The 57671-nt window shown below is 52.3% G+C and carries 44 protein-coding genes, 2 pseudogenes and 2 riboswitches (1 of these 48 running past the window's edge); of the genes and pseudogenes, 23 read left to right on the top strand and 23 right to left on the bottom strand.

Annotated features, from left to right (window positions below; translation table 11 throughout):
• On the bottom strand, positions 1-211 hold the 5' portion of the coding sequence (locus ACI1P2_RS21480) for a MerR family transcriptional regulator (protein WP_355322449.1). Its footprint begins 167 nt before the window's first position; 211 of the gene's 378 nt are visible here — the first part of the coding sequence; its start codon is at positions 209-211; its stop codon lies off the left edge, out of view.
• A 229-nt stretch (positions 212-440) separates the two neighbouring features.
• Here ACI1P2_RS21480 and ACI1P2_RS21475 point away from each other — a divergent pair, with 229 nt between their 5' ends.
• On the top strand, positions 441-1184 hold the full coding sequence (locus tag ACI1P2_RS21475) for an SDR family oxidoreductase (RefSeq protein ID WP_355322447.1): 744 nt from the start codon (positions 441-443) through the stop codon (positions 1182-1184).
• Positions 1185-1362: 178 nt separating this feature from the next.
• On the opposite strand, the gene ACI1P2_RS21470 is transcribed toward ACI1P2_RS21475, so the two are convergent.
• Positions 1363-2280 (bottom strand): helix-turn-helix transcriptional regulator, encoded by a 918-nt coding sequence (locus tag ACI1P2_RS21470; RefSeq protein WP_355322445.1) that lies wholly within the window; start codon positions 2278-2280, stop codon positions 1363-1365.
• 174 nt (positions 2281-2454) lie between these two features.
• On the opposite strand from ACI1P2_RS21470, the gene ACI1P2_RS21465 reads away from it, so the two are divergent.
• The 8 genes from ACI1P2_RS21465 (at position 2455) to ACI1P2_RS21430 (ending at position 14941) form a co-directional block, all read left to right on the top strand.
• Positions 2455-4677: a glycoside hydrolase family 52 protein gene (locus ACI1P2_RS21465; protein WP_355322443.1), complete on the top strand. Its 2223-nt coding sequence runs from the start codon at positions 2455-2457 to the stop codon at positions 4675-4677.
• A 24-nt stretch (positions 4678-4701) separates the two neighbouring features.
• Complete coding sequence (locus ACI1P2_RS21460) at positions 4702-6822, top strand: alpha-glucuronidase family glycosyl hydrolase (RefSeq protein ID WP_355322441.1); 2121 nt, start codon at positions 4702-4704, stop codon at positions 6820-6822.
• 208 nt (positions 6823-7030) lie between these two features.
• On the top strand, positions 7031-7993 hold the full coding sequence (locus ACI1P2_RS21455; RefSeq protein WP_408976293.1) for a carbohydrate ABC transporter permease: 963 nt from the start codon (positions 7031-7033) through the stop codon (positions 7991-7993).
• Between the two features lie 77 nt (positions 7994-8070).
• Positions 8071-8874: a carbohydrate ABC transporter permease gene (locus tag ACI1P2_RS21450; protein WP_355322575.1), complete on the top strand. Its 804-nt coding sequence runs from the start codon at positions 8071-8073 to the stop codon at positions 8872-8874.
• A gap of 160 nt (positions 8875-9034) precedes the next feature.
• Entirely contained in the window at positions 9035-10771 is a 1737-nt protein-coding gene (locus ACI1P2_RS21445) for a sensor histidine kinase (protein ID WP_355322439.1), read from the top strand.
• Positions 10772-10911: 140 nt separating this feature from the next.
• Positions 10912-12198, top strand: coding sequence for an ABC transporter substrate-binding protein (locus ACI1P2_RS21440; protein ID WP_355322437.1), 1287 nt, complete (start codon positions 10912-10914; stop codon positions 12196-12198).
• A gap of 60 nt (positions 12199-12258) precedes the next feature.
• The gene (locus ACI1P2_RS21435) at positions 12259-13842 is read left to right on the top strand and encodes a response regulator transcription factor (RefSeq protein ID WP_355322435.1); all 1584 of its coding nucleotides are present in this window, start codon (positions 12259-12261) and stop codon (positions 13840-13842) included.
• A 34-nt stretch (positions 13843-13876) separates the two neighbouring features.
• Positions 13877-14941, top strand: coding sequence for an NAD(P)-dependent alcohol dehydrogenase (locus tag ACI1P2_RS21430; RefSeq protein ID WP_408976298.1), 1065 nt, complete (start codon positions 13877-13879; stop codon positions 14939-14941).
• A 162-nt stretch (positions 14942-15103) separates the two neighbouring features.
• On the opposite strand, the gene ACI1P2_RS21425 is transcribed toward ACI1P2_RS21430, so the two are convergent.
• The 5 genes from ACI1P2_RS21425 to ACI1P2_RS21405 form a co-directional block, all read right to left on the bottom strand.
• Positions 15104-15613, bottom strand: coding sequence for a hypothetical protein (locus ACI1P2_RS21425; protein ID WP_355322433.1), 510 nt, complete (start codon positions 15611-15613; stop codon positions 15104-15106).
• A 348-nt stretch (positions 15614-15961) separates the two neighbouring features.
• Complete coding sequence (locus tag ACI1P2_RS21420) at positions 15962-17815, bottom strand: ABC transporter ATP-binding protein (protein ID WP_355322431.1); 1854 nt, start codon at positions 17813-17815, stop codon at positions 15962-15964.
• The gene (locus tag ACI1P2_RS21415) at positions 17808-19586 is read right to left on the bottom strand and encodes an ABC transporter ATP-binding protein (RefSeq protein ID WP_355322429.1); all 1779 of its coding nucleotides are present in this window, start codon (positions 19584-19586) and stop codon (positions 17808-17810) included. The genes ACI1P2_RS21420 and ACI1P2_RS21415 overlap by 8 nt, the downstream gene beginning before the upstream one ends.
• An 80-nt stretch (positions 19587-19666) precedes the next feature.
• Positions 19667-20080, bottom strand: a complete 414-nt coding sequence (locus ACI1P2_RS21410; protein ID WP_355322571.1) for a MarR family winged helix-turn-helix transcriptional regulator — start codon at positions 20078-20080, stop codon at positions 19667-19669.
• 218 nt (positions 20081-20298) lie between these two features.
• Complete coding sequence (locus ACI1P2_RS21405; protein WP_355322427.1) at positions 20299-21330, bottom strand: NADH:flavin oxidoreductase/NADH oxidase; 1032 nt, start codon at positions 21328-21330, stop codon at positions 20299-20301.
• A gap of 358 nt (positions 21331-21688) precedes the next feature.
• Positions 21689-21775: riboswitch (cyclic di-GMP riboswitch) on the top strand.
• Positions 21776-21947: 172 nt separating this feature from the next.
• On the opposite strand from ACI1P2_RS21405, the gene ACI1P2_RS21400 reads away from it, so the two are divergent.
• The 4 genes from ACI1P2_RS21400 to ACI1P2_RS21385 are packed head-to-tail and all read left to right on the top strand — an operon-like array spanning position 21948 to position 26652.
• The gene (locus ACI1P2_RS21400; RefSeq protein WP_355322569.1) at positions 21948-22868 is read left to right on the top strand and encodes an acetaldehyde dehydrogenase (acetylating); all 921 of its coding nucleotides are present in this window, start codon (positions 21948-21950) and stop codon (positions 22866-22868) included.
• A 2-nt stretch (positions 22869-22870) separates the two neighbouring features.
• The gene (dmpG, locus tag ACI1P2_RS21395; protein WP_355322425.1) at positions 22871-24223 is read left to right on the top strand and encodes a 4-hydroxy-2-oxovalerate aldolase; all 1353 of its coding nucleotides are present in this window, start codon (positions 22871-22873) and stop codon (positions 24221-24223) included.
• Positions 24224-24259: 36 nt separating this feature from the next.
• Positions 24260-25042 carry an SDR family NAD(P)-dependent oxidoreductase gene (locus ACI1P2_RS21390; RefSeq protein WP_355322423.1) on the top strand — a complete coding sequence of 261 codons (783 nt, stop codon included), beginning with the start codon at positions 24260-24262 and terminating at the stop codon, positions 25040-25042.
• Between the two features lie 29 nt (positions 25043-25071).
• The gene (locus ACI1P2_RS21385; RefSeq protein ID WP_355322421.1) at positions 25072-26652 is read left to right on the top strand and encodes a pyridoxal phosphate-dependent decarboxylase family protein; all 1581 of its coding nucleotides are present in this window, start codon (positions 25072-25074) and stop codon (positions 26650-26652) included.
• Positions 26653-26780: 128 nt separating this feature from the next.
• Here the strand turns inward: ACI1P2_RS21385 and ACI1P2_RS21380 are convergent, their stop codons facing one another.
• The 3 genes from ACI1P2_RS21380 to ACI1P2_RS21370 form a co-directional block, all read right to left on the bottom strand.
• Entirely contained in the window at positions 26781-28289 is a 1509-nt protein-coding gene (locus ACI1P2_RS21380; RefSeq protein WP_355322420.1) for a monooxygenase, read from the bottom strand.
• Positions 28290-28574: 285 nt separating this feature from the next.
• The gene (locus ACI1P2_RS21375; RefSeq protein ID WP_355322419.1) at positions 28575-28853 is read right to left on the bottom strand and encodes a hypothetical protein; all 279 of its coding nucleotides are present in this window, start codon (positions 28851-28853) and stop codon (positions 28575-28577) included.
• Between the two features lie 252 nt (positions 28854-29105).
• Positions 29106-30506 carry an MFS transporter gene (locus ACI1P2_RS21370; protein WP_355322418.1) on the bottom strand — a complete coding sequence of 467 codons (1401 nt, stop codon included), beginning with the start codon at positions 30504-30506 and terminating at the stop codon, positions 29106-29108.
• Positions 30507-30633: 127 nt separating this feature from the next.
• On the opposite strand from ACI1P2_RS21370, the gene ACI1P2_RS21365 reads away from it, so the two are divergent.
• Both ACI1P2_RS21365 and ACI1P2_RS21360 read left to right on the top strand, forming a co-directional pair.
• Positions 30634-30972, top strand: a complete 339-nt coding sequence (locus ACI1P2_RS21365) for an ArsR/SmtB family transcription factor (protein WP_355322417.1) — start codon at positions 30634-30636, stop codon at positions 30970-30972.
• Positions 30973-31049: 77 nt separating this feature from the next.
• Positions 31050-32432, top strand: a complete 1383-nt coding sequence (locus ACI1P2_RS21360; RefSeq protein ID WP_355322416.1) for a DUF2252 domain-containing protein — start codon at positions 31050-31052, stop codon at positions 32430-32432.
• 164 nt (positions 32433-32596) lie between these two features.
• Here ACI1P2_RS21360 and ACI1P2_RS21355 read toward each other — a convergent pair.
• Positions 32597-32851: pseudogene (locus tag ACI1P2_RS21355) on the bottom strand (KGG domain-containing protein); the annotation flags it as partial.
• Positions 32852-33355: 504 nt separating this feature from the next.
• Between ACI1P2_RS21355 and ACI1P2_RS21350 the strand changes: the two are divergent.
• The gene (locus tag ACI1P2_RS21350) at positions 33356-34480 is read left to right on the top strand and encodes an RNA-guided endonuclease InsQ/TnpB family protein (protein ID WP_355322415.1); all 1125 of its coding nucleotides are present in this window, start codon (positions 33356-33358) and stop codon (positions 34478-34480) included.
• Between the two features lie 251 nt (positions 34481-34731).
• Here ACI1P2_RS21350 and ACI1P2_RS21345 read toward each other — a convergent pair whose 3' ends face one another.
• Positions 34732-35148 carry a hypothetical protein gene (locus ACI1P2_RS21345; protein ID WP_355322414.1) on the bottom strand — a complete coding sequence of 139 codons (417 nt, stop codon included), beginning with the start codon at positions 35146-35148 and terminating at the stop codon, positions 34732-34734.
• Positions 35149-35353: 205 nt separating this feature from the next.
• Positions 35354-36700: a sodium-dependent transporter gene (locus ACI1P2_RS21340; protein ID WP_355322412.1), complete on the bottom strand. Its 1347-nt coding sequence runs from the start codon at positions 36698-36700 to the stop codon at positions 35354-35356.
• Positions 36701-37151: 451 nt separating this feature from the next.
• On the opposite strand from ACI1P2_RS21340, the gene serS reads away from it, so the two are divergent.
• Entirely contained in the window at positions 37152-38438 is a 1287-nt protein-coding gene (gene serS / locus ACI1P2_RS21335) for a serine--tRNA ligase (RefSeq protein ID WP_355322410.1), read from the top strand.
• 129 nt (positions 38439-38567) lie between these two features.
• Here serS and ACI1P2_RS21330 read toward each other — a convergent pair whose 3' ends face one another.
• Positions 38568-40103, bottom strand: coding sequence for a DUF4153 domain-containing protein (locus ACI1P2_RS21330; RefSeq protein ID WP_355322408.1), 1536 nt, complete (start codon positions 40101-40103; stop codon positions 38568-38570).
• 107 nt (positions 40104-40210) lie between these two features.
• Here ACI1P2_RS21330 and ACI1P2_RS21325 point away from each other — a divergent pair, with 107 nt between their 5' ends.
• Complete coding sequence (locus tag ACI1P2_RS21325) at positions 40211-41902, top strand: ABC transporter substrate-binding protein (RefSeq protein ID WP_355322406.1); 1692 nt, start codon at positions 40211-40213, stop codon at positions 41900-41902.
• Positions 41903-42063: 161 nt separating this feature from the next.
• Here ACI1P2_RS21325 and ACI1P2_RS21320 read toward each other — a convergent pair whose 3' ends face one another.
• The 5 genes from ACI1P2_RS21320 to ACI1P2_RS21300 all read right to left on the bottom strand — a co-directional run bounded on the left by ACI1P2_RS21320 (position 42064) and on the right by ACI1P2_RS21300 (position 47166).
• A complete protein-coding gene (locus tag ACI1P2_RS21320) occupies positions 42064-43071 on the bottom strand; it encodes an asparaginase (RefSeq protein WP_355322404.1) in 1008 nt (335 codons plus the stop codon).
• A gap of 163 nt (positions 43072-43234) precedes the next feature.
• Positions 43235-43888 (bottom strand): hypothetical protein, encoded by a 654-nt coding sequence (locus tag ACI1P2_RS21315; protein WP_355322402.1) that lies wholly within the window; start codon positions 43886-43888, stop codon positions 43235-43237.
• Positions 43889-44259: 371 nt separating this feature from the next.
• Complete coding sequence (locus tag ACI1P2_RS21310) at positions 44260-45069, bottom strand: spore coat protein (RefSeq protein ID WP_355322400.1); 810 nt, start codon at positions 45067-45069, stop codon at positions 44260-44262.
• Positions 45070-45240: 171 nt separating this feature from the next.
• Positions 45241-46557, bottom strand: coding sequence for a nucleobase:cation symporter-2 family protein (locus tag ACI1P2_RS21305; RefSeq protein WP_355322398.1), 1317 nt, complete (start codon positions 46555-46557; stop codon positions 45241-45243).
• An 18-nt stretch (positions 46558-46575) separates the two neighbouring features.
• On the bottom strand, positions 46576-47166 hold the full coding sequence (locus tag ACI1P2_RS21300) for a xanthine phosphoribosyltransferase (RefSeq protein ID WP_355322396.1): 591 nt from the start codon (positions 47164-47166) through the stop codon (positions 46576-46578).
• A 168-nt stretch (positions 47167-47334) separates the two neighbouring features.
• Positions 47335-47438, bottom strand: a riboswitch (purine riboswitch).
• 95 nt (positions 47439-47533) lie between these two features.
• Here ACI1P2_RS21300 and ACI1P2_RS21295 point away from each other — a divergent pair.
• The 4 genes from ACI1P2_RS21295 (at position 47534) to ACI1P2_RS21280 (ending at position 51968) form a co-directional block, all read left to right on the top strand.
• Positions 47534-48241 (top strand): response regulator transcription factor, encoded by a 708-nt coding sequence (locus ACI1P2_RS21295; protein WP_355322394.1) that lies wholly within the window; start codon positions 47534-47536, stop codon positions 48239-48241.
• Positions 48238-49254: a sensor histidine kinase gene (locus ACI1P2_RS21290; protein ID WP_355322392.1), complete on the top strand. Its 1017-nt coding sequence runs from the start codon at positions 48238-48240 to the stop codon at positions 49252-49254. Before ACI1P2_RS21295 ends, ACI1P2_RS21290 begins: the two co-directional genes overlap by 4 nt.
• 91 nt (positions 49255-49345) lie before the next feature.
• Positions 49346-50110, top strand: coding sequence for an ABC transporter ATP-binding protein (locus ACI1P2_RS21285; protein ID WP_355322390.1), 765 nt, complete (start codon positions 49346-49348; stop codon positions 50108-50110).
• Positions 50085-51968, top strand: a complete 1884-nt coding sequence (locus ACI1P2_RS21280) for an ABC transporter permease (RefSeq protein ID WP_355322388.1) — start codon at positions 50085-50087, stop codon at positions 51966-51968. The genes ACI1P2_RS21285 and ACI1P2_RS21280 overlap by 26 nt, the downstream gene beginning before the upstream one ends.
• A gap of 337 nt (positions 51969-52305) precedes the next feature.
• Here ACI1P2_RS21280 and ACI1P2_RS21275 read toward each other — a convergent pair whose 3' ends face one another.
• On the bottom strand, positions 52306-53055 hold the full coding sequence (locus ACI1P2_RS21275) for a MerR family transcriptional regulator (protein WP_355322386.1): 750 nt from the start codon (positions 53053-53055) through the stop codon (positions 52306-52308).
• 131 nt (positions 53056-53186) lie between these two features.
• Entirely contained in the window at positions 53187-53486 is a 300-nt protein-coding gene (locus tag ACI1P2_RS21270; RefSeq protein WP_408976292.1) for a hypothetical protein, read from the bottom strand.
• Positions 53487-53591: 105 nt separating this feature from the next.
• Between ACI1P2_RS21270 and ACI1P2_RS21265 the strand changes: the two genes are divergently transcribed.
• Positions 53592-55811: a GDYXXLXY domain-containing protein gene (locus ACI1P2_RS21265; protein WP_408976291.1), complete on the top strand. Its 2220-nt coding sequence runs from the start codon at positions 53592-53594 to the stop codon at positions 55809-55811.
• Positions 55812-55862: 51 nt separating this feature from the next.
• Here ACI1P2_RS21265 and ACI1P2_RS21260 read toward each other — a convergent pair whose 3' ends face one another.
• Positions 55863-56408, bottom strand: a complete 546-nt coding sequence (locus tag ACI1P2_RS21260) for a guanylate kinase (RefSeq protein WP_355322380.1) — start codon at positions 56406-56408, stop codon at positions 55863-55865.
• Between the two features lie 711 nt (positions 56409-57119).
• Positions 57120-57671: pseudogene (locus tag ACI1P2_RS21255) on the bottom strand (transposase); the annotation flags it as partial.

The raw sequence follows: 57671 nt of genomic DNA, 5'->3' as shown, positions 1-57671 counted from the left end.
ACCAGTCAACGTATTGCTTGATTTCGGACAGCGGCATGCCTGTAGAGCGCAGCGCCAAAATAAAATTCAGCCACTCCATACTCTCTTCATCGTAAAAGCGATTGCCGCTATCATCCCGCTTGACACCAGGCAGTATTCCCTCCCGCTCATAATAGCGCAGCGTATATGCCGTGATTCCTGTTTCCTCCGACACTTCTTTAATCGTGGACATCATTTACCCTCCATATGTTAGAGTTAACTATAATATATTTCTCTTGGATTAGCGCCCGTTTTATAAAAATCCATTCTCTAAATCAAAATAAAACCTTATAAATAAAGGGTTTATTAATGTTTTGTTTTATTACAATTCCACGCTTGACTTAGAGTTTACTATATTAGATAAGATGAATTCAAGCCAGTTGGGACTGGTAACTAAAATCCAACACAAGGAGAGATTCGAGATGAAGCAAAAAGTGGCCATTATTACAGGTGCAAGCAGCGGGATGGGGGCAGCAACAGCCAAACTCCTCGCCCAACACGACATTAAAGTCATGCTGGCCGCACGCAGAGAAGATCGTTTGCAGCAGCTGCAGGAGGAAATTCGCAGTGCCGGAGGCGAAGCGAGCTATAAGGTAACGGATGTGACTTCACGCAACGATGTCGAAGCATTGGCAGAAGCCACGATTCAAACCTATGGGCAAATTGACATTATGATTAACAATGCCGGCATCATGCCGCTGTCCTTTTTCCGTCATTTAAAGGTGGACGAGTGGGAGCGCATGGTTGATGTTAATATCAAGGGCGTGCTCTATGGCATGGCGGCAGTGTACAAGCATATGGAAGAACGGAATGAAGGCCATATTATCAATTTCTCGTCCATTGCAGGGCATATTACCTTCCCTTCAAGCTCCATCTACAGCGCAACCAAGACTGCAGTACGGGTTCTGACAGAAGGAATGCGGACGGAGCTGGGCGCAAAGCAAAACATTCGCACAACCCTGATCTCCCCCGGCGCGGTGGAAACAGAGCTGTACGGCACCATCACGGACGATTCAATTTATCCGACACTGGAAAAGCTGGGCAGTACGGAGTGGCAGCAGCTTGATCCAAGCGATATTGCCAATACTGTTCTATTTGCCATACAGCAGCCCGCAAATGTGACGATCAATGAATTGATTGTCAGACCTACGTCGCAAAGCCTGTAAAGCTAAGCAAAAGGGACGACGCCTGTCTTAAACAGGCCTCGTCCTTTTTACTTTTTAGATAAAAGAGTGTATAGGTTTCAGCGGAGCTGAAGCATTCTTTTATTCGCAACAAATATTCGTAACAAATGCCCTTCTAAATACAGTCTGTCTTCTGCGAGAGCACGTCGATAACGTTATCTTAGCCCTCCCCCTGCCGAACGGCTTCCATCCGCCGGAATTCGCTTGGGGACATCCCCGACCAACGCTTGAACTGTCTGCTGAAATGGGCGATATCTCTGTAGCCGAGCATGGCCGCAATCTGCTGCACAGGCATGGCTGCATCAGCCAGCAGCAGCTTCGCTTCATGCAGGACAAGCCTGGACAGGTATGTGCGCGGCGACTCTCCGAATACCTGCCTGAACACACGGCCGCAGTGGGAGACGCTGATGCCAAGCTCTGCCGCGATATCGTCGATGCCGTAGTGGCCATCCTCTTCCGTCCCCTGCCTGAACGTCTGATTGGCTATGCCCTGCAGGCGGCTGGCGATCTGATGTGCCAGTTCGGTTCGGTCATAAGCGCCCGCGGAGAGGCCGGCCGCCTCGCTCGATACCGCCTCCCACAGGACGGCAAACAGCTCAAACACTGCGGACTGCATCCGCATGCGGCGGGCGACGGTATTGCCGGTCTCGGACTCCGCGAGATCAAGCAGCTTGGCGAGCGCCGGCTTCAGCTGCACCGCCACCGCTCCGTCCGCGGGGAACAGCTCCTGCTCCAGGCGGGCGAGCAGGGACAGAAACAGCTTATCGTCGATATCAAAATGCATGCAAAAATAAGTAAAGGGCGCTCCTCCGCTTTTGCTTGAGTGAACGATCCCCGGACGCAGCAGCATCAAATCCCCGGCCTGCTGCACGTAGTGTTTTCCCTCCACAGTCATATGCTGCTCTCCGTCCAGCACGACATTAATTTCGTATTGGGGATGCTCATGCGCGGGATAATCCCAGCCGCTGCCCACCCGGCGCGTATGGATGGCGAACAGATTGACCGTCGTCCGCACATCTGGAAAGAAGGCCTCCTCCATGCTGCTGCCCGGCTTGGGTGGTACAAAGCTTGTTCCCATTTCTCGCTCCTCCTGCTCCGTAATATGATTAATGACAGTATATACCGAGACCAGCCCGATTTGGGTAAATGTTTGCGCGATTTGTCAATGGCCCCCCCCGCCCGCCCCGTGATAGGCTGTAGCTGAACTATTCAGCGGAGCACAATTCAACTCTAATTGAAAGGGGTTTCAGTCATGACGTCAAATATATTCTTTAATGCACAGCATTCGCCGATCGGAGCATTTGCCAGCTTCACGCTTGGCTTCCGCGGTGCCAAAGGCGGACTTGGCATTGAGCTCGGAAAACCAGCCGACGAGAACGTGTACATCGGACTGCAATCTCGCGACGGGAAAGTCTATGAAGCACTGCCGTTCTTCACGGCCGTTCAGGATGAGAGCACCAGATACGATGTGGAGAAAAAGGATAAAGAAGCCGATGAAATCTCCCCCTCCGATCCGAACGGAAGCAATCTGCAAAATCCGAACGACGGATACCGTCCTTCCGCGACGAAACTGCTGCCGTTCGATGACGCTGCCATCTCGCGCGAGTATAAAGCAGGCACTGACACATGGCGCGCCGGTGACCTGACGTTCCGGATTTATTCTCCAGTACGGCCCGTACCGGAGCCGGGCAAAAGCGGCGAAGAAGAACTGAAGGCCGCACTTGTCCCTGCCGTATTCGTTGAACTGACCGTGGACAACACACAGGGCCAATTCGCACGAAAAGCCTTCTTCGGTTATGAAGGAAGCGACCCGTACAGCGCGATGCGCGTCATTGATCACGCCTCGGCAGGCGGCAAAGGCATTGGCCAGGGCCGCAGCACGGCGATCGTCTCCGACGATGAAGGCGTCGTGCCCGCGCTCGGGTTTACCATTGAAAAGATACTGAGAGAGGCGCTGGCGGAAAATCTGACCTTCGGCCTCGGCGGCACGGGAGCGCTTCTGATGGAAGTGCCGGCGGGAGAACAGCAGACATACCGGTTCGCCGTATGCTTCTACCGTGGCGGCCTGGTAACCTCCGGCATTGATGCGTCGTATTATTACACCCGCTTGTTCTCCAATATCGAGGAGGTCCCCGGCTACGCCCTGAGCCGCTTCGAGGAACTCACCGCCGCCTGCGCCGCAGCGGACGGCTGGATCGAAGCGGACGGCCTGTCCGCGAACCAGTCCTTTATGCTGGCACATGCCATTCACAGCTACTATGGCAGCACACAGCTGCTGGATGCAGACGGGGAGCCGCTCTGGATTGTCAACGAAGGCGAATACCGGATGATGAATACGCTGGATCTGACGGCCGACCAGCTGTACTTCGAACTGCTGATGAACCCTTGGACTGTCCGCAACGAGCTGGAGCTGTTTGTGAACCGCTACAGCTATCATGACGAGGTGTTCCTTCCCGGCGAGAGCCACAAATATCCGGGAGGCATCGCGTTTACCCATGACGTCGGTGTCGCCAATGTGTTCTCCCGTCCGGGATATTCCGCCTACGAGCTGGCCGGCATTGATGATTGCTTCTCCTATATGAGCCATGAGGAGCTGGTCAACTGGCTGTGCTGTGCGCTGGTATATATAGAGCAGACCGGAGACCGTGAGTTCACGGAACGCATGCTGCCTGTTATACAGGAATGCTTCCAGAGTATGCTGAACCGCGATCATCCCGAAGCTGACAAGCGTAACGGCCTGATGGGACTGGACAGCTCGCGCACGCTGGGCGGAGCGGAGATCACCACGTATGATAGCCTGGACGTCTCTCTGGGACAGTCGCGGAACAACATTTATCTGGCGGGCAAATGCTGGGCGGTATATGTCGCGCTGGAGAAGCTTTTTGCTGCCGAGGAGCTCGCAGACCTGTCCCGTGAGGCAGGGCAGCAAGCGGACAGATGTGCCGCTACGATCACCAGCCACATAACGGATGGCGGGTACATCCCGGCCGTCATCGCAGAGGGCAATGATTCCAAAATCATTCCCGCCATCGAAGGCTTGATCTTCCCGTACTTCACCGGCTGTGAAGACGCCCTCAAGGCAGACAGCCGCTTCGGCTCCTACCTGCAGGCGCTCAAGCAGCACCTGAAGACTGTGCTTGTACCGGGAATCTGCTTGTTCGAGGATGGAGGCTGGAAGCTCTCCTCCACCAGCAACAACTCCTGGCTCAGCAAAATCTATCTGTGCCAGTTCATCGCCCGCGAACTCCTCGGGCTCGCCTGGGATCAGGAAGGGCACGCCGCCGATGCCGCTCATGTAGCGTGGCTTACTCATGCAGAGCACTCCTATTGGGCCTGGGGTGACCAGATTCTGGCAGGTGACATTATCGGCAGCAAATATTATCCGCGCGGCGTGACCGCCATTCTGTGGTTATTTGAAGGAAGAGGCAACCGGCTGACAGCCGGGCTGCACGAGCAATCCAAGCAATTTGCCTGACGGCATTTTCCGGGAGGACATGACATGTACAATTACATCAGCGCTGACGCGGTTCAGTCCGGGTATGAGGCTTGGCTTCAGTACCGCCCGGTACCGGGAGCAAGCATGCCGGACTGGTGCGCCAGCATCGCCGTCTCCGAAGCGGATGAAATATTGGAATCAGCCGTACAGGAGCTGGAGCGGGGAATCACTTCCCTGTTCCGACAGCGCCCCAGCCTGATTCGGCAGCGCACCGGTTTGATTCGGGAACACACCGGCTCATTTCAACAGGCGGCGGCCACCACGGACGGCGGACACATCTTTATCGGCACGTTTGCGGGTAATCCGCTGGTGCGGCAGGCTTTCACTGAAGCGGAGCAGGAGCAGACCGCCGGGGAAGCCTACCGCATTCGGACGAATGTGGAGGACGGGAGCGTTACGGTAGCCGGGCAGACGGCGACGGGCGTGCTGTACGGCGCCTTTCACCTGCTGCGGCTGCTGCAGACCGGCGCGGATGTGCAGCAGATCGATTTGCTGGAGAACCCGGCCAATCCGCTGCGTATGATCAATCAGTGGGATAACATGGACGGCAGCATTGAGCGCGGTTATGCGGGCAAGTCCATTTTTTACGAAAATAACGAAATCACCAAGGATATGGGCCGGATTCGCGATTACGCCCGCCTGCTCGCCTCCGCAGGGCTGAACGCCATTGCCATCAACAATGTGAATGTGCACCGGGTGGAGTCGCAGCTCATAACAGAGCGCCTCCTTCCCGACGCGGCCAGGCTGTCGGCGGTATTCCGCGCCTACGGCATCCGGACCTTCTTCAGCATCAACTATGCCAGCCCTATTGAAGTCGGCGGACTGGCCACAGCCGATCCGCTCGACCCTGAGGTGGCGGAATGGTGGAAGCAGACGGCGCATAAGATTTATGCGGCCATTCCGGACTTCGGCGGCTTTCTCGTGAAGGCCGATTCTGAAAACCGTCCCGGGCCGTTCAGCTATGGGCGCAATCATGCGGAAGGAGCCAATATGCTGGCAGAGGCACTGCAGCCGTACGGCGGGCTGGTCATCTGGCGCTGCTTCGTGTACAACTGCAAGCAGGATTGGCGCGACCGCTCCACCGACCGCGCACGGGCCGCCTATGACCATTTCAAGCCTTTGGACGGCCTGTTCCATGACAATGTCATTTTGCAGGTGAAGAACGGTCCGATGGACTTTCAAGTCCGGGAGCCGGTCTCTCCGCTCTTCGGCGCGATGGAACGGACGAATCTGATGCTGGAGTTCCAGATCACGCAGGAGTACACCGGGCAGCAGCGGCATTTATGCTATCTTGTTCCACAATGGAAGGAAGTACTGGACTTTGACACCTATGCCAGGGGCAAAGGCTCGACGGTCAAGCGGATTGCGGACGGCTCGCTGTTCGGCCGTGGAAACACCTGCGGTATTGCCGCCGTCTCCAACATCGGCTCCGACGCCAACTGGACGGGCCATCTGCTGGCCCAATCCAATTTATACGGGTACGGCCGGCTGACGTGGAATCCCGGGCTGTCCGCCGAAGACATTGCCGACGAATGGATCAGAATGACCTTCGGCTCCAACGAACGGGTCATATCGGCCATGTCCCGTATGCTGCTGGATTCCTGGAGTATTTATGAGTCCTACACCGCCCCGCTCGGGGTCGGCTGGATGGTGAATCCGGATCATCATTACGGCCCGAACGTGGACGGCTACGAATACTCCAAATGGGGCACCTACCATTTTGCCGACTGCAGCGGGATCGGCGTCAACCGGACGGACGCCGACGGCACCGGATATGCTGCACAGTACATCGGCCCCAATGCGGAGCTGTACGAATCGCTGGAGAGCTGCCCCGATGAGCTGCTGCTCTTCTTCCATCACGTACCGTATACCCATGTTCTGCATTCCGGCAAAACAGTGATTCAGCACATTTACGACTCCCATTTTGAAGGGGCCGAACGGGCAGCCCGGCTTATGGAGACCTGGATGGAATTGAAGGAGAAGCTGGACGAATCCATGTACCTGCAGGTGCTGGAACAGCTGAAGCACCAGGTGGAGCACGCCGGGGAATGGCGTGATATGATCAATACGTATTTCTTCCGCAAGAGCGGAATTCCGGATAAGCACGGACGCTCCATCTACTAGGAGCATACTAATACTCTATGTCCCCCACTTATTGGCAGCGGCGATGAGCAACATCGCGGCTGCTTTTTTTTGCTCCCATTTTTCCCGGCGAGGGCATTCTTTTTTCGTAAGATTTTAAAAGAAATCGGTCATCTCTCTGCTTTTGCCCGCTCTCTCCCCCTCCTATACTGAAATTAATCAGTGAACTCGTTAATTGAGAGGTGACCGAATGTACTCATCTGAAACCGCTAACATGCAAACAGGCGGCACATATGTCAAGAAACGCCGCCCTTTCCTGAAACGGTGGGACGCCCCCATCGCGGGTTATTTGTTTATTTCCCCATGGCTGATCGGATTTCTCTTCCTTACTCTTTATCCGATGCTGCTCTCGCTGTATTACTCCTTTACGGATTATACGCTCATGGAGCCGATCTCCTGGGTCGGACTGGAAAATTACCAGCGCATCCTGACCGAGGACGATAAATTCGTGCAATCCGTCAAAGTCACGTTTGTGTACGTGCTGGCCTCCGTCCCGCTGAAGCTGATCGCCGCCCTGCTCGTGGCGATTGTGCTTAGCCGTGCCGTCAAAGGCATTTCTTTTTACCGGACAGCCATCTACTTCCCGTCCCTGATCGGGGGCAGTATCGCCGTGTCCTTGCTGTGGCGCAACATTTTCGGTGTGGATGGGTTCTTCAACCAGCTGCTCGCCATGGTCGGCATTACAGGCAAGGGCTGGGTCAGCAGTCCGGACACAGCGCTGTGGTCGCTCATCCTGTTGTCCACCTGGCAGTTCGGCTCGGCCATGGTCATTTTCCTGGCAGGGATCAAGCAGATTCCGGCGGATCTGTACGAAGCCTCTGCGGTGGATGGTGCGAACCGGTTTGTCCAGTTTTTCCGCGTGACCCTGCCCATGCTGTCGCCGACGATTTATTTTAACCTGATCATGGGGGTCATCAATGCGTTCCAGATGTTCACCTCCGCTTATGTCATTACAAACGGCGGGCCGATGAACTCCACGTTCGTCTATGCTCTCTATCTGTATGAACGGGCCTTCAGCCGCTATCAGCTCGGATACGCCTCCTCCCTGGCCTGGATCATGCTGGTCATGATTGTCATCGTATCAGCCGTCATTGCGCTGACCTCGAAATACTGGGTATTTTATGAATCCGACACGGGAGGGAAAAGACGATGAGCAACCGCACACTCAGCCTCAGCCTCAGCGCGAAAGCGGCGGCCCGCAGACGGGGCAATATCATCCGCCATGCCTTCATGATGTTGTTCAGCCTGATCATGATCTATCCGGTCGTCTGGTGGATCGGCGCGTCCTTGAAGAGCAACAGCGAGCTCAGCTCGCCAAGCATTTTTCCATCGGCTCCTGTATGGCAAAATTTCGTGGAAGGCTGGCATTCGGTGCCCGGCTACTCCTTCACCCATTTTTATCTGAACACCTTCAAGCTGGAGCTGGCCGTGCTCATCGTGACGCTGATCTCCTGCACACTGGTAGCGTTCGGCTTTGCCAGACTTGATTTTCCGCTCAAGAAAATGTGGTTCGCCCTGCTCATGGCTACACTCATGCTCCCTGGGCAGGTGCTCATCATTCCCCAGTACGCCATGTTCCATCAATTCGGCTGGGTGAATACATATCTGCCGTTTATTGTGCCGCATGCCCTGGCGGGAGGCGCGGGAGGGACCTTCTTCGTCTTCCTGCTCATTCAGTTCATCCGCGGCGTTCCCCGCGAGCTCGACGAATCGGCCAAGATGGACGGCTGCTCCTGGTTCGGCATCTATTGGCGCATCATTTTGCCCCTGACGAAGCCGGCGATTGTGACAGTTGCGATCTTCTGCTTCCTCTGGAACTGGGACGATTTCCTCGGACATCTGCTTTATATCAACTCCGTGGACAAATATACGGTGGGGCTGGCCTTGCGCATGATCAACGATTCGCAGGCCGGGCAGGAATGGGGACAGTTGCTCGCCATGTCGCTCGTGTCCATCATCCCGGCCACTTTGGTTTTCATCGCAGCCCAGAAGCATTTCGTGGAGGGAATTGCGACCACCGGCATTAAAGGATAAGAAAAACGTCTGTCGAAGTACTTTCAAAGTAGACAGACCGCGTTTAGTGGAGGTTTTTTGAGATTAGGGCGAATACGCCGCGGTTCTGCCGCTTGCGGGTTCGCCTTTTTCATTCAAATGCATGAGACAGCAACTTGTATACAGACAGGGAGCATGAAGCATGAAAAATCCTTTCAAAATATACCGGATTGACCGCTTGTTCTTTCTCGGCTTTGCCTTGTTCCTTATTGTAGTGCTGGGCTGCGCCGTCTGGGCCAGCTATACCATTTCTTCGCGGGAACTGGCGGCCACCTCTTCCTATTATCAGCAGCAGCTGCTGAATGAGGTGAATAATGAACTCTCGGCCAGACTGACGACGATTGAGCAAATTTCGCTCTCGACGTCGCGCGATCAGGAGCTGATCGATCTGCTCTCCGGGAGCAGCAGCACCTACGAGCATTACCGGAAAACCCGGGAGACCGAGCTTTCCCTGCAAACACTCACCTATTCCATACCGCTCATTCAGGGCATTGACCTATATATGAACAACCCCTTCTCCACGAGCAGCCAGGAGGGGTATATCCATTTCCGCAGCCTGCAGGAAGCGCCGGGACAGTCCTGGTACCCGCTCGTCGAACAGGGGGATTTCACCTGGTCGGGAGAATACACGGTTCCCAGCGTACAGGGGGACGTGCCGGTGATGAGCTTTGTGCGTAAAATCGTGTACGACGATAAATACCTGGGCATCCTCGCCATTCATGTAAAGGCCGGCAGCATCAAAAATATTCTATCCGGGGATACGCCGGGCACGAACCGGGTCATGCTGGATTCCTCCGGCCGACAACTGCTGGCCGTAGGAGAAGTGCCCGGTCAGGCGCTCCCGGCTGGCCGCACAGATGAGATGACGGAAGCGAACGGGGTGCTTCGCCTGAACGGGGAAGCAGGAATGAACGATACCCTGCTCGTCTATTCCAAGGTTGATAATTCGCACTGGGTGCTCGTGCAGATGACACCGTGGGAGCAGATCACGGCTGGCAGCAGACGGCTGGCGGAGGTGATTGGCCTCATCGGCCTGACCGCCGTGCTGCTAACCTCTCTGTTAGCGCTATGGCTCAGCAAACAGTTTACTCGCCCGCTCAAGCAGCTGATCGGCGCCATGAAGCGCTTCTCCATCGGTGACAAGGAGCCGATGCTGCCTGAAGATTACCGCAACGAATTCGGTCAGCTGTTCTCTGGCTACCGGCAGCAGAACGAACGCATCAACCAGCTCTACCAGTCCTTGCAGCAAAGGCTGGAGCAGCAGCGCAGAGCGGAGATTAAGGCGCTGCAGGCCAATATCAACCCTCATTTTCTCTATAACACGCTGGACCAGCTGAACTGGATGGCCATTGAAAGAGGCCAGGAGCGGATCAGCCGCATTCTGGAGCTGATGGGGCGAATGTTCCGGATCGGACTGTCCAATGGCGAGAGCTTTATTACGCTCGAGGAAGAAGCGGACCATATCCGCTGTTATCTGGAGATTCAGCAGATTCGCTGGGAGAGCGGTCTTAACTTCAGCATCGAGCTGCCTGACGCGGCCCGCAACCTGTACGTGCCCAAAATGACGCTGCAGCCTTTCGTGGAAAACTGTATCGTGCACGGCTTCAATGGCCGCGATCATGGCTTCATCCGCATTTGCGTGCAGGAAGACGGCGAACGAGTGCTGCTGACGGTTGAGGATGACGGAAGAGGTCTGCATTCGGCCTCCACAGAGCGGAACCGCACGAACGGCGGTTATGGCATCCGCAATGTGCGGGAAAGAATCGATGCCTACTTCGGCAGTACGTATGGAGTCGCACTGTCCAACCGCACCGAGGGAGGCACCCGCGCCATCATTACGCTCCCCCATCTGGCAGAGCGGCCGCAGCAGGAAGCCTGAGCCGATCAGGGCGTGGCAGCCGCTCTCATTTTCGGACGATTTTATAATAAATTGTGCATCTCTCCCGTACACGCGCCCAGGGTAAATTGTTACGATGATCTTGGCACAAAATCTTCAGTAAAACAGGGGGTTTGTATGATATGATGATTTGGAAGCGCTCTCTAAAATTGGCCGCCGTGGCCGTTCTCGCTGCCTCCCTCGCGGCCTGCGGCAGCAGTAGCCAGGGCTCCGGCAGCAAGACTGCGGAGGACGGCACCGTGAAGCTGCGCATCATGTGGTGGGGTTCCCAGGACCGGCATGAAGCCACGCTGAAAGTACTTGAAAAATATACGGAGCTCCATCCCAACGTCACCTTTGAACCGGAATACTCCGGAATGGACGGTTACCTGGATAAGCTCTCCACACAGGCAGCCGCCAAGAATGCGCCCGATATCATTCAGCTTGATCCGGGCTGGATTTCGGACTGGTCCGCACGGGGCCAGCTGGCGGACCTCTCCTCCGGCATCGATCTGTCCAAGGTCGGCGAGAAGGTGCTTACCGCCGGAAACTACGAGGGCAAGCAATACGCTGTGCCGCTTGGCTCCGTCGCCTACGGCATGATTTACGACAAAGCCGCGCTGGATAAGCTGGGGGCTGCCCCTCCGCAGAACGGCTGGACCTGGGACGATTTCTTCGCGCTGGCCCGCAGTCTGAAAGGAAAGCTTCCCGAAGGGCAGTATTTCACGAAGGATTATGCCGGTGACTATTTCGCCTACAGCGCCTATCAGTACGCCAAAGGCAAAGGGCAGGTCGTTACGGATGAAGGCGTGTTTAACGTGGATCGCGACACCTTCCTGGAATGGACCCGCACCTTTGCCGAGCTGCGCAGCGAGGGGCTTGTTCCTCCAGCCGACCTGAACGCCTCCGACAAGGAATTTGACCCCGGCATGGACCTGATGGTATCGGGAAAAATCCTGTTTCGCCTCGCATTCTCCAACAATTTCGGCGCATGGGACAGCCTGAAAAAGGATGCCTATGCCCTGGTGACGATGCCGCGCGCTGAGGAAGCCGGCGGCTGGCTGAAGCCGTCCATGTTCTTCGGAGTCTCCAGCAGTTCAGCCCATAATGAAGAGGCCAAGAAATTCATCGACTGGTTCATCAATGATCCGGACATCGCCAAGACGCTGGGCACAACCCGCGGCTTGCCTGTCAATGCGGAGGTAGCCGCCGGGCTTGAAGCGAATATGAGTGATACGGAGAAGGTGGGCATGGAGCTGCTGCGTGCCACAGAGAAGGACGGACAGATATTCAGCACCGGCGCCAAGGGCTGGACCAACTTTATCGATAAGGACTGGCCGCTGATCCGGGATGAGCTGAGCTTCGGGCAGACAACACCGGAGGAGGCTTACGAGAAGCTCCAAAGCGCGGCTAAGGAATACGAAAACTAGCAAAGGCTTCACAGCATCATCAAGTGAAACGTACATCACATTTCGGAGGAGAGATGGGGCGTGTGGAAAATTGCGATCATTGATGACGATCGTCAGGTGCTGGCAGGAATGAAGCGCGGCATCCCCTGGAATGAGCTGGACGCCGAGGTGGCCGGAGAAGCGCTGAACGGGGCGGACGGCCTCGACATGATCCGCCGCGTCCGGCCTGATGTCATCATTACGGATATCTACATGCCCGTGATGAACGGCCTCGATATGATCAGCGAGCTGCGCAGGCAGGAATTCGAAGGCAAGATCATTATTCTGAGCGGATACTCCGACTTCGAATATGCCAGGCAGGCTTTGAGGCTGGACGTCAGCGATTACCTGTCCAAGCCGATCAGCGTTCCCACCTTCAAATCCGTGCTGGCCAAGGCCTTGCAGGATCTGTCCAGTGAAGATATCCGGCGCGCCCGCGAGGATGAGATGATGCACAAGCTGATGCTGTATGAGCCTTTTGTGGAAAAGGAATGGGTTAAAGCCGCCGTCACGGGCACGCTGGACCCCTCCTACCGGCGAAATGAGCTGCTGCCCTCCCCTTACCTGCGCTGGGCAGACACCTCCCATATGATAATGGGGATCGAGCTTGACCGCTGCGCACGCTCCGGCAGCCTTACCATTTCAGATTGGAACCTGTTTAGGTTCGCTGTGAGCAACATTGTTCATGAGGTGGTCAGGGAACGGTTTGCCTCTTTCGAGTATACAGAGCTGCACGGCATGCGTTCGGTGGTTGTCCTGCATGCCGGTCCGGAAGCGGCATGCGATGACCTGACCGGGCGGACCGACGAGCTTAGCGCTACGCTGAAGACCTGTGTATGGAATTACCTGAAGCTGAAGTTGCGGATCGGATTCGGGGCGTGGAAAGCTTCGTGGCTGGATATTCCGGATTCCACGGAAGAGGCGTTCCACTCTCTGGACGGAAAAGGTCTGGTGCCGAGCAGTGAGCAAAGCTGGAATATGATGCGGCCCGTCAAGTTTTATCAGGAGCTGGCAAGCGCCATTAAAACATCGCAGGAAACCCGCGCCAAACAGCTTGTGACCGACTATACCCGGCAGCTGCAGAAGCAGGGCGGCGATACACCAGAATACGCGCGCATGCTGGCAAGCGAGCTGTGGGGTGTAATCGCTTACTGTCTGTACGATGTCGGCATGCTGCTGGATGATCTGTTTCCCAATCGCGAGCTATCACGGGAAATGTCCGCCCTTGGCGGGCTGGAGCAGCTTGCCGCCTGGCTGACGGAGAAGATCACCGTCATCTGCCAAAGCCGTGAGTGGGGCGGCGGCAGCAAGCATCGTCAGGCCGTGGACTTTATGGTCCAGTACATTCACGAGCATTATGACGAAGATATCACTCTCTCGGAATTGGCGGACAAAGTCTTTATATCCCGCAATTACCTGTCCAACATCTTCCGCAATATGACGGGAGAAACGTTCAATACGTATTTGACACGTGTGCGGATGGAGAAGGCAAAGGAGCTGCTGCTGGAACGGAAAATGCTCGTTTACGAGGTAGCCGACCGCGTAGGTTATAAAAACGTCCCTTACTTCAGTACACTGTTCAAGAAGTTTACCGGGATGAATCCTACAGAGCTTGCGAACGGATAAATGCTGTGATTCAGAAAGGAGAATGAGTCAACTCATGTTGAATGCGGAGAACCCTGTAATGATGAAAGCTGCCGTTATGCCGAAACCCGGAGAGATTAACATTGAGGAGCGGCCTGTACCCCAATTGCAGCCGGATGAGGTGCTGATCAAGGTTATGGCTGTAGGAGTCTGCGGATCAGACGTGCATTACTATGAGAACGGACGGATTGGCCGTTATGTCGTGGAGAAGCCCATCATCCTCGGGCATGAATGTGCCGGGATCATCAGTGCGGTCGGCTCTGCCGTCACCCGCTTCCAGCCAGGAGACCGCGTTGCGGTGGAGCCCGGCGTCACCTGCGGGCGATGCGATGCCTGCAAGTCCGGCCGCTATAACCTGTGCCCTGACGTGCAATTCCTCGCCACTCCGCCTGTGGACGGCGCTTTCGTGCAGTATATGGCCATGCGGGAGGACTTCGTCTTCCCCATTCCGGATCATTTGAGCTTCGAGGAAGCTGCGCTCAACGAGCCTTTCTCCGTCGGCATTCATGCTGCCCGCCGCAGCCAGCTGCAGCCGGGTTCCACCCTCGCGATTATGGGCATGGGCCCTGTCGGCCTGATGGCGGTTGCCGCCGCCAGATCCTTCGGGGCTTCGCGCATTATCGTGACCGATCTGGAACCCATCCGGCTGGAGGCCGCCAAGCGGATGGGAGCCACGGATACGATCAATGTTCGTGAAGAAGATCCCGTCGAAGCTATCAAACGCTTGACTGGCGGGCGAGGTGTCGATACCGCCTGGGAGACGGCGGGCAACCCGAAGGCCTTGCAATCGGCACTGTATTCGCTCCGCCGCGGCGGCAAGCTGGCCATTGTCGGCCTGCCCGCACAGGATGAGATTCCGCTGAATGTGCCTTTTATGGCCGACAATGAAATCGATATTTACGGTATCTTCCGCTACGCCAACACCTACCCTGCCGGCATCTCCTTCCTGTTTTCCGGGCAGATTGACGCCAAATCCCTGATCACGGACCGATACCCGCTGGCCCAGACCCGGGATGCGCTGGAGCAGGCCATCCACAATAAAAGCGGAAGCCTGAAGATTATAGTTTACCCGAACGAGTAAACGAAGCAAAAGAAGAGGGAAAAGAGGCTGTACGCCTTCTTCTCCCTCTTCTTTCTAGCCAAGGCCAAGCCGTTCCTTGTTTCTTTAGCTCCCAATAACGATTCTACATATGTAGTTTACACAAAGATATTGACAGACCCCATTTTGTTCCTTTGTATTTGATCATTTGTGTTTTATAGAATTTTCAACCCATTCCTTAAACTTTTTGTTGATGTATTCTAACTCATTTTCATCTACTATCTCACTTTTTTTGACGCTAAAAATGAAATACTCGCCATCTTCATCTGGGTTCCCAAGTTTTTCTGTCAAAGGACCTTCGGTGTATTTTACTTCCCAATCAAGTTTATTTTTATAAGCAATCCCTTCGTGTTCCACTTTATTAAGTGTACAAAAGGGGTGGAAATGTTTTCTTATATGGAAAAAATAATCATCAAAATTATTTATCCCTACTTTATCTAGTTGCTCTTTAATTGTCTTCAATTCATTTTCAGTACATTTTAATATGAACCCTTTAAACTGTTCATTCTCTTCAAGACTAAAAACCTCGTAATTTTGAATTCTTTCGTTTCCTGGTGAAGGATTCCCAAAAATATTAATGAGAATCTCTTGAATTTTAGGAATATTGGCTTCATTAATTGACAAAATACAATGAAACTCCATCAGTTCTGACAATAAATAATCCTCCTTTAGTGTAAAGCTAGAGTATAACTAGTATAGCTCTAGCTTTACAACAATCCATACTATTTCTAACAGAAGGGCGTAAACTAGAATGAGTAGCGTCAAGCGATTGTCTTCTTAGGATGTACGTCTATCGATGTACTTTCTGAAATCTTCAAAAAGGGGAAGAGATGTTCGATCAGCATCTCTTCCCCCTTTCTCCTTAACCACACCATATGGGTGATTGCACGCATCAGCGGAGAGAACGAAGCAATTCCGGAAAAGCGTTAGCGTTCGCCTTTGGCCCGAAGGGTCAACAGCGATTGTAGGAATGGTTCGTTCTCAGAGCGGCTCACATCACACTCATGACGCATTCTCGAACTGGCTGTTATACAGCTCGGCATAGAAACCGCCTTTGGCCAACAGCTCCTCATGATTGCCAGTTTCAATAATATCGCCGTCTTTCATGACCAGAATCAAATCCGCGTTCTTGATCGTCGAGAGACGGTGGGCAATGACGAAGGAGGTTTTGCCAACCGTCAGCTGATCCATTGCCTGCTGAATCAGCAGCTCTGTGCGCGTATCCACCGAGCTTGTCGCTTCATCCAGAATGAGCATGGGCGCATTTTCAATCATGGCTCTGGCGATGGTGATCAGCTGCTTTTGACCTGCAGAGAGATTGGCTTTGTCATCCAGCACCGTATCATATCCATGCGGCAGAGTTTTAATAAAGCTGTGCAGCCCCACCGCCTTACTTGCCGCTACAACCTCTTCGTCGGTGACATGCTCCTTGGAAAACACGATATTTTCACGAATGGTTCCTTCAAACAGCCAGGTATCCTGCAGCACCATGCAGAACAGATCATGAACATTTTTACGCGTTAACTGGCTGATCGGGGTGCCGTCAATATAAATTTCCCCGCTGTTCAGCTCATAAAACCGCATGAGCAGATTCACTAAGGTGGTTTTACCGGCGCCTGTCGGACCAACAATGGCAATTTTCTGTCCGGCTTTGGCTTTCATGGAGAAATCCTTGATAATCATACGGTCTTCGTTATAACCGAAACGGACATTTTTAAATTCAACATCCCCTTTGGCGGTCTCCAGCTTCGTTGTTTTTGCGCTTTCGTCCGCCAATTCTTTTTCACCCAAAAATTCAAATACCCGTTCGCCAGCGGCAGCCGCGGATTGCAGGTTGGTTGCAGCCTGTGCCAATTGGGACAAGGGTTGTGTAAACAAGCGAATATACACCATAAAGGCAACAATCGTACCAATCGTGATGACATTGTTGGATACGAGCAGAGCGCCGACAACGCAGACTGCTACATAACCGAGGTTCCCAATGAACATCATGACAGGCATCATAAGGCCTGACATGAATTGGGATTTCCAGGCATTGGTGTACAGACGGCCGTTAATGTTATGGAACACCTCTTTGGCTTCTTTTTCCCCGTTATATACCTTGACTACGTTATGACCCGCATAAGTTTCTTCGATATGGCCGTTGATTTGACCGAGCTCCCCCTGCTGGGCGATAAAATATTTCTGCGAATGCTTCATGATCACCATCATCAATACAAAGCCGATCACTGTAGCCGCAATCCCTGTAAGAGCCATGATCCAGTTGGTAAAAACCATCATCAGCAGAGCGCCAACGAACGTAGCAATCGATCCAACCAGGGCGCTCATACTGCTATTCAACGTTTGGCCGATGGTATCCACATCGTTGGTTACACGGCTCAGCACATTGCCGTAGCTTGTGGAATCAAAATATTTCAAAGGCATATGATTGATTTTTTGCGATAATTCTGTCCGCATTTTTTTCGTGATGCGCTGTGTTACCGTGGCCATGATAAAACCCTGGAAATAGTTAAAGACGATTCCCAATCCGTATAGGAGGGCTAACATAAGAACGATCTTCTGAACGGCGTCCAGATCGATGCCTGTCATGATTCCTTCCTGGATCAGGTTCGTAATATCGCTGAGCTTATCAGGACCAATCACGTTGAAGGCAGAGCCGAGCAAAGCGAGAATCATAGCCAGTATAATCAGGGGCAAATAGGCTTTGTTGTAGGATAAAAGCTGGCTGACCGTTTTTCCGAAATTTTTCGATTTTTCACCAGGCCTCATGCCGCCGCCCATGGGACCTCCACTCCCAGGCCCCCGCTGTTTCGCGTTTGTATTGTGGCTGCCCACGGTGTATTCATTTTTACCCATGTACGAGTTCCTCCTTCGAAAGCTGGGAATAGGCGATTTCCTGATAAGTGCCGCAATTATCCATCAGCTCTTCATGCGTGCCGCTGCCGACAATTTCGCCATTTTCCAAGACAATAATGCGGTCGGCGTCCTTAATGGTACCTATGCGCTGCGCAACGATGAGTGTTGTGGCATCGCCGGTTTGCTGTTTGAGTGCCGAGCGCAGAATGCGGTCTGTCTTGTAATCAAGCGCCGAAAAGGAATCATCGAAAATATAAATCTCCGGCTGGCGGTAGATCGCACGCGCAATGGATAACCGCTGCTTCTGACCGCCTGATACATTGGTTCCGCCCTGGGCAATTTGCCCCTCATACTGGCCCTCCATGTTCTCCACGAACTCGGCGCCTTGGGCAATTTCGACTGCTTTTTTCACGAGCTCTTCGGACATTCCCGGCTTCCCGTTGGCACCCTTCCCGTTATCACCGTACGCCACGTTGGAAGTGACCGTACCGCTGAACAGCACAGCTCTCTGCGGCACATATCCGATTTTGTTATGAAGCGCTTCTTGTGTATAGTTTTTGACATTCACACCGTCAACGAGCACTTCTCCTTCTGTCGTATCATAAAAGCGGGGGATCAGGTTGATCACGCTGGTTTTGCCGCTGCCTGTAGCGCCGATAAAGGCCACCGTTTCGCCCCTTCTGGCGGTGAAACTAATGTTACGCAGCACCGGCTCCTCCGCGTCCGGATATTTGAAGCTGACATTGCGGAATTCCACCTGGCCTGTCAACTCCGCTTTTCCTGCCGTTTCCTTCCCGTCAACGATCTTGGCTTCGGTATTCAGCACCTCCATGATCCGCTTGGCGGATACCGACGCACGGGGCATCATGATGAAGATCATGCTGACCATCATAAAGGCCATGACCACCTGCATCGCGTAGGAGGAGAATACGACCATATTCGAGAACAGTGTGATACGGTCAGGCACAGCCGCCGCGTTAATCAGATAAGCTCCGATCCAGTAGATGGCAACACTCAGGCCGGACATAATAAAGGTCATTCCCGGTCCGATCATCGCCATTAACCGGTTCGCAAACAGATTCGTTTTCGTTAATTCAATGTTGGCCTGCTCGAACTTGGCTTCCTGATGAGGCTCTGCATTATAAGCGCGAACCACCCGCAGCCCTGTCAAATTTTCACGGGTTACGCGGTTCAGATTATCCGTAAGCTGTTGAATCTTTTTAAACTTTGGCAACGCAAAAATAATGATCACACTCAGCATCAGGATCAGCACGGCTACGGCCGCTCCGGTGGAGGCGGTCCACTGCCAATTTTTATCCGCAATTTTTACGATGGCCCAGACAGCCAGAATCGGCGCTTTGATCATCACCTGCAGCCCCAGTGCAACCACAGTCTGAATTTGGGTAACATCATTCGTTGAGCGGGTAATCAAGCTTGCCGTCGAAAAGCCGTTAATCTCCTCCATGGAAAATGACAATGTTTTGTCAAACACCATGCCGCGCAGACGCATGGCCAGCCCTGCCGCCACCCTGGCGGCGAAGTAACCGACAATGATCGAGGCGATCATACTGCCGACAGCACACAGCAGCATATAACCGCCGGGAATAAGCAAATCCGATATCTTCGATCCTTCCATCTGCAGCTTGGTTGTAATTTCCGCCATATAATCCGGCAGCCGCAAATCAAGCCATACCTGTACAACGATGAAAGCCAAGCTAAACAGCACGAGCATCCATTCATGCCTCTTGAGGTATTTGAAAATCTTCACCATCCGGTTGCTCTCCTTTTATCTTATAGTGTAAGACATTTGGCAAAAATATCATGCAGCCCTTAAATGAACTGCATTGGTTATTAACTCTTGGAAGCCATGATCTTTACCAGGCGGACAAACTCCCTGGCGTCCTCCTCGCTCAGCCTGCGCAGCATTTTCTCGGTTAACGCAATTCCTTCGTTACGTCTGTCAAGCAGAAATTGCCGGCCGGCATCGGTAATAAATACGATCACCCTTCGTTTGTCATCCGCATCGGTACGACGCACAACAAACCCCTTCTTCTCAAGGCTCTTTAGCGCTGTTGCCACCCGTCCCGTGCTGACGGACAAGTATTCGCTCAATTCTCCGGAGGTGGACCCGTCTTTATGGAAATTCAGGTGGATCAGGATCCCCATTTCCCCGCGCGAAAAGAGCTTTCTCCCATCATCCAGCGGCGGTTTGCGAGCTTGGGCGGCGTATTCAAAGAGTTCTACAGCTAATGCTTTATAATCCAATTGCATGGCTCACACCTTCTAAAATTTATCTTACACTATGAGATAATAATAGATCTTTGCTGCTGTGTCAAACCCATACGGGGATTCCCTCTATTTTCCGCCAAATTAAGGTGCAGATGATACTGGTCAGACGAAAAAACAACACAAGAAATAACCCGGCTGAATCCCTCGGCCGGGTTATTATAAGACCTTGCACGACACCTATCGGCGCCTATCCATTAAAACGCCCGCTCGTATTGCACCGGAACTTTATGATCCTCGCTGAGCGTTACCGCCGCATGTACAGCCCAGTAAGGATCGCTCAGCATGCCGCGCCCCACCGCCGCCAGATCGGCGTCTCCGTTCCCAATGACCGATTGCGCCATGGCCGGGTCATCCAGTCTTCCGACGGCAATGACCGGAATGTCAACCTCCTCACGGATCTGCCGGGCGAACGGAACCTGATAGCCGGGATGGTTGCCCGGTCTTCTCGCTCCAGGAGTCCCTTCGCCGCCGGAGCTGACGTGAACAACATCCACGCCTGCATCACGGTATTTCTTGAGCAATTCGATCGCATGATCGATATCGTAGCCTCCGTCCGCATACTCCACAGCGGAGATCCGGAACAGCAGCGGCATATTCTCAGGCATCTCCTTTTTGATCGCCTGAATGACCTCTACACCGAAGCGTGAAAGGTCTTGTCCGTAGATATCATCCCGCTTGTTGGTGAGAGGGGAGTGAAATTGATGAATGAGATAGCCGTGTGCTCCATGGATCTCAATCGTATCCACTCCTGCCGCTACAGCACGGCGCGCCGCTTCCCCGAACTTCCTCACCATCTCCTGTACTTCCTCCGTTGTCAGCGCGCGCGGTTTCTTGTACGGCTCTCCACCAGGAAACTCAATGGCCGACGGGGCAACCGGTTCGGCTGCGTCCTCCGCCTTGCGGCCGGCATGGGCAATTTGGATGCCCAGCTTCGCTCCATGCTCATGCACACCATCGGCGATACGGCGGAAAGCGGGGATATGCTCATCCGACCACAAACCCAGATCATAGTCTGAAATGCGGCCATCAGGCTCAACATCTGTCATTTCTATAATGATCAATCCTGTGCCGCCCACAGCACGGCTGGTGTAATGGACATAATGCCAGTCATTCGGAATGCCGTCCTTTGCCGTCACCGAGTATTGGCACATCGGCGCCATGACGATCCGGTTTTTAAGCTCCAAGCCTTTAATGGTGTAAGGCGTGAACAGTATGTTCTTTGACATGGTAATCCCTCCCTGGTTCCTGTCCCATAGTTTCAACCACAGGTTTACGAAACATACATTTAATGCCTTTTCACTGCACTGCAACTCAAGTTAGTTGCGCACAATTTATTATCATATGTTACGATTCCCCACACAAGTACTCACATCCATGTTCCCTAGTATCATTTTTTATACTGTCTTTGTGAGCGTCTATCAGCTCGAGGGTCCTGCTTTTCATGAATCAAAAGAACTTAAAATTTTTATTTCTTTGCCCTAAAAAAAGAAAATTTGAGGAAAATAGTTCCAAACTCCTATTCCCATATAACCATTGTATTGGTAAATTGACATCATACAACACGGTTAGACAGCAATGAAATTCGTACGATAAAGGCAAACCCGCCGAAAGACGGGGACGCAAAGCTATAGGGGCTTAGGTGGAATACCATGATGCCAGCCAGCTGCCGAATACGACGGAAAACCTCCGTCTTATTCCATTATCAGATAAGAAGGAGGTGTTTTTGCGTTCGAAAATGTAAATTTTTGATCTTTAAGGAATAAAAACGGATTTTTTGATGTTGGAGTAACATGGATGTATTGATTTTTGATGGGTTTCTTGGCACTGCAGAGCATTAAACCATATCGCACATCTAACTGCAAAGGAGCAGTATCACATGAACAATAAGGTCAAAGTTGCGATTATTGGCAGCGGTAACATCGGGACGGATCTGCTGAAGAAGACAATGCGATCCCCTTACCTGGAGTGCACGCTGTTTGTGGGGAGAAATCCGGAATCGCGGGGAATGGTCACCGCGAGAGAGCTCGGCGTACACGTTTCCGATCAGCAAATTGACGCTTTGATAGAACATGCCTCTATGTATGATATTGTTTTCGATGCCACTACAGCGTATTCCCATATACAGCACGAGAAAATTCTCAGAGGTTTAGGGAAGTTTGTTATCGATATGACGCCATCAAAAATCGGAGCCATGTGCGTTCCTGCCGTAAATTTGCACGAATGCCTGACTCTCGACAACGTGAATATGGTTACCTGCGGAGGACAAGCCTCCGTGCCGGTGGCATATGCGGTCGGACAATCCCATAGTCAGGTTGATTATATTGAAGTTGTATCCAGCATTGCCTCCATGAGCGCCGGCCCCGGCACCAGATCCAACCTCGACGAATACATCGAAACCACCGAGGAAGCGATCAAAAAATTCTCCGGCGCCCGCCGCGCCAAAGCCATTCTGAATTTAAATCCCGCAGAGCCCTGCGTCGATATGCAAACCACCGTCTATGCCAAGGTCCATGACCCTGATCTGAATACGCTAAAAGAGCATCTGGATCGGATCATTTCCACAATCCAGGCTTATGTGCCAGGCTATCAGTTGATTATCCCTCCTTCCATTGAGGACGGAAGAGTTGTCGTTATGGTTAAGGTGGAAGGAGCCGGGGACTTCCTGCCGAAGTATGCCGGAAATCTGGATATCATTAACTGCGCAGCCATCGCCATTGCGGAAAAGTACGCCTTCAAGCTGACAGGGATCGAGAGAGGTGCGTAAGCATGACGACCGTGCTGATCAGCGATCCAACCTTAAGAGACGGCTCCCATGCCGTTCGGCACCAGTTTACCAAAGAGCAAATGCAGACTTACATGCTTGTGGCGGAGGCAGCCGGCATCCCTGTCATCGAGGTAGGCCATGGCAACGGCCTGGGGGCTTCGTCATTGCAGCTGGGGGAATCCCTGGTTTCGGATGAGGAAATCTTCATCCTGGCCTCCCAGACCCTGCGTAAAACCAAAATAGGAATCCATGTCATTCCCGGCCTGGCCACCATCCATGACCTGAAAAAGGCCATCGAGATGGGCGTGCATACGGTCAGGGTTGCCTCTCATTGTACGGAGGCCGACATCACCAAGAGACATATCGAATATACCCTGAGCCAGGGGCGGGAAGCTTATGGCGTGCTGATGATGAGCCATATGGCATCCGTCGGGCTGCTGGTGCAGGAAGCCTTGAAAATGCAGTCATACGGCGCACAAGGAGTCATCATCATGGATTCCGCCGGAGCCTATTTGCCGAATGACGTCACGGAGCGGATTGGCGCGCTCACCGCCGTATTGACGATTCCGGTCGGCTTTCATGCACATAACAACCTGGGCCATGCCGTCGCCAATTCGGTTGCCGCTCTGCAGGCAGGCGCACAAATACTGGACGCCACGATGCGGGGATTCGGAGCCGGAGCAGGTAACACCCAATTAGAGGTGCTGATTCCCGTGCTGCATAAATTGGGCTACACCACGAACATTGACCTGTCCAAGCTCCTCCAGGGTGCAAATGTAGCAGAAAAAGCATTCATAGACAAAGTGCCCACCATTAACTCCATCAGTGTGATCAGCGGATTGGCCGGTGTGTTTTCAGGCTTTGCAAAGCCTGTGGAGCGTTTATCCCAAAAATATAACGTGGATCCCCACGAAGTGTTCCTTGAGCTGGGCAGAAGAAAAATTATAGCCGGGCAGGAAGACATCATTATTGAGGTTGTCCGTGAGCTTGCCGCTTCAAAGTCCAATACTCCGATGAAAGGGTTGAATCCCATGCTGAGAGACCGTGATCAAGTCGAGGTTACTTATCCATTCCAGGGGGTCGAGAGAAGAGTCCTTGCCCATAATGAGAAACTGATGCTTGTCGAACATCTATTGGCGCATGGCTCCACTTTTCCTCTGCACAGCCATGAACATGAACAGATTTTTTACATTCTGGAGGGAAGGGTCAGGGTCACTTGTAACGGAGAGGAGTATGAAGTAAAGGCAGGGGGAAGCTTTGTCATCCCCGGAGGGTTGGAACACAGCGTCTATGCCGTCGAAGACACGGTCTCTTTGGACATTTTCACTCCGGCTCGCGAGGAATATATAATCTGATGCTCAATAAGTTGGGAAACAGGAAGGGGACACATCATGGATCTGGGTCTTAAGGGAAAAGTTGCATTGATCACCGGCGGGAGCAAAGGAATCGGCCTGGAGACGGCGGCAACACTTGCCGCCGAGGGCGCCAGGGTTGCCATATGCGCGCGCAGCGAAGAGTCGTTGGCCACGGCGGCGGCACACATTCGGGACCGGTCCGGCTCTGAGGTGCTAACGATCAAAGTTGACGTCACTACATCCGGGGACTGCGAAAAAGCGGTATCCGATACGGTAAGCCGCTTCGGACGGCTCGATATTGTGGTGAATAACGCGGGGACTGCGGCAGCGAAGCCATTTGAGCAGATCAGCAATGAGCAGTGGACCTCCGATCTGGATTTAAAGCTGCTGGCTGCTATCAGCGTATCACGGGCTGCCGTTCCGCATTTGCGGGCTGCCGGAGGCGGAGCGATCATCAATGTCACTACATCTTTGTCCAAGACACCACCAGCCTCCTCCATGCCAAGCTCCGTAAGCCGCGCTGCCGGACTGGCCTTGACGAAAGCGATGAGCCGGGACCTGGCTCCCGATCAGATCCGAGTAAATACGGTGTGCATCGGCGTGATCCGAAGCGGACAGATTGAGGAACGATGGAAACGGGAGGAGCCAGGCTTCACCTGGGAGCAATATGCACGGGATCCCCGCCATCAGATTCCGCTCGGCAGGATCGGGGATACGGACGAAGCGGCAAAAGTGATTACATTTTTGGCATCCGGGGCTGCTTCTTATGTAACAGGTACCTCCGTAAATATCGACGGCGGCTCGGGGCCTGCTTTGTAGGTAATACAAGCACACAGGGAGGGGATAGGATGTTGTACGACAGCAAGCCTGACATCGGAACACGGTACCCTGGTTCAGACGGGAATGATTCGCAGAGAGCAGCTTTTCTGAAATGGATCGAGCAAATCCTGATCGGCATCGATCGGCTTAAAGCTCATGATCATGTATATCTCATGGAGAGTAACCGCCGACAAGGTGACTTGAATGGTGAACTTATATGGTCAAGCAAAATACCGGCAGCAGGCATTCCTATGGAAGAGGTCAATCATAAGCTATTGTCACTTCTGCACTCCCTCCCCCTACATACAAGATACGAATTGACAGACACGACCCAGATGGCGAGCATCCCGGGTATTCTCGGCCTATTAACTGCTTGTCTGGTCAATGGCAGTCATGTACCGGATGCATACGGGCCGGCAGGAACGGAAGCGAAAGCCAGGGTAACAGCGATGCTGTCCAGGCTGGTCGGTTACAACAGCAGCAGCGGAGGTTATACCCCTGGGGAAGGGCAAGAGGCCATATTTACGGCTTTGCGCATCGCGATTGCCAAGCTTGCTCCTGATGCACCCCGCTCGGGAGTGCCCCGCAAGCTATATGTGCTCTGTTCGGAAGCGGCTCATGACAGCTTGCTCAGATCAATGGAAGCGGTCGGGATCGGAAGCGGTCATTTGATCCGGGTGCGTACACTGCCGGACAATTCCATGGATCTTGTGGAATTGAAGGATCAATTGATTCGTGTGATCCGCAGCGGGGGCACACCGATTTGCATTGTAGCTACAACGGGGACAAGCGATGCGATGGGGATCGACGATGTAGAGGAAATTTACCATTTAGCCGCTATTCTGTGCTCCGTTTATAACGTTCCCCGGCCGCATATCCATGCGGACTCGGTGCTCGGCGGAATCTTTGCCTTCTTTAACGGATACGATTTTGCAGCCAATCCCTTTTCCTTTGGACCGGAGACATTACACGCCCTGTACAGGATTCAGTGCAAAATGGCAAAGCTTCGCTTTGCGGATTCATTGTGTTTCGATTTTCATAAATTGGGACAGCTTCCGTATTCAAGCAGCATGCTTCTACTTAAAGACGCAAAGGATCTTCAGCTTATAGACCTAACCGCGGAAGAAACGCCCTCGAGATCCTTCGGAATCTACAGCGCACTGCTTGCTTTCGGGACTGAAGGTTATCAACAGATGCTGGGTCACCTGGTTGAAGTGAACATTGCATTCAGGAAGGCGCTGAAAATGAATATTCCCGAAGCGGTGATTGTAAATCGATTTAATCCGGGGAACATTACTTTGTTTCGCATATACCCGGGCGGCGTTTCCCGCTTCGCGGAGGAATTGAACGGGGAATGCACGAAGGACGAAGTGGAGCGTACCAATCTTCTGAACGAAAGATTATTCGAGCGATTGGGCCAGCGGAGAGAGAGAATGTCGTTTGACCATACAAAAAAATATTTATCTGTATTAACGGAAGACCAGCATACGATGCCGCTTTACGCGGCCAAACTATCCGTTATTTCACCTCATACCGGGACAGAGCATGTAGATGAGATTGTACTTTTCCTGAAGGAAATCATAGATGATGTCATCGTAACTGAACGCTGAACGAACCATCCCTACAATCGCTGTTAGCCCCAAATTCGCTATTCTCCTGCAATGTCTGATTGAAAAACCGAGAACAGGTGCAAGGTTCCCCTGTTCTCGGTTTTTTTGTTTCGGACAAAATAATCTAATCAAAAAAAACCTGCTTCCCCGCACCAGCGAGCGACCCCCTGTCGGACCGCTTCCATCGGCTCCGATTCCGACCGTGACAACGCCCATGCGACATAGCCGTCCGGACGAACGAGCGCCGTATGCACGTCGGCCCAATCAGCGGCATTCTCCGCAAGCGAAGCGAACACCGGCTTGATATGCGGATAGCGGCTCCAGTCGGCCTCTTGGATCGTTTGGTCCCCCGCAAAGTGAAGCAGCACGAAAGAACCGGAACGGAAAAATTCATACGCCTGATGAAGAGCACCTTCTTCCGTTCTCAGCTTCAAATCCCGCAGTCGGGATCCGTTCAGCGAATGGGCAGGTGCAAGCGGGTCCGATTCATAGCGGATGTTAAACGCTGAGATCTGATCAGCCAGCAATCTGTTCGTTTCCGGAATTTGCAGCAGTTCGGAGAGCAGGCTGCGCAGGTCGCCCATAGACTGCGAGAAATCAGACGCCATCAGCACCGCCTGAGCCCGGGTATTGCGAAGCAGCGCCGTGTTCACAGGCATACGTTCCTGATGATAGCTGTCCAGCAGCCCTTCCGGTGCCCAGCCCTTCAGCGCGGCCGCAAGCTTCCAGCCCAAGTTCACCGCTTCCTGCAACCCCACGTTCAACCCCTGGCCGCCGGCAGGGAGATGAATGTGCGCCGCATCCCCCGCGAGGAAGATCCGACCCTCACGGTAACGCTCCGCCTGCCGTGTCGCATTGCCGAAACGGGACAACCAGTAAGGACTGGAGATGCCGAAGTCAGCTCCGAGTATCTTTTTCAAGCCAGCACTCAGTTCTTCAAGTGTTACAGGTTCACTCTTCGGCACGGATGTCCGCTCCGGATCAACCACGATCACCCTGTGCAGCCCCGAGTTCATTGGGACGATCATCGTCCCCCCTTGCTCACTATAACGGGACAGAACGGTGGGCTTCTCCAGCTCCGTCAGCATGACGTCGCCAAGCATGGCGGTCAGCGTATCCCCGGTTCCAGTGAACGGAATGCCGGTCTGTTTGCGAACCGTGCTGCCCGCACCATCTGCACCGACCACATAAGCCGCCTGCAGTGTAAATTCGCCTTGCGGCCCAACGCCGGTGACCTCAACCACTTCCGTATGCTGACGGACCGATACGACCTCCACCTCCCGCCGGATATCCACGTCCAGGCTTTTTGCCCATTCCTCCAGCACCTCTTCAGTCTCATTCTGCGGGATAAAGAGCGTGTAATTGGACGTGGAGTCAAACACCGAGAAGTCAAGCCGGGTATCCAGCGACGCGAAATGCCCGGTGGGAATCGGTCTGCCTCTGCTTTCCAGCTTTTCTTTAAGACCACGCATATCCAACAGTTCCAGCGACCGGGGATGCAGCGTAAGCGCGCGGGAATAAGGTGTGATCTTCTTCCGCTTCTCCAGTACGCACACCTTGACTCCTGCCAGTGCGAGCTCCGACGCTACCATTACGCCTACCGGTCCCCCTCCGACAACTACCACTTGATAATCCATGCCTTCACTCCTTTTTAATCAAATTTTCAGCGGGCCAAAATAACTATATAACTGATTTGGAATTTTGTTTTTCGCAAAACTAAAATACATTCCTTTTTTGTTTTGCGCGAAACAATTTCATTGTAGCACGCCTCCTTTACCATGAGCAACCCTCTTGCATCTTAAACTAAGAATGCTGCCTTCCGGGCATTTGCTGTTCGTGCATTCGAATACAGTTGCGTAAAAAGCCCTCCAGAGTACTGGAGAGCTGGGAGAAATTCTACATTTTAGAGTGATGCGCCCTATTCAGTCTTCATAGCCAGCATAGCCCCGGTCCATGAAAAAATCCATTTCTGTATCCAAAATCGTCTCGACGGTGATTTCATCCAAATCTGCATCCGATCTGCTCAGGATATAATCCACCAGTTCATCTCCGTCTATTTCAACGTCTCCATTGACATCCGCTTGGGCATTGTTAATAAAATCCTGCTCATGCTTTAATACAAGCCTAATGCTATTGGAATCGATGTTGGTCTGTTCCGCTATGAACTGGACAAGATCCAGCTCATTCACCTTCTCACTCATTACATTTCAACTCCTCATTATGACTTGTTGGGCAAACGATCATGCATACGGGGCGTTTTGGCTGACTCCCTTATCATAGCATCCCGTCCTTCATGGCGCAGGATAAAATTAACATAACATATTACAGGAGCTTGCGCCAGCCTTACGGTTCAGCGCAAGGCTGCCGGCAGATGCAATGGGCTTAGGATGAGATAAATAAAGGCTAATTATTCCTTTAGATTTTGAATTGACCCATGGGCTGTGCTGCAGCTCCTAAACTTCAAGAGAGCCGGATCGGTTTTTGAGCGCCAGCGCCTTGGCACCACGCAAATAAGCGTAGGCCGAGATGAAGGACAGTAAAGCCATAATCATAAGCCCCCAGAAAATGTTGGAATAGGCAGTCGGGAGCGAAAGCCCTTTTTGCCATTCCATGGCGCTCGATGCGATAGCTACGCTGAATGCGCCGCTAAAAAATTGCAGCAGCTGGAAGAGACCCATGCCAGAGCCAACCTGCGATTTGGGAAGAATCCGGGAAATCTCGTTGGATACGCTGCTTGACAGCATGGTGAAGCCCAGGCTGTTCAGCAGATAGACAAACAGAATGGACAGCCATGAATTTCCGGCAAACAAGGCGAACAGGATCGTTGCGCAGAGCACCATCAGCGGCGCGTATCGCAGAATCTCCGAATTGCCATGCCGGTCGATAATGGAACCGACCTTGCGGGAAGCGACAATGGCAAGCAAGGAGCCGGGGAAGATCACCAAGCCGGCCTGGCTTGCGGTGAAATCAAAGCGATGCACCAGAATTTGCGGAATGAGAAATAAGGTAGCAAAGCTGCACAAATACGAAAGAATACCTACCAGTGATAAAGCCGTATAAGAAGCATTGGCGAACAGGGCCGGTTGGACAAACGGCTCTGAAGCAAAGCGGATGCGCAGGATAAACAGAACAAGGCCCAGAACTCCCGCCGCAAGCGCAAGCCAGGAATGGCTGGTCAGGAACAGCAGTACACCGGTCGTGCCCACAGCGATAAAGATGGCCCCTGGCGTATCAAAAACACCACGCGTCGGCGCTTCCTTCGGGATAGAAAGGTAGAAGAACGGAACAAGCACCAGGCTGATTGCGGTGATCACAAACAGATAGTTCCAGCCGAAGTAATCAACAATGGCGCCGCCGGCAACCGGACCAAGGCCAAGGCCCAGGGAAACTGCCGACATAATGAAAGCCATGGCTTTGCCGCGTCGTTCAATAGGGATATAGCGGGTGAACAGCACCATAGAGAGTGAAATCACCGCTCCGGCTCCGGCCGCTTGAAGAACGCGCATGGCCAGCAGGAACCAGAAGCTTGTGCTGAACAGTCCGCCCAATGCGGCAAGGCCCAAGGTAAGCAAACCGATTACGAGCAGCCGCCTGAGCGGTACAAAATCGGAAAGCCGGCTGTATGTAATGGAAGAAATGGCGAACATAATGGAATAACTCGTTACGATCAGGGAAGCGACCGAATCCTGGAGTCCGAACGCAGCACCTATTTCGGGCAAAGCCAAATTGAACATGGACGTATTCATGATGGCCAGAACAACGGCAAGCCCGAGCAGCAGCGTCAGCACACTTTCCTTTTTTAAATCGTCCTCTGCAGGGAGGGATGAGGTGACATCGGTTGATGCTGCCTTCATTTGATTTCACCCACTCTTTCTAATTTCTTAGTTCGATTATAATCGAACATTTGAAATATAGCATGACATCCATTAGAATGCAATTAGTGATTTTGATTTATATTTCTTTTCAAAAGGGGATAATCAGATGAAAGTGCTGTATCATCCGGGCCGGGAGGAGATTGAGCTTTCTTCCGTGTTATACGCGCTGAGCGATCCGATTCGGTTATACATTGTTTCTCTGCTTCGCCAATACGGCGAAAACCCGTGCAATTTCTTCGAGGTGCCGATTGCCAAATCCACCTTGTCCCATCACATCAGAACACTGCGCGAGGCAGGAGTGGTGTTTACGCGCAGCCAAGGGACACAACGCTTGGTTTCAGTGCGGGAGGAAGATTTGGAAGGCCGTTTTCCAGGATTGCTGGACTCCATACTGAAAGCTTATGAAGCTACAGGCCCAACCCAGCGGCCAGATGTGCAAGATTAAACAGCAGCCCAAAATACCTTTGCACCCGGCGCCGCAAGGAGCTATGATAAGAAAAAAGTCCTGAAGGAGCATGCCGTATGGGAATGACTTCCGCTATAACCGAAGGAGTACAACGCACAAGAGCGAAGCTGCGCAAGGAATTACTGCATTCCGTTTTTAATGAATTTGATGGCACCCTTATGAAGCTGGAAGAGCCCAAGCGAATGGAGAAATATCGGAAAATGTCGCAGAGCGCCTTTTCCTTCTATAGAGGGAGCGCCTATCTCTTCTATTTCGATGCAACCCGCCATTATTTCCCGTATCATACCTCCGCCGACCGTCCCACCTGGATACAGGGGGATCTTCACTTTGAAAATTTCGGGGCATTCCGGAACGAGTCGGGACAGATCGTCTATGATGTCAACGATTTTGATGAAGGCTATGTCGGTTCCTATCTGTACGATCTGCTGCGGATGTCCGTCAGCATAGCGCTGGTTGGAAGACAGCTGGGGTACAGCAGGGAAGAACAAATACAGAGCGTGTCAGACTATGTACGAGCCTATTACAAGCAAATGCATCGCTTCTCTGCCGGCAAAGACGATCCCGGGGCATTTTTCGTCGACCAGCACTCGGCCAAGGGACCGGTCAAAAAGCTGCTTCGCAAGCTGGAAAAACGCAAGCAGCAGCATTTTCTTGAAAAGGTAACCGCCTTTATGCAGAGCGAACGCGTATTTCTCGAGACGACGGAGCTGGTTGTGCCCACGAACGAGGAACAGACCGGACTGGAGAAGGCATGGCCTTTCTATCTGAACACCGTCGAAGACAGAAAGCACAACGAAGAGCACTACAACATCAAGGATATCGCCGTCAAGCACGGCTCCGGCACAGCCTCCATCGGCCTTGACCGCTTTTATGTGCTTATCGAAGGCGGCATGGAGAAGGAAGGCACAGATGATACCGTGCTGGAGGTTAAAGAAGTCCGGGTTCCCGTACCCGCATACTTCATGCCGTATTCCGAGTCCTTCTGGGAGTCGTTCAGTCATCAGGGCAAGCGGGTTACGGCTACACAGCAGGCGATGCATCATGAAGCGGATGAATATCTCGGCTTTCTTACCATTGATGGCCGCGACTTCTATGTCCGGGAAAGATCACCTTATAAAAAAAGATTGAAGCTTGAAAATATCGAAAGTACGGACGATATGAAGCAGATTGTGGCCTTGATGGGCCGCCTTACCGCCAAAATGCATGCCCGGGCAGATGCGGATGTTGCCGCCGGCATTTTGTCCTATCATAGTGAGCATGAAATCGCCAAGGCAATGGGCCCCGACAGGGATGCCTTCTGCCACCATATCACCCACTGGTCCGCAGCCTATGCGGATCAGGTGGAGGCGGATTATGAACTGTTCCTGGAATGGATCGGTTCTCAACAGCCGGAGACGGAGCAGAAAATGCCTGGAGAAGAGCAAGTCGTACAGCCGTAGGCCAAACAACACAGCAAAGAACCGCCGATATCGGCGGTTCTGCTTGATTTGTGATATTCTGCCCTGAAAATTTAATTGACCCTATTTTCATCGATCAGTGATGTCACGAAATGGCATGAAAGTTTATAATGATGCCCATTGTATGCCTTATCGGGGAATTAGCGGTCATCACCGCGTGATTCGCCACCTTTACGGCCGATCTCCTGATAAAACTCTTTACCATGAGATTTGGACGTAGCCTCACCGCCCTTTTCACCGATCTCCTGGTAAAATTCCTTGTCATGGGAGTTTGCTGTAGCTTCGCCACCCTTGCGGCCGATTTCCTGATAAAATTCTTTGTCGTGATTTCGAGCAGTGGCTTCCCCGCCCATTCGGCCTGCTTCTTCCCTACTCATTTTGCCATCTTGGTTTTGTGCCATGTTCTATCACTCCTCTGAACTTTTTTATGTGGTAGCGCCACGTTCATTTATTACCCGCCCCCCGAAGAACGAAACACAGCGGAGTGTTATCCCGAAGGCCGGGGCCCATGCTGTGCATCTAAGAGAGCATAGTTTTCACGCCTGTTGATATCGCAGCCGAGCTGTAAGATGCAAACAGGATCTTACGTCATTAATTCTATTTTTTTGAATTAAAATACTCTTTATCCACTCTCAACTGCTGTTATAAAATCCGATTAAACAAGCCTTTACCGATTTCTCCCGTTCCCTTTGATACCGCTATTCTTAAAATCTCTCCGTTTGGCAGAGTTTTTTCATCAAACGCGCATGGAGTCACGCGGCTTTAGCCTTGTGAGGAATTGCGCTCGGCATAAGGGCTACCCTCGGTAGCTCGAAAGCCGAGATCTCCATGCTTCCTCCTTCCGTCATGAAAACTTAACCATCTCCCACTGGGTCATATGCTATACTTAAATGCAGTGAAAAGAGGTGAATAGTACGTCCACCATCACAGCAAAAATCCAAATTTATGTCCCGCATGAAAATACGGAAATGCTTATCAAAACAACAAAAGCCTATCGTAAAGTATGTAATTATCTTTCCGCTATTGTATTTAAAATGAAAGAATTAAATCAGCGTACACTCAATGATTTGTATTATCGAGAACTTCGAAGTCGTTTTGGTTTGAAAAGTCAAATGGCGCAATCAGTGATCAAAACCGTCATCGCCCGCTATAAATCTGCTCAATCCAACGGGCACGATTGGAACTTGGTCAAATTCAAACGACCTGAATATGATCTGGTATGGAATCGAGATTATTCTTTGAACCATGATCGGTTTAGCGTAAACACACTGGACGGGCGAGTGAAGCTCCGCTACAAAAAACAAGGAATGCAGCACTTCTTTGATGGCACGTGGAAGTGGGGTACGGCCAAACTCGTATATAAACACAGGAAATGGTTCTTGCATATTCCCATGACCAAAGAGTTCCCCGAATTAGATTTTACGGATGTCAACCATATGGTTGGAATTGACCTCGGAATCAACTTTCTTGCCACAACCTACGACAATCATAACAAGACGACGTTTTATCCTGGACGAACGGTGAAACACAAACGAGGTCAGTATAAAGCCTTACGCAAACAACTTCAGATGAGACAAACTCCATCGGCCCGTAAACGACTCAAGGAAATCGGTTCAAGAGAAAACCGTTATGTTACGGATGTCAACCATCAAGTAACCAAGGCACTCGTTGAAACGTATCCGAAAGGCACGCTGTTTGTGATCGAAAATTTAAAGCATGTTCGTTCCGCCACTGAAAAAGTACGTGTTCGTGATCGGTATGTCTCGGTATCCTGGGCATTTCACCAGTTCCGTGAAATGTTGGAGTACAAGGCACAACTGAACGGACAGCGAGTCATCGCAGTAGATCCTAAATTTACTTCCCAAACCTGCCCGAAATGCGGATATATTGAACGGGAAAATCGGAACAAAAAGACGCATACCTTTGAATGCCGAGGCTGTCACTATCGTTCGAACGATGACCGAATTGGCGCTATGAATCTGTACCGCAAAGGAATCGAGTACATCGGTACAGTTACAGCAGGAGTATAGCTCTTGTTGTAGGGGCGAGGTCAACCGTCCTGATGTTCCAACACGCTAAGGTAGGAGCACTGTGAGGTGCGTTTGCACTACCGGTTAGGAATAAGTCTAAAAGGCTGGTGCGAAGCGCAAGCACTGTCTACGAAGTAGGCAGAGACAAGCTCGTGACTTTAGTCATGAGTTGTTGACATATCTTATCCCTGCCATTCTGTCTTACCAAAACCCAGTCATCACGTCTTAAAAAGCTTTCCAAGTCACCCCAACTAGGCATGGAACATTCGTGCTACTGACTCAATATCATCTTCCAATAGTACACGTAGAATGTACGGAGCATGTTTATGTCGATTGGGGGTATTGTAGTAACGCGAGTAATTGGCTTCATAATCTATCGCATATTCAACCAAGCTCCTGGACAATTCATATTTGAGTTCTTCTAGTGTCTCGGCGTCTGCCACAATATCATCGATTTGCTCTATTGAACCGACATATCGACCATCCTCATCTTGCTCATATTCAAAGGTCAACTCATACACGGACAGCAATTCCTTCATTTGCTGTTTCGAGAATGCCATTATGATATCTCTGTTCCGCTTGATCGCTTGAGGCTTATCTCTGACAATGGTATCAATAAAACCACCGAAATTTGCTCTTACTTCTGTAGCGTTAAGAACGGTTTGCATAATCATCCCTCCCTCGCCTCCATTGTACAGAAATATGTACACAATGTACACTATGTAGTATATTCATCTGCTTTCCCAATTATACTTGCAACGCAAAAAGAGCACCTAATACGAACCTAATACGGTGCTCACATACATAGATATAAATTTCCCAAAACAATAAATACTCCCCGCAGCTTGCTGCGGGGAATCAGCACCCCAGAGATTAAAACTTGATGACGCCCGCGGAATACAACAGCACGAGCAGCATCAGTACTGGCGCTACGTATCGCAGCATGAAGAGCCAGATGCGGAACCACGCAGCGGTCAGACCCGCCGCATCCGCCGCCTTCTTCCAGAAGTAGCCTGCGAAGAGTGTGGTGAGCAGGCCGCCCAGCGGAAGCAGAATGTTGGAAGCGATAAAGTCCATCCAGTCAAAGAATGCCTTGCCGCCAAAGGTCAGGGCAGGCACCATTCCAAGCGAGAGCGCGGAAGGAATGCCGAGAATAAAGCAGATCAGCGCCATCGTCCACACGGAGCGGGAACGGCTCCAATTCCAGCGCTCTTTGGCATAAGCTACAGGAACCTCCAGAATTGATACAGCAGAGGTTAACGCGGCAATCGCCAGCAGAACGAAAAACAATCCTCCGAACAACCAGCCCAGAGGCATTTCTGAAAATGCCGCAGGCAGGGCGATAAATACGAGCGAAGGTCCTTGTCCAGGATCAATGCCAAAGGAGAACGCCGTCGGGAAAATAATCAGGCCGGCAATCAACGCATAGATCAGGTCGCCTGCGCCGATGGCCAGCGTTGCCGTCCCCAGCGACTGGCGTTTGTCCACATAAGCTCCGTACGTAATCAAAATCCCCATACCCAGGGATAACGAGAAAAAGGCATGTCCCAAAGCAACCAGCGCGGATTCCGCGGTTAGCTTCGAAAAGTCGGGGTTCAGAAAGAAAGAAACCCCTGCACCTGCGCCCGGGAGGGTTACGGCGCGAATCATCAAGACAATCAGCAGCACAACCAGACCGGGAATGAGAACCTTGTTAAACTTCTCGATGCCTCCCGAAATGCCGCGGATGACAACCCAAACCGTAATGAGCATGGCAATCGCCTGCCATACAATCACCATAGGCCCGGACACAAAGGTGCCAAACTGACCGGCAAAGTCGTTATTCACAAACAATCTGCCGCTGAATGCAAGAATGGCATAATGAAGCGTCCAGCCTGCTACAATCACATAAAAAGACAGAATCATGGAAGGCGCGATGATCTGAAGCAGCCCCAAGCGTTCCCAGATCTTGCCGCCGCCGGCTTTGACGAAGGACGAAGCTGCACTGCCCCGCCCGCTGCGCCCGATGGCCAACTCAGCCAGAAGAACCGGCAGCCCTACCGCTATCAAACATATGATAAAGATCAGGAAGAAGGCCGCTCCTCCGTATTGTCCTGTGATGTAAGGGAACTTCCACATATTCCCCAGACCTACTGAACTGCCGATCGCCGCCAATATAAACCCGGCGGAGGAGAATCGCTCTCCTTTTCCAGACAGCTGTTTTTCTTGCTGAAAGCTCATTTATATCCCCCTAAAAAAATAAATATGGTCCATTATATACTAGCTGACACAGCAGGTCAGCAAGAAAGTTTGTGAAATCCGCGATTGAGATACAAATTGATGTTTTGTCCACCTCAGGAATATTATTTGGACATTGGGCGGTAATGATCTGGTATCACTTATACTTGATTTATTTCTCATCTTTTGCGTATAATATCCAAAAACATACACGATCATGCCCATGAAGAGCATCCAACTCGGAGGCGTTTTCGTCAAGGAGAGCCTGCAGCGAACGGAATCTCCCTAAGTTAACCGGACCCGCCCGTTACCGCGGACTAAAGTGGATTGGACAGCATGCCTGTCCGGTCAATTTGGGTGGCACCGCGAGATCAGAGCGCTCCTCGTCCCATGTGGATGAGGGCGCTTTTTTGCATTTTGCGATACCAAAACTATTATGAAGGAGTGCGGTGCCATGCTGGATATCAAATGGATCAGACAGCATCAGGAAGAAGTACAATCGGCGGCGGATCAGAAAAAAATCAAGGTTTCCGTAACGGAATTACTCAAGTGGGATGATCGGAGACGGCAGCTGCTGCAGGAGATAGAGGCGCTTCGGCAGCAGCGCAACAGGCTGAGCGGCGAGATTGCAGCCCTTATGCGAAAAAAGGACAACACAACGATAAGGCAAACACGTCAGCAGGCTAAGGAGGTTCATGCGGCACTGGATCGGCTGCAGGAAGCGTACCAGGAGGCGGAAGCACAGTTTCGGGAGCGCATGCTGCTCATCCCCAATATCGTCTCGCCCGACACACCCGCCGGCAGCTCGGATGAGGATAACGTGATGGTTAGGCGTGTGGGCGAACCGCCCCGATTCGAATTTGAATTCAAGGATCATATTACGCTCGGACGGCTCCACCGGATGATCGACATCGCCCGTGGCGTCAAAACAGCCGGAACACGCAGCTATTATCTCACCGGCAGTGGCGCTCTGCTGCATCGGGCCGTCCAGCAGCTGGCAGTTGATCTTCTGCTCGCCAAAGGGTTTCGGCTCCTTGAGGTTCCTCTCATGATGCGCACGCCGGCTATGGTGAATACCGGGTACTTCCCGCTCGGTGAAGAGCAGACCTACCGGATCGAGGGAGAGGACCAATGGTTGGCGGGAACTTCCGAGGTTCCACTCGTTGCTTATTACAGCAACGAAGTCATCGACGTTGCCGAGCCTGTACGGCTGGCCGCTGTCTCGGTCTGCTTCCGCAGCGAAACAGGCTCAGCTGGCCGTGATGTGCACGGCCTGTACAGGGTCCATCAATTTGCCAAGGTCGAGCAGGTCATACTGTGCGAGGCCAGACTGGAGACATCGGAGAAGATGTTCAAGGAAATTACAGGGCATGCGGAAGAGCTGCTGCAGATGCTCGAGCTGCCCTATCGGGTTATGGCCGTCTGTGCCGGAGACATGTCACAGAAAACCTACAAGCAGCGGGATATCGAAACCTGGATGCCGAGCCGCGGCGCTTACGGCGAGACGCACTCGTCTTCGCAGCTGCTGGATTTTCAGGCCCGCCGCTCCAACATCCGGTACCGGGATGCGGAAGACAGGCTCGTCTACTGCTATACGCTTAATAACACGGCCGTCGCCTCCCCGCGCATCCTGATCCCGCTGCTGGAAAACCATCAGATGGAGGATGGCTCGATCCGTATTCCGCAGGCGCTGCGGCCTTACATGAACGGTCAAGAGGTGCTTCGTCCTCTGGCTGAATAATTGCAGGGGCAGCAGCAATCGGAGGAAATGGCTCGTTCCCGGAGCTCCTCATGACATATGAAAGGGATGCCCAAGGTCAAGTGGACCTTGAGGCATCCCTTTTTCATTTGAGGCAGTGGACCGTGCATTTTACTGACCTCTGAAATAGTCTTCAAGAGCTTTTTGCGCACGATACTCCGCCAGATTAAAGGACTGCCACGGCACATGCAGGCCATTCATCCCGGCAAAACGCTCCCGCAGCTGATCGTTCAGCCCCGGATACTCGTCCCGGGCAAATTCGATCAGGCGCGGAACCGCATCTGCCGATAAATCCCGGAGATACTCGATATCCATATCGCCGCTTGCCCGGTAACGATCAATGTTCCGGTCCGCAATGATGGTATCCATTCCAATATAATTGATGAGTACATATGCGCATAAACCGAGCACGACATAACATTTTGCCAGCGGAATCCGAGTCATATGAATGCGGAGTGCCGCAATCAGAAGCAGCAGTCCGAGAAAGATCATAAATGCATGCACAAGAAAGCGAGTATACGTATAACCATAGGCTTCCTCGTACATAACAAGCCGGATATAAGCGGAATACAGCATGATCCCTGAGCACGCAACCAGTACATACAGCATCCCCTGATTCCACCGGTGCAGCCGGCCGGGGGCCTGCTCTCCGAGCAGCAGCACAACCAGCATCAAGACAAAATTGATGGCCGTCACCATGATCAGCTGAGCAAAGCCGCTTCTCGCGTACTCCGCGTAAGAAAGCCCATCCGGCAATACGCCTTCGCTTGCCCCGAACAGATAAGCAAACTGGGTATATACAAACAGCAGATACACCACATTCATCGTTACCAGTATGGTTGCTGTGATCACCGGAGCAAGCTTGACGCTTACCGCCTCCTCCGCCCATTCGCCCAGCTTCTGTTCAAGCCTGTCGTCCCCGGGTTCAGCTGCTTTAAGCTCTGTGGAGTACGGCTTGAAGTCCACGAACCCCCACAGATATCCGAAGAACAGCAGACAGAGCACCACGGCCCAGACCAAACGCACGCCGCCTTCTCCGAAGGTTAAATGACTTCCCAGCCAGGAAGGAACGCTGGCAAGCATATGGTCGAACATGCCGTCGGCTGAGGACAGCAGTGCCACTACGATCGTTACCAGGGGCAGCGCCACGAGCAAACCGGTCAGTATCTGGACAAGGACCCTCTTGTGCCCCTCCTCCATCCGCCCGCCTGTGGTGTTCTTCAGCATGCGGAACAACGTACCGGCATGCCGCAGGTTTTGGGGGATCAGATGGTCGATCGCATCCCACAGCAGCCGGATATCGCCCCAATCCAGCCTTCTTGCGCTGAACTTGTAGGCCATATGTACAGACACAAGGCATGGAATAACGAGCAGATTGAGTGCATAAAAAAGCGGATTATAAAACAGCACATAAGTCAGGGACAAAAGCATGACCGATGTAAACATCAGCCAGCCGAACCAGGTGAATTCACGCATCCGGTCCTTGGCGTACGCAAACATAAATCCGTACAAGCACACTGTAAACAGCGGATACGACAGACCCGGGAGATGCCCATAAAACAGATACTGATGAATGACCGCCAGTAAAAGGGCTCCAGCAAGCGCATAAAGCGGACGTTTGGGGCTCTGCAGCAGTTTATCAACCATGAAACATGACCTCCAGTATTTTCTACACCCTATTCTAGGTGATAAAATAAGAAGATAAAGAGAAGAAATAAGATGACAAACTTCCTATTTTAGGAGCCGATCAAACGATGAAGCTGTATAACCAATTTCTGCGTCTGCGGGCACAATACGGGGAAAGCGATAAAATTTCCGTAACCATGGATGAGCTTGCTGTAACCTTTGACTGCACGCATCGCAACGCGCTCAGCATTATTAATAAAATGACGCAGCACGGCTGGGTCCGCTGGACGCCGCGGCGGGGCCGTGGCAGCCGCTCGCTGCTGGAATTCCTGGTCAAGCCGGAGGAAATCGCGGCAAAATCCATGATGCAGGCCATCAACCGGCGCGACATCCGGAGAGCGATGGACCAAATTCATACCTATGCGCCGTCCGCCAGCCTGCAGGATCGGCTGCAGGGGTGGATTATGTCCTACTTCGGTGGCCATTCGGAAATCCGCCGCAACCGGCAGATTGATACGCTGCGCCTGCCGGTAAGGCAGAAGCTGTACACCGTAGACCCGCTGTATATGAATCTGTTGGCTGAGTCCTTCGTATCGAGTCACATTTTTGACGGGCTGGTCCGGAGAGACAGCCAAACCCAGCGCATTGTGCCTGGCCTGGCCCACGCCTGGGAGGTGAACGCCGAGCGTAACGTATGGACCTTCTATCTGCGCAAAGAAGTGATGTTTCATCATGGCAAAATGCTTACAGCCGAGGATGTTGTCTACACCTTTGAGCGGATGATGCGAACCTCGCAAAGAACGCTGTACAGCTTTATGTTCCGGCAAATCCAATCGGTCAGGGCCCTTAATCCCCTCACCGTAGTTCTCGAGCTGAAGGAACCGAACGAGCTGTTCCTGCCCTTCCTCTGCACCAGCAGGGCGGCCATCGTTCCGAAGGACCTGGATCAATTGGGAGAGCAGCAATTTGGTCTGAAGCCTGTCGGTACAGGGCCCTTCAGACTGACGGAAATGAGCGAGAGTCTCTGCTGCCTGGAGGTGTTCTCCCATTACTTTCAGGGCCGGCCCCATCTGGATCGTGTCGAAATCATCCACGTTCCCTGGGAGTCGGCGGATCATTCCGAGGATTCTTCATCCCCCTTCCACGTGATCCACAACCCCGCTTCCACAGAGGCGGGAGCTTGGAGCCAGATCCATTCGGATGTCACCGTACGCAAGTTCGTCACCTGCAATACGAAAAAAAACGGACCGCTCCGCAATCCGGAGGCGCGGGCCCGCATCATAACCTGCCTTCGTGGGGACGATGGTCCTCCTGCCTCAAGTGCAGCCGGAAAGGCAGAAAGCGGAGCATCAATCTCCCTGCAAATTGCCACAATTCCGCAGTACAGACAGGATGCCGACCTGATCGCAGCGCGGCTGGAGGAGGCGGGTTATGCGTGCAGCGTAGCTTCCGTACCGGTCGAGGATTTCAAGGGGGATGTCCGGCTGCAGTCGGACCTGATTCTCTTCTCGCTGATCCGCGACCGGGATGAACAGCTTCGCCTCTTCGATTTGTATTTGACAGCCGCAGAGCATGTTGAACCGCATACACGCATTGATATCGAAAAGCTGCTGCGGAAAATAAGCAATGAACGGGACGAACAGGTCCGAGCGGAGGGGCTGGCAAGGCTGGAGGCGCTGCTGATCCGCGAAAACCATCTGCACATCCTCTATGAGCGGCCGGTTCAAACCGCCTACCTGCCTTCTGTACGGGGTGTAACCTTCAACAGCCAGGGGTGGGTCGACCTCAGGCATGTGTGGTTTCCGCCAACGTCAATATAAGGAAGCCATATCGAAGACGTACTGGAATTCGGGGATTCGAGCAATAAGAAAAGAATGGTTCGTTTCCCAAATGAGAGGAATGGCTCATTCCCAGCTGGTAAAGAAAGAGCGCCGCCGGCAGCCCGGCGGCGCTTTCTTTTTTCCATATTCTTATATTGTTATCACTGCTGGTCCGCAGGAATCGTAACCTCATTTACATAATTGGTAGCCATGATCCGCGCTGCTTCCGTAGAATCGGCCGCCTGGCCCAGCGCCCACATCATCTTGGTTACCAGCGCTTCCGTAGTCATATCGTAGCCGGGGATGACGCCCTTCTCCAGCACCTTTTGCCCTACCTCATAGATGGTCAGATCTCCGCCCTCGTAAGGACACTGTGTAGTAACAGCGATGGAGATGCCATCCTTCATGAGCTGCTCGATTTTATCGATCAGGCTTCTTTCCTTGAACGGTACACCGCCGAGCCCAAAGCCTTCAATAACAATCCCCTTGTACCCCAAGGACTTAATGGCGTCAAAAATACCCGGATTGGTGCCCGGAATGAGCCGCAGCAGGAACACTTCAGCACAATAGTTGTCGTTGTACGGATGATCGACCTGCGTTGAAGGCTTGAGCCCCTCCGTATATTTCACCTTTCCATTCTCAACCAGTCCGATATAAGGATAGTTGATGCTTTCAAAAGCGTTATAGCTGCGCGTTCTGATCTTGGACGAACGGCTGCCGTTAATGATTTTACCGTTGAAGACAACGAATACACCCGCCACTTCCCCGCAGGCCGTCAGGAAAGAGTCGATCACATTTTTCTTGGAATCGCTGTTTTCAGCCAGAATGGACACCTGTGAGCCCGTGAGCACTACCGGCTTGCGCAGCGTTCCCAGCATAAAGCTGAGCGCCGAAGCCGTGTACGCCATCGTATCCGTCCCGTGCGCAATAACAATCCCGTCATACTCATCCAGGGACCTGTGCACCATGCGCGCCATCACGGCCCAATCCTCCGGCTGGGTATTGGTGCTGTCAATGCTCATCAGATTATAGGCATCAATATGACAAATTTCCCGCAATTCCGGAATCTCGGCCAAGATGCTCTCCGCAGACTGTGTCGGCGTAAGGCCATGCTCCTGATAAGAAGAAGAAATCGTTCCCCCTGTATTGATAAACAGTATTTTTTTCATGTGAATCATTTCCTTCCGCTGGTTCGTATGCAAAACCTCAACTTTTTAGAGTATACCATTCGTGAAGGAAAATATCAGAGAGGCTCCGTTCTCATTTTTTTAGAATTTCAATTTAACAAGGCTGCCTTGCATGTCAAGGCGGCTTGTTTTTGTTTTACCGGAGTTAGACAGAAACTGGAGGCCGTTCTGCCGGGTAATTTCCCTCAACAGCCGTGTATGTGCTGTCCATAAATCTGTTGTGTACAAGCCTGCTCCGGTCAAGCAGCGGGTAGTCATACAACGGCCCTTGATACACGTAATCAAATGCAGGATGGACCAGGAAATCATTCGGTGTAACCAGTCCTGACGGCCGCTCCCACAAAGGGCATCCGCTCTGCTTGAAGACATCCGCCACAAACTGGGAGCAAAAGTAAGCATTGTCCGGTTCGATGCTCTTGTGGAGCAAGACGCCCAGCAGCCCCATGAGATTATACCTGTATCTGTGCTGATGCAGCCTGAAATAATCAATGGTTTCAGTCACTCTCTCTACGATGTCCCGGGTCACCTGAATGCGGAGCAGGATGCACTCCGTGTCCGGATAACGGCTGAAGGTCCCATCGTATACATTCTCTTGCACAAACCCTGCCACCCACGGATGGGCGGCCTGCTTGCGGCCGAAGCTGAACATTTCGTTCAATCCGGCATCCAGCGCCAGAGACGCGTGATTATAGGGAGCAGCGGTAAATTGCCGGATCAGTGTCGTAAATTGCGTTCCCGTATGCGTCAGCAGTACATATAAACTATGATCTTCATGCTTTCTCTTTTTATAAAAGTACATTTTATAATCACCCCAACTCATCATTGAGGTCATTATATGTTCTCTTCAGGGACGGGCAAACGGACCAGCGGCCGGATTGGAAGCTGGACTTTAGACTAGCGTGAAGCAGGACCCGAGTGGTGTACCGTCTTTCTCAGCTTCTAAGACGCTCCGAGAACGAAACATTCCTACAATCGCTGTTGGCCCCGAATTTCTTTGAGCGATTTCTAACTGCGTAAAAAAGGTCGAGAGCAGGGAAACTTGATCCTGCTCTCGACCTTTTGTCCTTCATGGTCCTATCTTTTTGCAATTCAAAGCTGAATACTGCCGTTTACTCCCTTATGGGAAATCCTCCTGCAGAGCACCTGGACTGTAATAGGCGGGCCGTGCAGTTACTGCTGGTGCCCCTGTCCGGTTGTCCCGAAGATCGGCGAGTAGCCTGTTTTGGTCTGAGTAGCGCCCTGCGGGTAGGAAGGGCGCCCAGCGTCCTGGCCGCCTACATCTCCGTAATAGGGGCTGCCGGCAGCGCCACCCGTCACAGACCCATAACCGTTGCCGAGTTCGTTCCCACCTGCGCTAAAGCCGCTGCTATAGCCTCCGGCGGAATAACCGGTTGGTGCACCATACTGCGACTGCTGCATGCCGGTCGCAGGCTGATAGCTGCCCAGGAAGTTATGAGTCGTCTCCGTTTTCATCGTCGGCACCTGGTACAATCCCTGTTCATTGAGGAACAGGAAGACCTCATAGGCATGATCCGTGCATGCTTGCGCGCTGTTCTGCATGGCACGCCGCAGATTCGGATCAGCGCATTCGAGGGCAGCCCATGCTGCATTGCGGGCGCCGTTTTTATGACAGATCAGCATGGCCGTACCGATCTCATGATCACTCAGCGTATCATCGTTCTGCGGCGCAAAACGAGGCGGGTTATCCAGGCCATATTGAATTTGCTGATGCTGAACTCCCTGAGTATGGGCAGGAGCCGAGATTGGGGCAAACTGGCCGCCACCCCGTGTCAGCGACACCATTTCATTATAAGAATTGATCGCATCACGCTGATGACGGGCAATCATGTCACGAAGCTTCGGGTTTTTCGCCTGCTTGGCGTACAGATTACAATGCGTAATGGCATTTAATTTTTCCATCAAAATTTCATGGGTTTCCATCGTTTCATGAGCACCAAACTTCATTTGATTCTGATTCACTGTATCCACTCCTTAGTTGGTTTCACTGGATACTCTTTCCTGCAAATGAACGGATTATTCATAAATTTTTCCAGTCAAAAAATCAGCTCTGAATCGGGGACCAAAGCATTTTATATGACAAAACAAAAAGCGCCCCTGTAAAACAGAGACGCCAAGATGTTCATCGACCTGTTATGCTTCCTGTGGAGCATGCGGTCCCGGAAGGTCCGATACCTGCTCTTTGGAGCTGCCGCTCCGTGCCGAGAAGATGAGATTCAGGATGACCGCTGTCAGCGAGCCGGTTACGATGCCGCTCTGCAGCAGCATTTTACTCCACTCCGGCAGCGTATCGAACATCTGCGGCACAGCGGCCGATCCCAGACCTACAGCAATGCTGCAGGCCGCAATGAGGAGATTGCCTTCCTTGCGCAGATCAACCTCGGAAAGAATGGAGATACCCGAGGCGGCGACCGAACCAAACATCACGATCATGGCGCCGCCCAGCACCGCGTTGGGAATGACGGTCGTAAGTGCTGCCAGCTTCGGCAGCAGGCCGAGCACCACCATAATGATGCCCGCAGCCGTGATCACATTCCGCGTCTTCACACGGGTCAGCGTGATGAGCCCCACGTTTTGTGAAAACGCCGTATAAGGAAATGCATTAAAAATACCGCCCAGCACAATGGCCGCGCCCTCGGAACGAAGCCCGTTCACGATCTGCTTCTGCTCCACCTTCTGATCCGTCGCGCGGCCGACAGCCAAATACACGCCTGTGGATTCGACCATGCTGACGATATTCACGATAATCATGGTAAGCACGGCGACAATGCTGAACTCCGGCACACCGAAGTAAAATGGCTGCGCGATGCTGAACAGGGACGCCTGTCCCACGCCTGAAAAATCAACGATCCCCATAAAATAACCTGCAGCCGTTCCTGCGGCCAGTCCGACCAGCACGGATACGATGCGCAAAAAGCCTTTGCCCAAACGGTTAAACAGCAAAATGACGGCCAGCGTAATCAAGGCCAGCAGCAGGTTGTGCGGGGCTCCGAAATCCGCACTTCCCTGGCCGCCCGCGGCATTGTTCATGGCAACAGGAATCAGAGTAAGACCGATGATTGTTACAACGGTTCCTGTCACCACGGTCGGGAAGAAACGGAGCAGCTTACCGTACAGCGGGGCAAACAGCACAACAAACAGACCGGATAATATAATCGCGCCGTATGCTGTCGCCAGATTGGAGGTCGAAGCGATGGCAATGATCGGTCCCACAGCCGTAAAGGTACAGCCCAGAACCACCGGCAGGCCGCTGCCAAAATATTTGATTCGCAGTACCTGCAGCAGGGTCGCGAGACCGCAGGTGAACAAATCGGCCGCAATAAGATACGCGATTTGTGTCTCTGTCAGACCCAGCGCTCCGCCGACAATGAACGGCACGGCAATCGCGCCGGCGTACATGGCCATGACATGCTGAAATCCGAGTGCGAAAACTTTAGGTTTGCTTAACATACAACCGCCTCCTCGAAATTAATGGACGAACGACTCTTCATCAATAAACTGCACCTGTCCCGGCGACATGGCTGCGATCCGCGCCAGGGAATGTACTCGAATGCCCCTCTCCTCCAGCAGGCCGCGGCCTTCCTGGAAGCTCTTCTCAATCACGCAGCCGACCCCGGCCAGCTCCGCACCCGACTCTGCCACGATATCCGTCAGCCCCACAAGCGCCGCCCCTGTCGCCAAAAAGTCGTCCACAATCAGCACGCGGTCTTCCGGTCCCAGATACTTACGCGAAATGCTAACCTGGTAGCTCTCCCGTTTTGTGAACGAATACACCTCGGCAGAATACACCTCATCTCCCTGGGTCACGGCTTTCTTTTTCTTGGCATATACAAACGGCACCCCCAGCGCAATGCCCGCAGCCATGGCAAACTGAATTCCGCTCGCTTCAATAGTTAACACCTTGGTAATCCCCTCATCAGCGAAGATCCGCCCGAACTCCCGGCCAATCTCCAGCGCAAACCCTGTATCCACCTGATGATTCAGAAATGAATCCACCTTCAGCACTGTATCGGATAAAATCTGTCCTTCGCGCCGGATGCGCTCTTCAAGCTTTTTCATGCTTCCCGTGCACTCCTTCGTTTTTCCGTATCTTTTGCAGAAAATTAAAAAAGGACAGGTACCTTGAGCTGTTTCTCTCAAGTGAAACCTGTCCTCCCGGGTTCAGGACCTATCGAACGATCCAGCACCCAAAAAAGCCGCCGCTGCAAATTCAAATTGAATCCCCATGCGGCATGCGAGTTCACTCATAGTCGGACAATTACAGTGGTTGTCCGGTAGAAACTTTTGGGCCTTATTCCCAACATTATATGAGTTTATATGAAATTGGATGAAATTTTTCGTAAAATACTCTATGTATAGTACACGTTGTGTCATATGTTTTCAAGGAGAAAATTTATGAAAACCTTATTAAGGGAGAGTATGCGCCATGCAGCAAATTATGATCGTGGAAGACGACCCGAAGCTTGCGGAGCTTCTTGAATCTTATATCGTCAAATATGGTTACAATGTTCATCGCGTACGCGATTTTAGCCAGGTGATGGACGAGTTCCAACTGCATAAGCCAGACCTGGTGCTGCTGGATATCAATTTGCCCAGCTACGACGGATATTACTGGTGCCGCCAAATCCGCCTGACCTCTACTTGCCCGGTTCTCTTCATTTCGGCGCGCGCAGGCGAGATGGATCAGATTATGGCACTGGAAAACGGCGGCGACGATTATATTACCAAGCCTTTTAACTACGGGGTGGTGATGGCCAAAATCCGCAGTCAGCTGCGCCGGGCCTATGGGGAGTACGCCTCCGGTCCTCAAGAGAGAGTGCTGCAGGTGGAGGGTCTTGTGCTGCTTCCGGAAAGGCTGGAACTCAAGCTGGGAACGGAGCAGGTGACGCTCACCAAAAAAGAAGCGGATATTATGGAAAGCCTGATGGAGCGTTATCCAAGGGTATCGAGCCGGGACGCCCTGCTGGAGAAGCTGTGGGACGATCAATCCTATGTAGACGAAAATACGCTGAACGTCAACATTACACGGGTTCGCAAAAAGCTGCAGGAGCTGGGTATTGAAGAAGCGGTTGAGACCGTCAGAGGAACAGGTTACAAGCTGAACGTCACCTGGGACGGGGGGGAGAACCTGTGAAGCTCTTTTTCCGCGAGCATGCCCTGCTCATTGTCGTACAGTTCGTGCAGTTCGCCTTGATGCTCTCCATCTATCGGCTGGAGGGCTACCGCCAGCTGAGGCCTGCGTTATACTCCGTTTTTCTGGGCTTCTTTCTGCTCGGGTGTTATCTGGTCTACCATTACATCAGCCGCCGCCGTTATTTTCAACGGCTGAACGCTCCCCTTGAATCGTTGGACGCTTCCTTTGAAAAAATGGAGACCGCCCCTGTATCCGAGGCGCTGCAGGAGCTGCTGCGCGAACAGTACCGGCATTATCAGGAGCAGCTGATTAAGGCCAAGCGGGAGCAGGATCAGCATCTGACCTTTATGGATCAGTGGGTTCATCAGATGAAGACGCCGCTGTCGGTCATTGAGCTTACCGTGCAGAATGTGGACGAGCCGGAATTCGCCAGCATCCGCGAAGAGCTCGAACAGCTGCGCAGCGGCCTCAATACCGTACTGTACATGGCGCGGCTGCGCACCTTCGAGCAGGATTTTCACGTTAAAGCGGTATGGCTCTCCAAAATGATCAGCGAAGTGCTGAATGATAACAAACGGCTGTTCATCCGCAATCAGGTATACCCGGAGGTCATTACGATCGAGCCGGACATCACCGCCGAGTCGGATGAGAAATGGTTGTTCTTCATGATTTCCCAGATCGTCATCAATGCCGTGAAATACTCTGCAGGCTCAGGGGAAAAAGTGACGATCTCTTCTTATTCGCGCGGGACGGAAGCCGTCATTGAAATTTGTGACCGCGGGGTCGGCATTCCCGTCTCAGATATCAAGCGGGTGTTCGATCCATTTTTTACGGGGGATAACGGCCGGGGATTCCGGGAATCGACAGGAATGGGACTTTATCTTGTCAAAGAAGCCGCAAACCGCCTTGGGCACCGGATTGAGCTTGAATCACAAGTTGGCACAGGCACGACAGTTCGCATTGTTTTTTCCTCCTACCAGCTGCGTCCGGACACAAACCTTACATCCATGTAAGCAAAGTGAAAGGGAAATCGATAGATGACGCTTCGAGCGGCGGACTATACTGGTCACAGATTAGGAAGGCATTTTGAAGGGAGATCTGCACATGCTGAATGTGAACCAGGTATCTAAAATTTATGAGGGCAAGGTAGCCTACCGCGCTTTGACCGATATCAGCTTTACCATCGAGGACGGGGAGTTCGTCGGGATTATGGGTCCGTCCGGCAGCGGTAAAACAACCCTGCTCAATATGATCGCGACCATTGACGAGCCAACCACCGGAGAAATTCTGATTGACGGGCGGAATATCACCAAGCTTTCCAAAAATAAGCTGGCCGAATTTCGCCGCCGTGAGCTCGGCTTCGTCTTTCAGGACTTCAATCTCCTGCATACCCTGACGGTCGAGGAGAACATCGTTCTGCCCCTAACGCTGGACGGCAAAGGGGTGAAGGAAATGAAGGTCCGGGCACAGGCGATCGCCGAAAAGCTGGGCATTACAGCCATTATGAACAAACGCACCTACGAAATATCAGGCGGGCAGGCTCAGCGGGCTGCCATTGCCAGGGCAATGATTCACTCTCCCAAGCTTGTGCTTGCGGATGAACCGACCGGCAATCTGGACTCTAAGGCCGCCAAGGACGTGATGCAGATGCTGGAGAGAATCAACGCTGAGCAGCGGGCCACCATGATGCTGGTTACTCATGACGCAGTCGCGGCCAGCTACTGCCACCGGGTCATTTTCATCCGTGACGGCAAGTTGTATACCGAGATTAACCGGGGTGACAACCGGCAGACCTTTTTCCAGAAAATCATCGACACCTTGTCACTGTTAGGGGGACACGCCAATGACGTTTCGCCAGTTCGCGTTTAACAATGTCGCCCGCAACAAAAGGCTCTATGCCGCTTATTTTCTGAGCAGTCTGTTCACGGTGATGGTGTTTTTCACCTTTTCGATCTTTGCCTATCACCCGATGCTCGGTCCGGAAAACGTTCATTCAAGCGCAGGTAATGCACTCTCTGTCTCCAAGTGGATCATCTACGTATTTTCATTCTTTTTTGTGCTCTATTCCATGAGCGCATTTCTGCAATCGCGGAAACGGGAATTCGGACTGCTGATGCTGCAGGGTATGTCCATCGGCCAGCTGCGCCGGATGGTTTTCCTCGAGAATATGATGATTGGCTCGGCAGCCACAGCCGGCGGGATCGGACTGGGCCTTGTATTCGCCAAAGCCGTGCTTCTTCTGGGAGAAAATGTTCTGTATATTGAAGACCGGCTCGCGTTTTATTTCCCGCTTAAAGCCATTGAGATGACCGTGCTTTCGTTTCTGATTCTGTTTGTTTTAATCTCGTTTTTTATCTCTGCCGTGCTGCGGAGTGGAAAGCTGGTCACGCTGATCAAGGGGAGCAAAATTTCCAAGGGAGAGCCGAAGGCTTCTGTCGTGCTTTCTCTCATCGTGGTGCTGCTTCTGGCCGTCAGCTATACTTTGTCCTTGCTGGCTAAAGGAGCGATGGTGGTTGTACTGCTGTTCCCCGTGGTCATCATGGTATGCGTTGCCACCTATCTGCTGTTTACCCAGCTGAGCGTTTATGTCATACGATTGTTGAAAGGCCGGGAGTCCATCTTCTGGCGAAAAACGAATATGTTGCTGCTGTCCGATCTCGCTTACCGGATGAAGGACAATGCGCGCACCTTTTTCCTTGTCTCCATCATTTCGACGGTCGCTTTCTGCTCGATCGGGTCGCTGTACGGGTTCAGAACCGTTCTGCTCGAACCGCTGACAAAAAGTAATCCTTATCTGATCAGCCTGAATTCCACCGCATCCAACCCGGAAGAAGACCGGCAGGTGCAGATGATCGATCAAGAGCTGTCCAAGGCGAACGTAAAGGCTGTTCCCATGGAAGCTTCGCTAACCTATTACCAAGTTAAAGGTGATAAAAGGCCAACGCTGATCATCAGCCAATCCGAATACAACCGGCTGGCTGACGGGCTGCAGATGGAGCCGATTCAACTGAAGAAGGGCGAAGCCGCGGCTGTAGGATATTGGGTCCCCGGCGCTGTGATGTCGGATCAACAGCCTGATTCGGACTACAAGCTTGCTTCCGGTGTGACGCTTCACGCCGACCGCCAGGTGCCATCGACTATTTTGCCGGAAAACAAGGCCTCACTTGTATTGACGGATGAAGCGTATCGGCAGCTTGGTCAGCCTGATGAAATCCGGCAACTGCATGTCTGGATCGGTGCGGAAGGGCAGCCGGGAGCGGTTGAAGCGGGAGAGAAGTTGACAGAACTGCTCCCATATTCCGATGAATATCGTTTCATCGCCAAGGACTACCAGCTGAGAGCTTCGATTCAGGGATATGCCCCGCTGCTGTTCATCGGTTTGTTCGTTGGTGTGGTATTCTTTGTCTCGGCGGGCAGTTTTCTTTATTTCAGGCTGTACAGCGATCTGGACGGCGATAAGGAGAAGTTCCGCTCCATTTCCAAGCTGGGCCTGAGTGAAAAAGAGCTGACCCGGGTGCTGACCCGGCAGATTTCGCTGCTCTTCTTCGCGCCGATTGTGGTCGCATTGATTCACGGAGCAGTAGCGCTCACGGCCCTGTCGAATATGTTTTCATATTCGCTGTTCCGCGAGTCGGCCGCCGTGCTCGGCGTGTTCTTCCTGATTCAGGTAATCTATTTTGTTATTGTAAGGTTCTTTTATATCAAGCAGGTGAAGGCGGCGCTATGATGGCTGCTTTTGTCTGAATAAATAGTGACCCACGAAGTTGCATGTGTAATTGTAAAGATCTCCATGTGCAGTTGTAGAAGTCTACATGGCGATGCTGGACACATCACGGCTATCCCAGACAAAGGCCGGTGGGCAACCACGGTGAGATTTTCATACTGCTGACGAAGAACCACCGGATGGCTGCTAACCTATTCCCGGTGGTTTTTCTTATCACGCCGTCGTTTTCGGATTTCCCGCAGAGTATTCAGGCCAGTGAAAATACTGACAAGCTTTAGCGGACCGTCCCTTAGACCATCCTCGATAACTTATGAGTGGTCCCGATCGTTGTGTCATTTTGTTACTTCTTATTAAGACCCTCAGCATAGATAGCCATCGCATCACGCATGAACGCGGCTAAGCCTTCACCGAAGCGGTCAGTATTGTTTCGAAAACGTTCATCCTCCACGTACATTTCGCCCAGCCCTTTAAAAGCTTCCGGGGTATAATTCCCGAACCGGGTAATAAAGCTGTACCACTCCCCAATGGCCTTCTGCGCCTCGGCAGAATCCGGGGCACCTGCCCGGAGCACGGCGAGTTTTCGGTAAATGGCATTCGTCTCCTCAGCCAAAGCGGTCTGCTCTTCCTTGTTCAGACCTGCCACAGTCTCATTTGCTTTATTCACCGCATCATCTCCCCATCGCTCACGCGCTTCCTGTTCATAGGGATTACTGCTAAAATCAAATCCTTCGAATTTCTCACGATTCGTCATTTCGATCTCCCCTTTTGCATGTTGTATTGTCTTGTCGATCATAGTGATCATTTTATCCAGGCGGCTCCGCTTCTCAAGCAGCATCCTGCGCTGCAGCTCCAACGCCTCTTCCCGGTTGAAATCCGGACTATCCAGAATCTGCTTAATCCGTTCCAGCGAAAATCCAAGCTCTTTGAAAAACAGAATCTGCTGCAGCCGCTCCAGATTTGCCTCTGAGTAGAGACGGTAACCGGATTCAGTAATGGTATTGGGAACAAGCAAGCCGATCTCATCATAATGATGAAGCGTGCGCACACTGATTCCAGCCAGCTCCGCCGTCTCTTTTACTCTTGTCAGCATTTCGCCACCTCCTTTCACAGGACACTATAAGGGCTCACGGAACGTGAGAGTCAACACCGGAAATATTTAACCCCCTCACATCGAATGGATGGAAGGGGGCTATTGAGGAAGATTAATACTTTGAGCCGTTTTCAGGATTTCATGCAATCTTTCTTGAATAAAGACCTCCATCCTTCAATCAACTCCTTAGGTGGCTTTGAAAAATGACTCATATCCACCTTCTCTTTTATAATCGCGATTTCTACAGCCAAAACTGCTTCCCGCTTGCTTTCGTCACGTGGGCGTGTATCGGGCTCCGAAGGTATAACAGAATCCCTCATGAAAAATCTTCTACGATCTTCTGTTTTATCCAACAGTTCATTGAGAGACCTCACAACACTTCCCCCCTCACTAAATTTAGAAAGACCGGCTGCAAACATATTATGATACAATCGGGGTGAATTTTCAAAGCTGAATGGGATTAACTCTTCGTGGCTGGTACAATAGAGGCAACAACCTCAAGGAAAGGTTTGTGAGCCATTATGCTCCGTTTAAATATGATCAGAACGGGATTTTTGCTCGGTATCTCGCTAATTCTGGCTGCCATCATTTATTTCTTCGCCGCCAACTGGGGTGGTCTGGACAGGATCGCTAAAATTTTGCTTTCCGCCGGGCTGCTTGTACTCTTTTACGGCATATCTGCCGCCCTGGCGCGTGTTCGAAGGCCGTTTGTACAACGTGCCTTTCTCTCCAATACATTTCTGCTGGCAGGCTGCATTGCCTTCGGCGCTTCTGTGGCGCTGCTCGGACAGCTGTATAACTGGCATGTTGACAGCTTTTGGCTGTATCTGATCTGGTCGGTCCCTGCCGTGTTGTTCGCCTGGATTACCCGCTACAGCCCATTTTATGTGATCGCTTATATACTGCTGCATCTGGCTTTATGGTTTTATTTTTTTCCGGCAGCCTCGTCCTACTTCTACAGTGACCGGGCTGTGATGTGCATTGGACTGCTGTTTGCGGCCATCAATCTGGCGGTGCTCCTGCTGACGTACACCGGACGGTTAATATCCGCACCGTTAAAACACATAAGCTTTATCGTATTTCATCTTTCACTGCTGCTGCTCACAAGTGTGTTCGGACACAGTATGGAGGACACGCTGGTGAACCTCATCTGGGCTGCTGCGATTTTGGCCGGGTTTTATATCTTTATCCGGGTCACGCTGAATAAAACCTTTCTGACGCTCAATGCGCTCGCTGCCTCTGCTTTCGTTGTAACCAAGTTCATTGAGCTTGCCTTCAGCTACTTTTCGGCTCTCTTTTATGTGTGGGGCCTGGTCTTTGTCGCGCTGCTCCTGACGGCCAATGTCCTGTTCTTTCGTTATCTGAAGCGGCTGGGAAATCGGACGGCATACAAGCTCGAGGAGAGCGAAGGACAGTCCTTTGAGGATGAGGAGGCCAAGGACGAGCCTGGCAGCGAGATTGTAAGCAGGGCTGTGAGCAGATTGATTCAAATCATAGGTGTCCTGATAGGTAGCATCTCGCTCATCGGGCTTGTGTTTCTGGCTTCGGGCAGGACCGATCCTGAGCAGACATTGTATGGCTTGTCACTGGTATTCACCATCCCGATGATTGCAGTCTCCCGGATACATCCGGTGATCCGCTATACACTACTGTCCATTGGTTACGTCGCAGGAATTATCTCCATTATGCTAATGGACCGCTGGGGATTAACAGTCCTGCTGTGTCTGGTGTTTGCCGCAGGCTGGCTGCGGACGGCAGGACGTGTGCAGTTGTTCTGGTCCCATGCTCTGCTGAACCTGGGTCTTGGTCTGCTGCTGACGCAGCTTCTGAACGCCCCGGGACAGCAGTTGTGGATCACTCTGCTGATTCTCGCCGTGCTGAATGGAATGCTGTATGCCGCTGTCCCGCGAATCCGTAAGGATTCCCCGCCGATCAGGGAACACGCTCTGTTCTATACTTTGTTCTTCCTGCTATGGATAGCCTTTTTCGAGGATATGACCGTTTACATGCACGCTCTGTCTAGCATCCTGTATTTTGTTTTGGTCACCTCGTGTGTCTTTCACTTTATTCGCAGGCACCGGACATGTAAGGCCGTGATCAGCCTTGTGTACTGGTTCGCCTTTATTGCCTATCAATATTACGATCTGCTGTGGACGCTGCTTCACAAATCGGTAACACTGGCACTGGTTGGACTCGTGATTTTAACGGTCACTTTCCTCATTGCTCGCCGCGAGCGGCTGCAGGAGCCAGAGTCAAGCGTCACCCTCATCCGGTCTGCTCCCCTGCTGATCGCTCTGGTCATTGTATTCCAGTTCTGCTTCATCGGCCTGCAGGCCGCAGGAAGCGAGAAGCTGCTGCGAGAGAGCTCATCCGTCAAGCTGGAACTGGCTCCGGTCGATCCCCGCTCTCTGCTGCAGGGAGACTATGTTGTACTGAATTACACGATTTCAACTCCGTCGGAAAGCGCAGAACTGCAGGACAATTCCGGCAGCCGCAGTAAAGTCAGAGTGGTGCTGGCACCTGACCGCGATGGTGTTCATCGGTTCAGCCGTTTCTACAATGACGGGGAACCGCTGGCTGCCGGTGAGATTGTGATTAACGGGCGGCTTAACGGATACGGCTCCATTTACTATGGGATTGAACATTATTTTGTCCCCGAAGGCACCGGACTTGAGGTCGAGCAGAACGCCCGCTATGCCTATGTACGCATCAGCCGTAAAGGCGATGCTCTGCTGGAGCGGCTGGCCAGCGAATAGAACTATTAAGGGAAGGCTATCACCTTCCCTTGTTCCGTGTTTATCAGCCTCTTAATTAAGCAGCCCCTTACGCAGGATTTCGATGATGGAGGAAGCCTTCTCCAAACGGTCATCCGAGTTTCGTATGATAAGATCACACTGGGACAGCTGCTCAATCTCCCGCTCGAAGCCCGCCATGCGGCGCTCCAGCTCTTCCGCTGACGCTCCACGCTCCTGCAGCCTCCGCCTGCATTCTTCCGGGCCGACAGACACGCCCACCAGCAGCGTCTGTGCAGGGAACATGGCCTTGATCGCTGCAGCTCCCTGCGCTTCCATGACCGTCGACATGGGCGCCCCTCCCTCGATAATATCCTGAATAGACTGTATGGAAGTTCCGTAATAGTTCCCTTTATATTCATTCATTTCGATCATCAGCCCGCTGCGGAACATCTCCTCCAGCCGCTCCCGCGTCGCAAAATGATAGTCACGCCCGCTCACCTCACCCGGCCGGGGCGCTCTGGATGTCCAGGTCACAACCCGGGGCAGTCCGAGCAGGGCTTGAAGCGTGCTTTTGCCCGAAGCGCTTGGGCCTTGAAATACAATTAGAGAAATAGACATAGGTGCCTCCAATATCGGTTGAATTCATTCAGGATCACTGGTATGAACAAAATATTAATTATAGCGCCGATAGGCCTGATTGGGGAACACACAGAATTCCTCTCCCGTTAAAATTTCATTATTTTGCCGAAAATCACCGCGTTTAGCGGAAGTTTTTCTTGAGGCTATGGAATTGTTCAGCTCCACTGAAAACTTGTAACTCAACTTTCGCAGAGCACAAATCCAATTAAACCCTTCTAGCTGCTGGGTTCTGAGGAATTCGAATCCCCTCCTTGCAAGTTTGCCGATTTCATGCTGTGAAAGTTAAGGCTTGACAGTCAAACCACCTGTCGACCGTGGCAAGGCATGTGAACTCGCTGCTCGGGAGCTTTGCACGATTATCCCATTGGATCAGGTAAAGAAAAACAGAAAACCGGGAACCAAAAATATACTTTAGGCACGTTAAAGAAAATAACGGATCAAGTGAGGCACGAAAATGCCTGTTGTTACGCTATTCAGGGCAATCGAAGGGGTCTATTATTTTTTTATCGTGCCTTATGGGCAAGCAGATCGGTTCGAGATTATGAGGCGATCTTAGGAAAAAGCAGAGCGTTTAGGTGATGTAAATCAGACCGAGAGAGAAGGAGGGAGCGGAGCAAAGCCCTGAAAAAACAAAAGACCCTGGCCCTCGTTGCCGCTGATTTTTCCGATGTCCTCGTTCAAGCACTGTGATCAGGACGCAGCCGCAAGAGGCTGAACCGGTTGGCGCGCGATCAGTCGGCGGTAAGGGATCGCCGGAATCGCCACGCCCATGTACAACAACTTCTGCCACATCGGTTCTTCCGCTCCGGGCAGGCGCAGTCGTCGGCGTACGGTGTACTCATTGAGGTACGCCTGCAGATGTTTTGTTCCCAATGCAATATATGTACGCTTCAGCGATGTCCACGCCTCGCTCACGACTTTCCGCAAGGGTCTATACAGCCGATAGGCTTGAGGGAACGATTGTACCCCCGATGCACGGACATCTACCTGTTCATGGATGAACACAGCGAGTTCGAATCGCTTCGCTCCGTTCCCATCTCCCCTCATCTGCGGGACCAGACGGATTTTGACCTGCTCCGGCTCGCCCGACTCCGTGACCGTGCATCCCGCTACGACTGCCGAAGCATGCGGATGAGGAAACTGTGGCCGGGCCGGATTACGTCCATACAGGTCGCTGTTCACCTTCACGTCTCCGCAGAGCAGCTCCCGGGCATCGAACTCCCCGATGGCATGGCGGATTTT

The organism is Paenibacillus jiangxiensis (genome assembly GCF_046098255.1).
GTDB lineage: Bacteria > Bacillota > Bacilli > Paenibacillales > Paenibacillaceae > Paenibacillus > Paenibacillus jiagnxiensis.
This window is presented reverse-complemented; position numbering and strand designations above follow the sequence as displayed.

Bases quoted from the DNA above. Each gene is read 5' to 3' on its own strand.
- ACI1P2_RS21455 (WP_408976293.1), top strand. From the start codon at position 7,031: ATGTACTCATCTGAAACCGCTAACATGCAAACAGGCGGCACATATGTC.
- ACI1P2_RS21405 (WP_355322427.1), bottom strand. From the start codon at position 21,330: ATGTCAAAGAACATACTGTTCACGCCTTACACCATTAAAGGCTTGGAG.
- ACI1P2_RS21340 (WP_355322412.1), bottom strand. From the start codon at position 36,700: ATGAGCTTTCAGCAAGAAAAACAGCTGTCTGGAAAAGGAGAGCGATTC.
- ACI1P2_RS21430 (WP_408976298.1), top strand. From the start codon at position 13,877: ATGTTGAATGCGGAGAACCCTGTAATGATGAAAGCTGCCGTTATGCCG.
- ACI1P2_RS21285 (WP_355322390.1), top strand. From the start codon at position 49,346: ATGCTGAATGTGAACCAGGTATCTAAAATTTATGAGGGCAAGGTAGCC.
- ACI1P2_RS21330 (WP_355322408.1), bottom strand. From the start codon at position 40,103: ATGGTTGATAAACTGCTGCAGAGCCCCAAACGTCCGCTTTATGCGCTT.
- ACI1P2_RS21370 (WP_355322418.1), bottom strand. From the start codon at position 30,506: ATGAAGGCAGCATCAACCGATGTCACCTCATCCCTCCCTGCAGAGGAC.
- ACI1P2_RS21315 (WP_355322402.1), bottom strand. From the start codon at position 43,888: ATGTACTTTTATAAAAAGAGAAAGCATGAAGATCATAGTTTATATGTA.
- ACI1P2_RS21295 (WP_355322394.1), top strand. From the start codon at position 47,534: ATGCAGCAAATTATGATCGTGGAAGACGACCCGAAGCTTGCGGAGCTT.
- ACI1P2_RS21280 (WP_355322388.1), top strand. From the start codon at position 50,085: ATGACGTTTCGCCAGTTCGCGTTTAACAATGTCGCCCGCAACAAAAGG.
- ACI1P2_RS21300 (WP_355322396.1), bottom strand. From the start codon at position 47,166: ATGAAAAAGCTTGAAGAGCGCATCCGGCGCGAAGGACAGATTTTATCC.
- ACI1P2_RS21375 (WP_355322419.1), bottom strand. From the start codon at position 28,853: ATGAGTGAGAAGGTGAATGAGCTGGATCTTGTCCAGTTCATAGCGGAA.
- ACI1P2_RS21390 (WP_355322423.1), top strand. From the start codon at position 24,260: ATGGATCTGGGTCTTAAGGGAAAAGTTGCATTGATCACCGGCGGGAGC.
- serS (WP_355322410.1), top strand. From the start codon at position 37,152: ATGCTGGATATCAAATGGATCAGACAGCATCAGGAAGAAGTACAATCG.
- ACI1P2_RS21360 (WP_355322416.1), top strand. From the start codon at position 31,050: ATGGGAATGACTTCCGCTATAACCGAAGGAGTACAACGCACAAGAGCG.
- ACI1P2_RS21445 (WP_355322439.1), top strand. From the start codon at position 9,035: ATGAAAAATCCTTTCAAAATATACCGGATTGACCGCTTGTTCTTTCTC.
- ACI1P2_RS21470 (WP_355322445.1), bottom strand. From the start codon at position 2,280: ATGGGAACAAGCTTTGTACCACCCAAGCCGGGCAGCAGCATGGAGGAG.
- ACI1P2_RS21465 (WP_355322443.1), top strand. From the start codon at position 2,455: ATGACGTCAAATATATTCTTTAATGCACAGCATTCGCCGATCGGAGCA.
- dmpG (WP_355322425.1), top strand. From the start codon at position 22,871: ATGACGACCGTGCTGATCAGCGATCCAACCTTAAGAGACGGCTCCCAT.
- ACI1P2_RS21415 (WP_355322429.1), bottom strand. From the start codon at position 19,586: ATGGTGAAGATTTTCAAATACCTCAAGAGGCATGAATGGATGCTCGTG.
- ACI1P2_RS21440 (WP_355322437.1), top strand. From the start codon at position 10,912: ATGATGATTTGGAAGCGCTCTCTAAAATTGGCCGCCGTGGCCGTTCTC.
- ACI1P2_RS21475 (WP_355322447.1), top strand. From the start codon at position 441: ATGAAGCAAAAAGTGGCCATTATTACAGGTGCAAGCAGCGGGATGGGG.
- ACI1P2_RS21420 (WP_355322431.1), bottom strand. From the start codon at position 17,815: ATGGGTAAAAATGAATACACCGTGGGCAGCCACAATACAAACGCGAAA.
- ACI1P2_RS21380 (WP_355322420.1), bottom strand. From the start codon at position 28,289: ATGGATTATCAAGTGGTAGTTGTCGGAGGGGGACCGGTAGGCGTAATG.
- ACI1P2_RS21450 (WP_355322575.1), top strand. From the start codon at position 8,071: ATGATGTTGTTCAGCCTGATCATGATCTATCCGGTCGTCTGGTGGATC.
- ACI1P2_RS21320 (WP_355322404.1), bottom strand. From the start codon at position 43,071: ATGAAAAAAATACTGTTTATCAATACAGGGGGAACGATTTCTTCTTCT.
- ACI1P2_RS21460 (WP_355322441.1), top strand. From the start codon at position 4,702: ATGTACAATTACATCAGCGCTGACGCGGTTCAGTCCGGGTATGAGGCT.
- ACI1P2_RS21345 (WP_355322414.1), bottom strand. From the start codon at position 35,148: ATGCAAACCGTTCTTAACGCTACAGAAGTAAGAGCAAATTTCGGTGGT.
- ACI1P2_RS21265 (WP_408976291.1), top strand. From the start codon at position 53,592: ATGATCAGAACGGGATTTTTGCTCGGTATCTCGCTAATTCTGGCTGCC.
- ACI1P2_RS21260 (WP_355322380.1), bottom strand. From the start codon at position 56,408: ATGTCTATTTCTCTAATTGTATTTCAAGGCCCAAGCGCTTCGGGCAAA.
- ACI1P2_RS21275 (WP_355322386.1), bottom strand. From the start codon at position 53,055: ATGCTGACAAGAGTAAAAGAGACGGCGGAGCTGGCTGGAATCAGTGTG.
- ACI1P2_RS21385 (WP_355322421.1), top strand. From the start codon at position 25,072: ATGTTGTACGACAGCAAGCCTGACATCGGAACACGGTACCCTGGTTCA.
- ACI1P2_RS21365 (WP_355322417.1), top strand. From the start codon at position 30,634: ATGAAAGTGCTGTATCATCCGGGCCGGGAGGAGATTGAGCTTTCTTCC.
- ACI1P2_RS21305 (WP_355322398.1), bottom strand. From the start codon at position 46,557: ATGTTAAGCAAACCTAAAGTTTTCGCACTCGGATTTCAGCATGTCATG.
- ACI1P2_RS21325 (WP_355322406.1), top strand. From the start codon at position 40,211: ATGAAGCTGTATAACCAATTTCTGCGTCTGCGGGCACAATACGGGGAA.